Origin of the sequence: Mycobacterium paragordonae (assembly GCF_003614435.1) — a bacterium.
Taxonomy (GTDB): domain Bacteria; phylum Actinomycetota; class Actinomycetes; order Mycobacteriales; family Mycobacteriaceae; genus Mycobacterium; species Mycobacterium paragordonae.
This window is the reverse complement of the sequence record NZ_CP025546.1, coordinates 2,743,643-2,801,313: the sequence shown is the minus strand read 5'-3', so window position 1 is coordinate 2,801,313 and position 57,671 is coordinate 2,743,643. Positions and strand designations below refer to the sequence as shown.

Below are 57,671 nucleotides of genomic sequence, written 5' to 3'. Positions count from 1 at the left end.
GCGCCCACGGAGAATGTTCAAGGCCCGCGGCGACGGGTGTGGGCGAGTAGGACTTGAGCTCAGGCCGCGACACTTTCGTAAGAGGTCGGGCAGGTGGCGACGCCGGCAGCTGAGTTAAGTGGGCCGCTGCCGCCCTTCAATGCTGGACGCCAGCAGACGTTTGCTGCCGCTTTTAGATAACCGACCTCACCCCTTCCGCCGCCACAGCACCCCAGACCCATCGATCTCCAGGATCTCCTCCGAAACGCCATGCCTTGCACGGTAATCCGCTACCGCCTGCCGACACGCGTCGATGCTGTGATAGTCGTCGATGATGCAGAACCCCCCGGGTGACAACCGCGGGTACAGCGCGTCGAGCGCCTGGATCGTCGACTCGTAGAGATCGCCGTCGAGCCGCAACACCGAGATGCAGTCGATCGGGGCGTCGTGCAGCGTTTCTTTGAACCAGCCGGGAAGAAAGCGCACGCGGTCATCGAGCAACCCGTAGCGGTCGAAGTTGGCCGCGACTTCGGCTTGCGATACGCCCAGATAGTCCTTGGCGAGGTCCAGGCGGATTCCTTCGTCGATCCGGTAGTTCGCCACGTCCGGACGGGGCACACCCTGGAACGAATCGGCGAGCCACACGCAACGTGTCTCGTCTCCATACGCTCGCAGCACCGCACGCATCAAAATGCTCGCCCCGCCACGCCACACCCCGCATTCGACCAGGTCGCCGGGGATATTGTCGGTCAGCACTGTCTCGACGCAGCGCTGCAGGCTGGTCAGCCGTCGCATCCCAACCATCGTCTCGGCATGCAGGGGCCAGTCCTGGCCAAGGTCACGCTTGCGGGGGTCGAAGGGCCGATTACGCACCAGCATGAGGTTGAAGACGCCAAGCACTCGGCGCATCGATCGTGACTTGACGGGCACCAACTCGTTTTCGCCGTATCGGGTCAGATTGCGGCGAATTAGGTCCAGATATGCAGAACGAACGTCCGCGCCGTCGCCACTCCAAAGCATTTACACTCACATTCCGTCTACCCCTCTGCGCATTCTAGACGCCGAGTTGATCTGACGAATAGCTTTCGGCCACCGCTTGAATGGAAGAGGTTATCGGTCGCTTCCTCGACGCACTTGTTCCAAATAATGCGCAGCCGCTTCTACGCAGACAGAGCCGAGAGGTCTCAGCACCGTGGTAACGTGCGCCCAGCGAGGGGGTGCGAATGCTTCCCGAACAACGTCCGGCAGCCACGGAACCAGCAGTGAGCGGAAGCCGACGACTCGACATCCAAGGGCTCCGCGCTGTCGCGGTCTTGCTCGCCATGGCGTTCCATGCCGGGCTGCCATTACCGGGCGGATTTGTCGGCGTGGACGTCTTTTTCGTGATTTCCGGCTTCGTGATCACCGGCATGATCCAGCGGGAACGATCCGCGACGAAAGGCTTTCGCTTCCGCAGCTTCTACCTTCGCCGTTGCAAGCGTCTTGCCCCCGCGTTGGCGCTAGTGATTGCCGTGACGATGGTGCTGACGACTTGCCTGCTTTCACCCTTCAACACCCAACAGATCGCAGCAAAGACCGGCGTCGGCGCGATGTTACTCGTGGCGAATCTCGTTATTGCGGTGAACACCGGTAACTATTTCGCCGCTCCTGCGGAATCCAATCCGTTGTTGCACACCTGGTCCCTGTCGGTGGAGGAACAATTTTATCTCGTCTTTCCCGCGCTGCTGTGCGTCGGGTGGATGATTTCCGCACGACTCAATCGCCGAATACCGTGGCCGGCGTTACTGATCTGCGCTGCCTCCTTGGCATCGTTCGGTCTCACGCAATCGGGTTCACCAGGTGCGTGGCACGCGGACGCCATGAAATTCTTCGGCCCGCTGCCTCGGGCGTGGGAGTTTGGCGCCGGTGCGCTGCTGGCGCTGGCGACTGTCCGTTGGCGGTTGCCACAACTCCGCGCTGCCCAAGCACTTTCCTGGTTGGGCGCAGGAATGCTTGTGGCGTCCGCGTTGCTGATCGACGAAACTGTGCCATTCCCCGGCTCGTGGACTCTGCTTCCTGTGGGAGCAACGGTTTTGCTGATCGCGGCGGGCACCAGTCACAGCACGGCAGTGAGCCGGGCCTTGTCCACGCCGTTCATGGTCACTCTCGGGGATTGGTCCTACTCGCTATATCTCTGGCATTGGCCCCTCAAGGTATTCGCCGTCCAGCTGTGGCCGGGATCCCGAGTGGTCGCCGTCACCGCAGTAGCGCTGTCGGTCATCCCGGCTGCCGCCTGTTACCGATGGATAGAGCAGCCGTTTCGGACGCTGCCGCAGATGACTCGTTTGCGTACCACCGCGCTGATCGCCGTGGTCACGTTGCCCAGCTTGCTCGTCGCCTCGCTGACTTTGGTGACCGCGAACCATTATTGGTTGCCTCGCTACAAGTCGGGCGCCATGGGCGTAGCCCACCGAGGCGATGTTGACTGGACGGATTATTTCCTCAATCTGAAGAAGACTTACTACCCATGCACTGACGTGCAGATTCGAGAACATGCACTCAGATGGCAGGGCATCACCCGGTGTCGGCAGTCCAAACCTGACTCCCGCATCGATGTCGTCCTTATCGGGGACAGCCATGCCGAACACCTTTTCGTCGGACTAGCTGAGGCAGCACCGAGTAAGAACATCGCTTATTACGTTGTGGCGGAAACTCCCGTTCGCTCGGACGAAGACACCAATCGCATCATCGACCACGTAGCGGCCGACCCGGCAATCGCAACGGTGGTCGTTTCGGTCAACTGGGCCTCACGCGGAGTGCCCCACGACGGGCTGATCGCGACGTTCAACGCGTTCACCGCAACAGGAAAAACCGTTTACACCACGGACGACGTTCCCACGTTTCCGTTCGACGCCGTCTCATGCGGATATCGAATCGCCCCGATATTGCCGGCGGCGCGGTGCAGCATGGACCGAAAGCGGTTCGAAGCCGAACTCGACAATTACTACCAAAACCTGCTAGACGTGGCGCACAGCGTGCCGAGTGTCCGGCTACTCGACACGGCTCGATACTTCTGCGATGCGTCCCTGTGCCGCATGAACAACGGCCAGGATCTCCTGTATCGCGACAAGGACCACCTGAACAATGTTGGCAGCAGGTTTCTGGCACGGCAGCTGCTCGCCGACTACGCCGATCTTCGAAGTGAATTAACTGCTCCACCCAATGTCTGGCGGAATGAGCACTGAGCCGCACCGGATTCCGGTCGCCGCATTGCCGACGTGCATCGTGTGAACTCAGGAAACCGAGAGCTCGTCAAGTCGGCAGTTCGCTAGGGAGAGTGGGGTCCCGCGCGAGTCTCTGAGTCGCGTGCTTGAAAAGCCACCGGTCAAGCATGACGAAGCGACCGATCCAAACCAAACCAAAGCCGAGGAGTTGCGCTGACAGAACCGCAGCGCCGCGCACCAGTGTCACTTGCCCGTCGACGTGCTTCTCCACGAAGTAGGTGAAGACTGTAGCCAGGGTCACGCCCGCCATGACGGCAAGCCAGAACACCACTGCCTGGCGATGCACCTGATCACGCGACGCGACACGCCACACCAGGCACCTGTTGGCCAGGAAGTTTGGCACCGTAGCGATCGAAGCTGCAAGGACTGAAGCGGTGACGTAGTCGTCGATCCATGCACCCAGCAGTTGAAGCAGCCCTTGACTGAAGGGCAGAAAGGCCAGGGTTGCGTCCAGCAGGGTGGTGTACGAGCCGGGCCTGATCGGGATGTCCGGCGTGTCGTAGCCGAATGAATGAAGGTCATCGCGTGATTCTTCGAGAGACCGTCCAAAGTCACTCGAGCAAAGGAATCGACGCGATGACCACTGCCCACGATATCGACCTGCCGGCCGTGTTGGCCGAACGACTCACTACCTGCCACCCCGACGTGCTGCGCGAGTTGTTGGCCACCTTCATCCATGCCCTGATGGGGGCTGAAGCCGATGCGGTGTGCGGTGCCGACTATGGCCAGCGCAGCAGCGAGCGTGTCAATCAGCGCAACGGCTATCGGCACCGCCAGTTCGATACCCGCGCCGGCACATTGGAGCTGGCGATTCCCAAGCTGCGCCAAGGCTCGTACTTCCCGGACTGGCTGCTCGAACGGCGCAAACGTGCTGAGCGGGCCCTGACCACGGTGGTGGCCACCTGCTACTTGTTGGGCGTCTCGACGCGGCGGATGGACAAACTCGTTGAAACTCTGGGCATCACCAGCTTGTCTAAGTCCCAAGTCAGCGTGATGGCCAAAGAACTTGACGCCGCGGTCGAGGCGTTTCGTACCCGGCCGTTGGATGCCGGCCCCTACACGTTCATGGCTGCTGATGCCCTGGTCCTCAAGGTGCGCGAGGGCGGGCGGGTGGTCAACGTGCATGCCCTGATCGCCGTCGCAGTGAACGCCGATGGGTATCGGGAGATCCTGGGCATCGACGTCACCACCGCCGAGGACGGCGCCGGGTGGTTGACATTCCTGCGGTCGCTGACCGCTCGCGGCCTATCCGGTGTCCGACTGGTCACCTCCGATGCCCACGCCGGGCTCGTCAATGCCATCGGCGCCACGCTGCCCGGTGCGGCATGGCAACGCTGCAGAACGCACTACACGACGAATCTGATGGCTGTCACACCGAAGGCGTCGTGGCCGTGGGTCAAGACCCTGCTGCATTCGGTATTCGATCAACCAGATGCCGAATCCGTTGCTGCACAATATGACCGCATCATCGACGCGTTGGAGGACAAGCTACCTAAAACGGCTGAACACTTAGAGGCAGCCCGAGCCGAACTACTAGCGTTCACCGCGTTCCCCAAACAGATCTGGCGCCAGATCTGGTCGAACAACCCCCAGGAGCGGCTCAACAAGGAGATCCGCCGGCGCACCGACGTCGTCGGCATCTTCCCTGACCGCAACGCCCTGATCCGCCTCGTCGGAGCCGTGCTGGCCGAACAACACGACGAATGGGCCGAATCCCGGCGCTACCTCGGCCTTGACGTCCTGAGCAAATCACGCACCGTCAACGACACCCCGACCGAACAGGAGGACACCCCCGCGGCACTGACCGCCTGAAACCATCAAGACGAAGAATCACACGACGACGTCGTACACCACGTCCCTGGACTTGACCAAGGCCAGCGACACACACGCATACCGGAACTTCCTCGTGGTCTGCCTACCAAACGAGGGCGCAAGCCGACCAATTGCCGAAGGGCCCATGCAGAACCAAACTACTGCGTGACCACCGACTTCGGGTCAATAATCCAAAAGATGGCTGGGTCAAACGCCAACCACACTCCAGCAAGAAAGATCACGCACTAGCGCCGCCGTTGTTTAGCAACCTGGCGACGCTGCGGGCAGCGAGGTGCTCTCACCCGCAACGGTTTTCGTATCCCGAAGAGTGGGCAGCAACGATAGGCGGTCCGGAAAGCATCTCATCCGACAATGCTGGCCGCTGTGGGCGCGCGGAGCATCGGAACCAGGCAGCTACGGCGATGCCCCCATAAGTCACGCTGCCATCGGCAGCCTTATCCTCCAAAGAGCGCAAGAAGCGAGGGGACACGTGCACATGCCCGCAGGTGATGATCCAATGCCGAATGACCCGGACGTCAACCCCCGCCCGATCCTAGCGGCAGGCGATTCGGCGAGAACTAACGCTGTCGAACAGAGTAACCCGCCAGAAAACGAGCCGCGACATTTGAGGAAGTCCTCGCTGCTGCTGGCTATAGCCTGCACCGTTTTTGGCGCCAAACTGATCTTCATCTCAGTCCTCGGTTCACCGATGCCCTTAATAGACCAATGGGATGCGGAGGCCGCGAACCTGTATGCCCCCTACCTGCACGGCTCCCTATCTTTCGGTGACCTGTTCGCCCCACACAATGAGCATCGACTATTCTTAACCCGCTTACTTACCCTGTTGCACCTGGAGTTGGCCGGCGAGTGGAATCCACGCTTGGAGATGATCCTTTCTGCGCTCGTGCATACAGCATTCATTGCATTAATTGCGGCTCTGTTGATGCCGCTTGTTGCGCCACGACGACGCATCCTGTTTGCATGCTTCACGGCGACCGTCTTCGCGCTACCGCTTGGTTATGAGAACATGCTTTTGGGATTCAATTTTCACTTCTACCTGACTTTATTATTTGGTGTCCTGAGTTTACATTTTTTTGCCTCGGCAACCGCTTTCTCACCGCGCTGGTTCGGTGGTTTGGCAACCGCTGTTCTCAGTTACTTAGCGTTTTCATCTGGCGTAGCAACCATCTTGGCAGCTGCAATACTCGCTGGCCTGCAACTAGCCAGGGGTGTTAGAAGTCGACGCGGTCTCGAATATGTCGGCCTCGGCGTCGTGGCCGCGACCGCCGTCGTGATGATTGCGTGGATAGCGTCGGCCAGTACTGGTTCGCAGACCACTGCCTGGTCCTTTATCCAGGGGTTTCTCCTGCTTGCCGGACCCACCGTGATCGGCGTGCTCCTTATCCAAGTACCGGTGATCTGGTATTGCCGGCATACGCTGACGATTGGCCCTCCTGCCAGTGACCGGTCCTGGCTGGCCGTCGGAATTGCCGGGTGGGTGGCGATCCAACTTGCGATAGTCGCGTACGGTCGCGGCACGGCCGTCGGCGGACGATATATAGACTTGCTACTGCCTGTTTACCCCGTGGCATTAATCGCAATCTTTACGCTAGCGCAAGTGGCGGTTAACTCTCGATTCAGGAATTACGCGACAAAAGGCGTCGCAGTATGGCTCTTTACCGTTGCCGCTTCGCTAATCGCTTTGGGATACTACGGATTCACTTTGCACGCCATCGATTGGAACAAATCAGCGCATCAGCAGATGGATAGCGTGAAAGCGTATCTGTCTACACACGACGCCAAATACCTTGATAGGAAAGCTGGGAGTGATCTGGTGGATATTTCGTACCCCAATCCCCCACGACTCGCGCATATTCTCGATAATCCCGATGTCAGAGAAATTCTGCCTCCTGAGATCCGGCCAGCCGATGCGGATAATGCGGATGCTCGCAAGCGCCTACTGCTGAAAGGGGCGGTCGCCGGCGCCACTGCCGTTGCGGTTCCCAACGTGCTCGCACTAGGACCCGGGGTACTTGCAGTAGGAATAGGCCTGTTCTTCGCGGTTGCCGCGCGAGGAATCGGGTACGCCGATAACCCGAAGAACGATGTTCCCGACGACACACTGTTGCCGCATCCTGCCGACGTAGCCGGAAGGACCCATACACCTGAGCCTGAATCGAAAGGATGCGATGAGTAACCACACCTACCGGGTCATTGAGATCGTTGGTATCTCACCCGACGGGATAGACGCAGCCATCCAAAGCGGTCTCACCCGAGCGAAGCAGACCATGCGCAACCTGGACTGGTTCGAGGTGGAGTCCGTTCGTGGTCACCTGGTAGACGGAGACGTGGCCCACTATCAGGTGACCATGAAAGTCGGCTTTCGATTGGAAGATTCGTCGTCCTAGCCACACCAGCCGACAGCGTTACCCAGCGGCGGCGGTTATCTTCAGATCGCCTTTGGCCCGATTCTTCGACCATCTGTGCAGCATGCGCGTTTTGAGCGTCATCGCCGGCTTTTCGATCAGAATCCAGCTCAATGCGGCCATTGGAAGGGTCAAGATCGTCGCGATCACCGCGAACACCAGTGGATTCAACGTGCCTGCTCCCGCAATGATCAGCAGTTGCTGGATCGGAAAAGCATAGATGTACACGCCATAGGACAGGTCCGTGGTGAGCTGGAAGCGCTCGTCGTAGATCAGCGAACCCGAAACGATCACGGCATAGGCGAGCGGGAAAGCTGCGACTAGCCGGTAATCCGGCAGCCATGACGCGGCAATGGCGATGATCACGCTAATTGCGACCAGCGACCATCGGGCGGGAATGACGTGCCGCCAATGGTGAATGAGCGCTCCTGCCAGGAACATCAGCGCCAGGCGTGCCGGTTCCCTTCCCCCCGACGACGCCGCCAGCACGGTCGACACCAGCAGCAACAACCATGCCAGCATCGCGAGGAACGGCAGAAGCCAGCGACGACCGAGTAGTCCCACTACACCGAAACACGCAACACCGATATAGCAGTACAACTCGTACCCCAGAGTCCACAGCGACCCGTTCCATCCGGGTGCTGGCAGCCCGTGCGGCGTTCCGCCGACGTCGAACTGCGCCATCGTCACCGCTGCGTTCCGTACGACGTACTGGATCGGGCCGCTGGACAGTAGGAGTTTGCTTGCTGAGCCGCCCTGCATCGCCACCCCGACAGGCGCGATCACGAACGCGGTAAGAATCAGGCACGCATAAAAACCAGGCAGGATGCGCAAGCCACGCGCCAGCGAGTAGTCACGAAGTTGTGGGTGGCGGAGCCAGCTCGCAGTGATCAGGAACCCCGAAATGGCGAAAAACCCGTCAACTCCCACCGATCCCAGGAATTGTTGAAAGGCCGCTGACGGTAGGTGGTGGCCGGACAGGGGAAACGAGTGCCAAACGATCACCGAGAGAGCCAGCCCTAAGCGCAGCGCGTTCAATGCGTTTTGCCGAGGGTTGAAGGCCTGCGCGAGCTTCATAAAGTCTATCTGCCGTCCGTCGTAAGAAGCCCCCAGCGCATAGTGCCGTATTCCGGCCGTTAGCTCATTGCCAAGTATCGAAATGAGCCGAAGATCACTAAATGCTGGTCGGTCCAACAGACGAAAAGACTTGGGTCAGCCAGTAAGGCGAGGTTGAATGCGCGAGGCGGCGTGACCTCAGCTCAGCCCGCGACCTGACCCGGCTCCGTGTATGGCGCGCCCAGCCCGTGCACCGGCCGGTACCCGCGCTTGCGGGCCTTGCCTGCGGCGTCCCGGATCATCTTGTAGAGCGCGACGAACGCGGCGTGGTCGGTCGCCACGAACGGTGTCAGCAACCGGTTGTGCACGACGGAGAAGGCCACCCCGGTTTCCGGGTCGTTCCATCCGACCGAGCCGCCCAACCCCACGTGACCGAATCCGGGCATGACGTTGCCGATCGGCAGGCTGTGGTAGCCCAGGTGGAAGGCCATCGGGACGAAGATGTTGCGGTCCCGCTGCACCACCTTCTCTCCGGTCAGCCCGGCTACCAGCCGCCGCGACAGGAATTGCGTGCCGTCGACCTCTCCGCCGTTGGCGATCGCCCCGTACATGCGCGCCAGCGCGCGGGCCGTGACGACCCCGTTGGCCGCGGGCATCTCCGCGTCCAGCATGGCCATGTTGCCCTGCACTGCAGCGATGACGCCCGGGAAGTACATCGAGCGGTACCCACCGGAGAATGAGTTGGCCACCCTTTGCACCGCACAGGTCACCAGCCGGTTGGCCGCGATGTCCTGCGGCATGATGATCTCCGCCGCGCGGGTCGGCGAGCCGGCGGGCGGGCGGCCCAGGTGGAAGCCGTCGGTGCCCAGCGGCTCGGCCAGTTCCTCCCGGAACAGGACGCGCATGTCCTTTCCGGTGACCGCGCGGGCCAGGCCGGACATCAACCACCCGAATGTCAGTGCGTGATAGGCCGGTTTGCCCAGCAGCCGTCCCGGAGAAGCCGCGGCCAGCCGCTCTTCCATCAGGACGTGGTCCAGCAACTCTTCCTGCGTGGCTCCGCGCAGCCCGGACAGTCCGGCGGTGTGCTTCATGACCTCGCGAACGGTCATGTCCGCCTTGCCGTTGGCGCCGAAGGAGTGCCAGTACTCGGCGACCGGTGCGTCGTAGTCGATCAGCCCGCGGTCGGCCAGGCGGTGAATCACCGTGGCGGCCATGCCTTTGGTGGCCGAGAAGACCATCGGCGCGGAGTCTGCCGACCACGGCACCTTGCCGTCGCGGTCGGCCCAGCCCTTCCACACGTCGACGACGGGCTGCCCGTCGAGATAGACCGCCAGCGCCCCGCCGCCGAAGCGGTGACCAGGGAACATGGTCGAGAATGCACGAACGACGCAACCAAAGTGGGAGTCCGCGGCACCGAACACACCATGCCCTGCGTCAGGGGCATCGTGAGAGGGAACAGCGCGGCGATCGACTCCGATGTCTACCGTCACGAGATTAAATTTACTTTGCTTTCGTAGAGTCCACGGGCAAACAAGGACAAATTTACCTTTCCGTTAGGTCGTTGCGATCTCAAGTATTTGCTGGGCGGCTAAGGCCGGCGTCAGCTCGCCGTCACGCACCTGACGTTCCACATCCCGGCGGATCTTGCGGACCTCGGGATTGGACATCACCCGGTCCAGCACCGTGTCGCGGACCATCTGCCAGGTCCAGTCGACCTGCTGCTCCCGTCGTCGTGCCTCGAACTGGCCGGCGTCGGTGAGCACTTGGCGGTGCTTCTGAATGGTCTCCCACAGCTCGGCCAGACCGGTGCCTTCGACTGCGCTCATCGTGAGAACCGGTGGCCGCCAAAGCGATTCGCGAGGATGGATCAACCGGATCGCACCGGCGAGTTCCCGGGCCGCCAGCCGCGCCTCCCGCAGATGCTCGCCGTCGGCCTTGTTCACCACCACGATGTCGGCGAGCTCCAGCACGCCTTTCTTGATGCCCTGCAACTGATCCCCGGCGCGCGCCAGGGTGAGCAGCACGAACGTGTCGACCATGTTCGCCACCGCCACCTCGGACTGTCCGACACCGACGGTTTCGATCAGTATCACGTCAAAACCCGCCGCCTCCAACAGGACAACGGTTTCCCGGGTGGCCTTTGCTACCCCGCCCAGGGTTCCGGACGTCGGAGACGGCCGGATGTAGGCGTCAGGGTGCGTCGACAGGCGCGCCATCCGGGTCTTGTCGCCGAGAATCGACCCCCCGGTGCGCGTCGACGACGGGTCGACGGCCAGCACCGCCACCTTGTGGCCCTGCTCGATCAGGTGCATGCCCAGGGCTTCGATGGTGGTGGACTTGCCCACTCCCGGCACCCCGGTGATGCCTACCCGGTGAGCGTTGCCGGCATCCGGGAGCAGGGCCAGCAGCAACCGCTGGGACCGCTCGCGATGGTCGGCGCGGGTGGACTCGAGCATGGTGATGGCGCGCGGCAGCGCCGCGCGGTCGCCGCTGCGGATCGCCTCGGCCAGTTCCTCGACGCTCATGCCCGGGCCCTGAGGGGTTGACTCTGCGCTCTTGGCGACATTGTCCGAGTGGCCTGCACCGTCAGCGCAGAGTGAACATCAAGCACGCGAACACTAATCCAGGTCATATCCCAGCCGGTCGGCCAGCTTCTGCAGCAAGCCGATCGCGGAGTCGGCGATAACCGTCCCCGGCGGATAGATTGCGGCGGCCCCGGCCTGGTACAGCTCGTCGAAGTCGCCCGGCGGGATGACCCCGCCGACCACGATCATGATGTCCGGGCGTCCCACCTCGGCCAATGCATCGCGCAACGCCGGCACCAGCGTGAGGTGACCCGCGGCCAGCGAGGACACTCCGACGACGTGCACGTCGTTGTCGGCGGCCTGCCGGGCGACTTCCTCCGGGGTGGAGAACAGCGAGCCGACGTCGACGTCGAACCCGATGTCGGCGAACGCCGTCGCGATCACCTTCTGGCCGCGGTCGTGTCCGTCCTGGCCCATCTTGGCGATCAGGATGCGGGGGCGGCGGCCGTCGGCCTCGGCAAATTTCTCGACGAGTTCGGTGGCTTTGGCAATGTTGGGGGCTGTTCCCACCTCGTCACGGTAGACGCCGGCGATGGTGCGGATCTCAGCCTGGTGACGTCCGTAGACCTTCTCCAGGGCGTCGGAGATCTCCCCCACCGTCGCCTTGGCGCGGGCCGCATTGATCGCCAACGCCATCAGGTTGTTGCCCAGCCCGTCCGTACCGGCGGGACCCTGCGCGGCGGCCGCGCGGCTCAGCTCGGCCAGCGCCGCCTCGACGGCCTGCGCGTCCCGGTCGGCTCGCAGCTGGTCGAGTTTGGCCAACTGCTCCGCACGCACCCGGCTGTTCTCGACCTTGAGCACCTCGATCTCTTGGTCCTCGACCACCTGGTACTTGTTGACCCCGATCACCGGCTGCTGGCCGGAGTCGATGCGGGCCTGGGTACGGGCGGCCGCCTCCTCGATGCGCAGTTTCGGGATACCTTCACTGATCGCCTGCGCCATGCCGCCGTGCTCGGCGACCTCCTCGATGTGCGCACGGGCCTTCTGCGCCAGTTGGTGAGTGAGCCACTCCACGTAGTACGAACCCGCCCACGGGTCGATCGGCCGAATAGTGCCGGATTCCTGCTGCAGTACCAACTGGGTGTTGCGGGCGATGCGGGCGGAGAAATCGGTCGGCAGCGCCAGCGCCTCGTCGAGTGCGTTGGTGTGCAACGACTGGGTGTGGCCCTGGGTCGCGGCCATCGCCTCGATGCAGGTGCGGGCGACGTTGTTGAACACATCCTGGGCGGTCAGCGACCAGCCCGAGGTCTGCGAATGAGTACGCAGCGACAGCGATTTGGAGCTCTTCGGCTCGAAGTTGGCCACCAGCTCGCTCCACAGCAGCCGGCCGGCGCGCAGCTTGGCGACCTCCATGAAGAAGTTCATCCCGATGCCCCAGAAGAAGGAGAGACGGGGCGCGAACTTGTCGATGTCCAGGCCGGCATCCAGGCCCGCCTTGATGTACTCGACACCGTCGGCCAGGGTGTAGGCCAGCTCCAAATCCGCTGTGGCACCGGCCTCTTGGATGTGGTATCCGGAGATCGAGATGGAGTTGAACTTCGGCATCTTGGCGCTGGTGTAGGCGAAGATGTCGGAGATGATCCGCATCGACGGCTTGGGCGGATAGATGTAGGTGTTGCGGACCATGAACTCTTTGAGGATGTCGTTCTGGATGGTGCCGGCCAACTTCTCCGGGGGCACCCCCTGCTCCTCGGCCGCCACCACGTACAGCGCCAGGATCGGCAGCACGGCACCGTTCATCGTCATCGACACCGACACCGAGGACAGGTCGATGCCGTCGAAGAGCTGTCGCATGTCGAGTATGGAATCGATTGCCACACCAGCCATTCCGACATCGCCCTGCACACGGGGATGGTCGGAGTCGTAGCCGCGGTGGGTGGCCAGGTCGAAGGCCACCGACAAACCTTTCTGGCCGGCAGCCAGATTGCGGCGGTAGAAGGCGTTGGATTCCGCGGCGGTGGAGAACCCCGCGTACTGCCGGATGGTCCAGGGTTGGTTGACGTACATCGTCGGGTACGGCCCGCGCAGGAACGGCACCTCGCCCGGGAATGTGTTGAGCGGATAGCCTTCTTCGCCGGCCGCGGTCCGGTCTTCGGCGATGTACACCGGCTTGACGTCGATACCCTCGGGTGTCTGCCACTGCAGCTGGTCCGGGGTGTACCAGTGCGCTTTCGCCGCGGCGGCGATGTGCTCTTCGACCGCGTCCTCGGTGGGCTTCGGTAGAGCCTTCTCGCTGTCGAGCGGGACGTCGGCGAAGCTTCCGATGGAAGGAACTGTGGCCGTCACTGCTATGCCCCCAACCTGGTGAGCAGATTCGAAAGCGCTTCGACTGCATTAATTTTGGCGGTCAGGTACTCGTCGGGCCGGTGTTCGGCGTCGCCGACCGCCTTCTCCGGGCCGGCCAGGTACACCCGTTCGACGCCGGCATCCCGCGCGGCCCGCACCACGCCGGACACCTCGTCGGGGTAGCGCTTGTCGGTGCCGCAGATGACCGCCGCCTTCGGTGATCCCGCCGCCAGGGCGGCCTGCGCGACGGAGGCGGCGTCGACGGTGCCGGGGTTGATCGCCTCAATCCCGCCGGACGCCAACAGATTTGCGGCGAAGGTGGTGCGGATGTTGTGTTCGGCCAGCGGGCCCAGCGGCAGCAGCAACACTTGCGGCCGCTTGTCATGCTCGGCGAGATAGGCGTCCGAGCGGTCCCGCAGTGCCTCGAACTCGGCCGCATAACGAAGCACGTGACCGGCCCTGCCGAGCGAATCACCTTGTGGCAGTGGAGCTTCGCCGAGGTTCGGGAATTCGTTGACGCCGGTGATCGCGATGCGGCGATGCGCGATGTCATCGGCGCGCCGCGCGGCCAGCGAACCGATCTCGTCGGTCAGAAAGTCGTGGGCGTCGATGAGCCCACCGTGCGACTCGATGGACTGGAAATGTTCCCAGGCCCGCTCGGACAGCTGCTTGGTGAGGTCCTCGACGAACCACGACCCGCCGGCCGGGTCCAGCACCCGTCCGACATGCGACTCTTCCAGCAGCAGCAGCTGGGTGTTGCGGGCGATGCGGCGCGCGAAGCTGGTGGCCGTGCCCGGCCAGCCGCCGGGGATGGACACGTCGAACGCGTAGACCAGCACGGTGTCGGCGCCGCCCACACCGGCGCCAAAGGCCGCCAGCGTGCAGCGCAGCATGTTCACCCAGGGGTCCCGCTGGGTCATCATGGGCAACGACGTCTCGGCGTGCACGACGGCCGCGCCGCCGTCGGGATCGCCGGCCACCTCGGCGACCCGCGCCCACAGCCGGCGCACGGCGCGCATCTTGGCCAACGTCATGAACTGGTCGTCGTCGGCGGCGAGCCGGAAGCTGATCTGGCGCAGCGCCTGTTGCACCGGCAGCCCGGCCTCGGTGAGCGCACGCAGGTAGGCCACCGCTGCGGCGACCGTCGCGCCCAGTTCCCAGGCGGCGGTGGCGCCCAGGTTGTGGAAGGCGGGTCCGTCGACGGTGACGGCGCGCACGCCCCGGCTGTCGGCGGCACGTTTCGCGACGGCGACGACGTCGTCCAGCGTCGGCGCATTGCGCTCACTCAGCGTCGCGGTCAGCGGGTCGGCACCCAGATCTACCGACACCAGTCCCCGCTGGTCGTCTTCCACCTGATCAACCAGCGCCAACATGGCGTCTGCGGCCGCGGCGTAGTCAGCTCCGGCGTCGATGATGACCGGAGCCATGCTCAGGTAAACGCCTTCGAGCAGCGCCGCCAGCTGGTCGGGCGCCACGCCGGACTCCCCCACCCGCAGCAGCAGCCCGCTGACGCCCTCGCCGAGCGCGGCCAGCAGCGCGCCGTTGGCCTCCCCTACGGACACCCCGGGCAACGGAAACGCCTCGGCGACCTTCCAGCCGGACTTGACGTCGCGCGACGGGTCACCCCCGCGCACGAACGGCCACTGTCCCGGCAGGGGCGGTTCGGGCAGCTCGTCGAATGCGGTGTACAGCGGCCGGATGACAAACCCGTCATAGGTCGGGGTGTCCAGGCGTTGCTCAGGGTGGTCGCCCAGCTCGGCGGGATCGATCCGGGCGCTCTTGGCCAATACACCGGCAACCGCACTGCGCCAGCGCCCGCGAACCTGTTCTAGGTCGGCGAGTTCGGGTACGTCAATGGACACCGATTTGCTCCTGTTTCCGCAGCAATAGGCAGTCTTGCTTCGGCTCACTTCCGGCTTGTCGCTTAGCTAACAAGGCTAATTGATCGGCACCAAAATCTAGGAATCGAGGTGCCACCGAGCGGAACCCCACCGCGACGAATCGCCAGCCCCGGGAAACTCGATATTCATTTTCGCCCCGTACCCTTGAAAGCCGTGACGACCGCCGCGATCAGCAAAACCACCGATACGGTGCGCGGCATCGCCATGGCTCTGGTCACGGCCGCGCGCCAGGCGTCGGTGCCGCGGCTGATCGCAACCGTGGTGGGAATCACAGTCCTGGTGGCGGTGGCGCTGCTCGTTCCGCTGCCCACGGCCATAGAAATGCGCGACTGGGCCCGATCCCTCGGGCCGTGGTTCCCGCTGGTGTTCTGGCTGGTGCACACCGTCGTCACCGTGCCGCCCTTTCCCCGCACCGCGTTTACGCTGGCAGCCGGCCTGCTGTTCGGACCGGTGATCGGCGTGATCATCGCGGTGACCGCCAGCACCGCCAGCGCGGTTCTGGCGACACTGCTGGTCCGCGCGACCGGCTGGCGGCTGAACCGCCTGGTGCGCAGTCGCACGATCGGCCGGCTCGATCAGCGATTGCGCGAGCGGGGTTGGCTGGCCATTCTGTCGCTACGGTTCATTCCTGTCGTGCCGTTCTCGGCGATCAACTACGCCGCCGGCGCCTCGGCCGTGCGGGTGATGCCCTACATGTGGTCAACGGTGGCCGGTCTGCTGCCCGGAACCGCGGCCGTGGTGATCCTTGGCAACGCGTTCGCCGGCGACGCCAACCCGTTGATGGTCCTGGTCTCGGTGTGCACTGGAGCGCTCGGGTTGTGCGGACTCGGTTACGAGATCCACAAGTACCGGCAGCACCACCGGCATCCGGCGGAGCCGGTGTCTGCCTCCGAGCCGGAGCACGAACCGGTGGTGACGCCCTGACGGCTGGGCTGGCCGCGCAGGGTCGTTTCTGATGTCACAGGCGCAGTTCCTGCGCACGCTCGCGCTGCTCGCCGGCGCGTTGGTGTCGCTGGTGGTGGCGTCCTGGCCCTTGCTGGCGCGCGGACAGTCTCGCGCCTACAGCTGGCGATTGTCGTTTGTCGCGCTGCTGAGCGCGGCAGCGTTTGTGGCCGCCATCTTCATGCCCGGAGTCAGGAAACCCACCGCGCAGCCCTTCGTCGACCTGCCGCCGTTACCCACGATCGGTCCCGGGACCGCCGTCGCTGTCACCTTCGCCGATGGCACCGGCGGAATGGCCTGTACCGCAGGGTTTCTGGTGCGCAGCACCAGCGGCGAAACCGGAGTGCTCACCGCCGGTCACTGCAACAAGCCGGGCGAAGCCAGCCGGGTGAGCATGAATGCCGGCGGCGGTCCGTACCAGAGCGTGGGGACGTTCACCCAGACCGTCAGCGAGGGTACCCGCGGCGAGGCCCACGACATGGGTCTGATCACGCTCGACTCCGACACCATCCCCCGGACCGCGTCCATCGCGGGGGCGATGCCGGTCGCCCGGGTGGCTGGTGAGGTGCAGGTCGGTGAGCAGCTGTGCAAGTTCGGGATGAAGACGGGCCGGGTCGAGTGCGGTCAGGTCACCGAAGTCACCGAGAGCAAGGTGGTTTTCCTGGCGGCCAGCCAGTGCGGCGACTCGGGCGGGCCCGTCTACCTCATTCAACCGGACGGCGCGGCGGCGGTGGGGATACACATCCGCGGCGGGCGGGCCAACGATCCGAATCCCGGATGTTCGCGTCCGGCAACGTTTTCCGTCGCCGAACTGGTGCGGCCGTGGCTGGATCAATGGGGCCTGACGGTGTTGACGGGCTGACGCGGCCCTCTTCCCTGACGGCGAAATTGCCATCACGGTTGTGTTTTTGGCCTGATGCACAGCCGTCACTGAAATCTCGGCGTGGACCCGGGCTGACGTCAGCCCAGCGGCAGACTCAACTGGAACTGCGCGCCGCCGTCGTGCGGCAGACACACCAGGTCGCCACCGTGCGCACGGGCCAGCGCGCGTGCAATCGGGAGTCCCAGCCCGGCCCCGCCGTGATCGCGGGCGCGCCCCGCATCCAGGCGCACCAGCCGCTCGAAGATGCGGTAACGCTCGTCGTCGGGGACGCCCGGGCCGGTGTCGGTGACGGTCACCTGCGCCGCCGCAGTGTCCGCGGTGACCTCGATGGTGATGGCGCCGTCGGCGGGGGTGTGCCGGCGGGCGTTGTCCAGCAGGTTGGACAGGATCTGTGCGACGCGGGTCGGGTCGGCCTGGACGGTCAGCGTTTCCAGGCCGGTCCGCTCGATGGACAGCTGTGGCGCCAGCATCGCGGCCCGCTGCGCCTCGGCGTCCGCGATGGCGGCCAGATCCGTGTCATGGACGTCCAACGGCAGGCCCGCGTCGATGCGGCTCAGGTCCAGCATGTCGGCGACGAGTCGTCCGGCCCGCCGGGCATCGGACTGCAGCAGGCTGGCCCGCCGGTATTGCGCACTGGCCGTCGCATCGCTTTCGTGGGCGGCGAGCTGCTCTGCGGCCGCTTGCATGCCCGCGATCGGGGTGCGCAGCTCGTGTGCCGCGTCGACCAGAAACTGACGGGTCGCGGCTTCGGCCCGCTGTGCGGTTTCGGCGGCCTGCTGCGCCCGTAGCTCCGAATCCTCGAGGGCGTCCAGCATCGCGTCGAAAGCGTCTGCGGCGCGGCCTAATTCGGTGTCGGCCCGGGACGGATGCAGCCGTCGGCCACGATCACCGGTGGCGATGTCCTTGGCCAGGGTGGTCAGCCGGTCCAGTGGCCTTAGCGCCGCCTTGCTGACGGCGATCAGCAGCAGCGCCGCTATGACCAGCGTCGCCAATCCGGCCCCGAACATCAGTTGCCGCAGCTGTCGGGTCACCTGGGTTGTCTGGGTGGTGTCCGCGACCAGGATCAGCCGGGCGCCGTCGGGCAACGGGTGCACCACCACCGTGGCCGTGCCGTCGGGCGGGGGCCCGGGCGGTGGTGGCGGAGGCATGAGTGGCGGGCCCGGATTCGGCCCCGTGGGAGGCATCGGCATCGGGCCGGGTGGAGGCGGTAGGCCCGGCGGCGGCATCACCGAACCGGCTTTGATGTCGGGGCTGATGCCCGGGTCGCCATACTTGGCGCCGTCGGCCAGCACCACCAGCGCCCGGACGCTGCCACCGTTGAGCTGCGCGGCCAGCAGATCGGGCGGCGTGTTGGCGGCGACCAGCGCGTCGGCCCGTGACGTGGCGGCGAGCAGGCGGTCGTGCAGATTCCGTCGGGCCTGCATCCCCAGGGTGACGTCGATGGTCACGCCGAGCACCGCCAGCAGAACGGCGAGCAGTGCCACCACCAGCAGCACCACCCGGCGCTGCAGGGACGGGGTGGCGGTAGTGGGGTCGTTGGTCATGATCGCCGCGGCTGTAGGCGGTATCCGATGCCGCGGACGGTCTGCAGAATCCGGGGCCCATGGGTTTCGAGCTTGCGCCGCAGGCTACTGACGTGTACCTGTACCAGGTTGGCGTCGTAGGCGTCGTAACCCCAGACCGCGTTCAGGATCTGGTTGGCACTGACGATCCGGCCGCGCTGCTCGACCAAAAACTCCAGCAACCGCAACTCGGTGGCGGTCAGGTCCAGCGGGTGTCCGTCGCGTGCCGCCACCCCGGCGTCGGCGTCGAGAATCACATCGCCGAACTGCACCACCTTGGGCAGTCGACCCCGTCGCCGCAGCACCGCGCCCACCCGTGACACCAACTCAGCAAGTTCGAAGGGTTTGACCACGTAGTCGTCGGCGCCGCCGTCGAGGCCACGCAACCGGTCCGGCAGCCCGTCGCGGGCGGTGATCAACACGATTCCGACGTCGCCGTACTCGCGGACCACGTCGATGAGTTCGAACCCGTCCCGGCCCGGCAGCATGACGTCTAGCACCACCAGATCGGGCCGCAGACCTGCCAGCGTCTCTTCCAATCCTGTTCCGTCACAACGGGTGTCGGTGTGATACCCGGCATCGGCCAATGCTTCGCCGACCATCTCGCGGATGGTTTCGGAATCCTCGACCACCAGCACGCGCGGAGTGCCGACGCTGAACTGGTCCGCCGCCGCCCGGCTGTCCGTCATGCCCCCATTCTTAGTCGTGACCTCGACATCCCCGCGAATTTCGGGCCGCATTTCCCGTTGACGGCGCACAATCCACCTATGACTTCGGACCCCACCAACACCACAGCACCCTCCCGGAGGTATTCCACCGGCGCGCTAGTAGGGGCCGGGATCGCCGGCGTCGCACTCGGCGCGGCAGCCGCGTTCACGGTGACCGGGCTGGTGTTCACGGTCCGCGTCGAACTACCCCCGCCGCCCTATCCGCAGTTCTCGTCTGCTGTGCCAACCCCGCCGCCGACCCCGCCAACGGCAGGGTCCAGCGTCGCCCCGACATCGGCGCCGGGCAGTCTGCTGCCCAGCCGGCCGCCACTGCCCGGACCACCCGGGCCGCCCTGATTTCTTCAGATCCACTTCAAGTTCGGCTTCTACCGTCGCGAGTACCAATCATCCAACGACGTGAGGAGTCGCATGACCTCCGACGACACTACGACGACTGACCCGTCAGCCGCCGTCCCCGCCGCGGCCGCGGCACCGGCCGCGCCCGTTGCACCGGTTGCGCCGGTAGTGGCAGAGAAGCGCCGCTTTTCCACCCGCGTGGTACTCGGCGCCGGGCTTCTCGGCGGGCTTTTCGGTGCCTTCTTCACCGCGGGTGCCGCGTTTCTGATCATGGCGTTCGGCTTCGGGCCTCCGCCGCCGCCGGGACCGGGCTTCGGTCCGGTCGGCTCGTCCCATTTCGGTTTCCCGCCACCGGGTGGGCCGGGCGGACCGGGCGGTGCCGGTGGTCCGATGGCCGGGCCAAAAGGCCCGTTGGGCATGGCTCCGCCGCTCGGGCCGGGCGGCCCCGGCATGCGGCCGCCCTTCCCCGGCGGCCCGCCGCCGATGATGGGACCGGGCGGCCCGGGTGGGCAACAGCCGCCCGGACCGGGTCAGGTGCCGGCACCCCCGTCGGCCAGCCCGAGCCCGTCCCCGGCTGCGCCGCGGTAAGCCCCTAGTCGCGCGCGAGGGTGCGCAGAATGCCACGTCCAACGGCGTGTCGCCGTACATCTGCGCACCCTCGCCACGGGGGCTGAGCCCCCGGCCTTCCCTTCCGCCGCGAGCGCGCGTGGCACCCTCGATAAGAGGGGAGGTACCAATGCCATCTCACGCGTTTGCCCGGACCGGGGCACGACTGTTGCGCTCCCGCCGCCTGGTTCGCGCACCGATCTGGATCTACCGGGCACGAGCCGGAGCGCTCTTCGGATCCCGGACACTGATGCTCGAGCACATCGGTCGCAAGTCAGGCCGGCCCCGCTACGTGGTGTTGGAAGTGGTCGACCATCCCGCACCCGGCAGCTACGTCGTCCCGTCCGGATTCGGCCGAAAAGCCCAGTGGTTCCGCAACATTGAGGCGAATCCTCGGGTACGGGTCTACGTCGGCAGCCACGCGCCGGCACCGGCTGCCGCGCGGATCCTCAGCCAGCAGGAGGTCGACCGGGTGTTGACGGCTTACCGGGACCGCCACCCGCGAGCGTGGGAGAAGTTCAGGCACGTGCTCGAGGAAACGCTCGGCGCGCCCATCACCGACGCCGGCGCACCTTTGCCGATGGTCGAGCTGCGGCTGGACTAATTGTCCTGGGGCCCCTTTGCGGTCATCGCCGCGAACAATGCGAGGAACACCACCGCCGGGAGCGCATTGCTCACCTTGTCCCGCACCCGCACGTGAGCACCGACGGCCAGCACGAAATAGACGGTGAGCATCGCCGTGGTCAGCCTGGCCAGGCCCGGGAACCGGGTGACCGACGCCAGCCCCACCGCGGCAGCGGCTTTGACCACCGGTAGGACGGGTCGGACGTTCTCCGGAACTTCGACGGTGTCCAGCACCTTCTTGATCGGGGGCACCTGGACGGCGCACGCTACCGCGTCGACGGCATGAAAAGTTGCCAGCGCCGCATAGGTTTTCGGGGAAGTCAGAGTGCTCATCCAGCAATCCTATTGACGCAGCTCCGGGGGCGCCCCCAGCGGGCGGTCCACCGGCTTGTTGGCTATCGCCTCCGCCTTCGCCACCGCCTGCGCGACCGTCGGGTCGGTTTCGGTGGAGAACCAGTCCGCGACCTCGGCGTCGTCGGCGTCGGCGGCATGTCTGGGCTGCTCGTCAACCGGGGACGGCTCGAACCGGAACACCCCGTCCTCACCGGGCTTGCCGAGCAGGCGGGTGAAGCCCTGCAGCGCCGCGTTGAAATCACTGGGCACCACCCACACCTTGTTGGCGTCCCCGCGTGCCATCTCCGGCAGCGTCTGCAGGTACTGGTAGGCCAACATCTCGGGCGTGGGCCGGCCGGCTTTGATCGCGGCGAACGTCTTCTCGATGGCCTTGGCCTGACCCTGGGCCCGCAGATACGCTGCGGCCCGCTCGCCCTGAGCGCGCAGCACCCTGGACTGGCGATCGGCTTCAGCGGACAGGATCGCCGCCTGCTTGGCGCCCTCAGCGGCCAGGATCTGGGACGCTTTCTGCCCCTCCGCCTGCATGATCGCCGCCTGTCGGGTGCCCTCGGCCGTGAGGATCATGGCGCGCTTTTCCCGGTCGGCCTTCATCTGCTTCTCCATGGAAGCCTGGATCGACGGCGGCGGGTCGATGCTGCGCAACTCCACCCGCGCCACCCGCAGACCCCACCGGCCGGTCGCCTCGTCGAGCACGCCGCGCAGCTGCGCGTTGATCTGGTCGCGGGAAGTCAGGGTCTGCTCGAGGGTCATGCCGCCGACCACGTTGCGCAGCGTCGTGGTGGTCAACTGCTCGACACCGACGATGTAGTTGCTGATCTCGTAGACCGCCGCCTGCGGCACGGTGACCTGGAAGTAGACGACGGTGTCGATGTTGAGGGTCAGGTTGTCTTCGGTGATGACCGGCTGCGGCGGGAAGGACACAACGCGCTCACGCAGGTCCACCCGGGCGCGGACGCGGTCGATGAACGGCACCAGCAGGGTCAGCTGACCGCTGACAGTGCGGCTGTAACGACCCAGTCGTTCGATGACCGCGGCCTCGGCCTGCGGAATCAACGCGACCGACTTGGCCACCACGATGATCGCGAAGATCACCAAGACGGCCAGCAAAACCAAACCAGCTACCGCACCTTCCACCGGGATTCCCTTTCTCGAAAGCCCTACATACTTTGAAACACCACCGCGGTGGCCCCGTCGATCTTGACGACGGTCACCGACTGACCGGGTTCGTAGACGTCACCCTCGTTGAGCGGGCGCGCCGTCCATATCTGACCGTCCAGCTTCACTTGGCCTTCGTCGCGAGCCACTCGGTCCAGCACTATCGCGCTCTTGCCCTCGAGAGCCTTGATGCCGATGGCCGGAGCCTTTGCGGGCAGCAGCCGCCGCCGCAAGGTGGGGCGCACCACCGAAAGCAGCAGCACGGACACAATGAGAAATACCAGTCCGTCGGCCCACACCGGCCAGTCGGTCAACCAGCTGGCACCCGCTGCGGCCAGCGCGCCGCCGCCCAGCATCAGCAGGAACATGTCTCCGGTGAGCGCCTCGGCGCCGGCGAGCAGCAGTGCTGCGATCAACCAGATCAGCGCGGCGGGCATGGGCACAGAATACGCGTGATCCACCTCCATGGCGGCGAACTACTACACTGCGAGATCATGTGGTGCCCGAGTGTTTCGCTGTCCATGTGGGCCAACGCCTGGCTCGCCGGCAAGGCCGCGCCCGACGACGTCCTGGACGCGTTATCACTTTGGGCGCCAAGGCAATCGGTAGCCGCGTATGATGCGGTCGCCGCGGGCCACACCGGTCTGCCGTGGCCCGATGTGAACGACGCCGGTACGGTTTGTCTGCTGCAGACGCTGCGTGGCGCGGTTGGCCGCTCGACGGCCTCCCTGCGCGGCACCATCAACGTAGTCCTGCCGGTACCCGGCGACGTGCGTGGACTGTTTGCCGGGACACAGTTCGCGACCGATGCGCTGGCCGCCGGTGAAGCCGTGATCATCAGCCATCCGACCGACCCGAGCACCGCAATCGGCCTGGTACCGGATTTCACGTATAGCGACATCGAGGACAGCGACGAGTCCGGTGAGCCCGAATTATGTGCGCTCACATGGATGGTGTATTCACTGCCCGGCCCTCCGGCCTTCGACTACCACGATCTCGGCGGCGCCGAATACGAGCTGCGGTCCGCGGTGCGGTCGGCCGCCGACGCCCTGAGCGTGATGGGACTGGGATCATCCAGCGGCGTGGACAATCCGCGCGGCCTGGTCGAGCAGTTACTGGAATCGCAACGCCAGCACCGGGTTCCCGACCATGCGCCGACCCGTGCGCTACGCGTGCTGGAGAACGCGGCACATGTCGACGCGATCATCGCCGTCAGCGCCGGACTCAGCCGGCTGCCCGACCGCATGACCGCCGCACCGGAACTGGTTGGCACCCAATCGTCGTCAGAAGGTCAGATCGCGACGGATGCGTTGCGGCCGCTGACCGCCGTGGTGCGGTCGGCCCGCATGGCGGCCGTCGACGCAATCCTGCATTCGGCCTGGACGGACTAGCCGGCCGCGCAATGCGGTGGACGGCACGGAGCCCCGTCGACGCTGCCCAGGCACCCCGGTACCGGACCGGGCCCGGCCATCCGCGCCGGCTCACGACCGTCGCGGAGTTCGTCGATCAAATCGATTGCCAGCCGGGCGAATCGAGGGTCGGCGTTGGGTGTGCCGGCGCGGGCGAGCGCGATGCCCAGTTCGTCAGCCTGCAGCCGCAACTCATGGTCCAGATCCCAGACCACCTCGATGTGGTCGGCGACAAAGCCGATGGGACAGACGATGACGGCTTCGGTGCCGGCGCCGGCCAGAGCCGAAAGATGATCGCCGACATCGGGCTCCAGCCAGGGCACCTGCGGCGGGCCCGAGCGTGACTGCCACACCAGATCGTGTTCGGCGTAGCCGGCGGCGGTAGCGACAAGCCTTGCGGCATAGGCGACTTGGCGGCTGTAGAGATTCGGCCCACAGCGCTGATCGGCGCCGATGGGTATCGAATGGGCGGTGAAGACCAGGCGCGCGTCCGGCGGCACCGTCGTGGCGGCCGCGGTGACCGCCTCGGCGAACATCTCGATGAAGAGCGGGTGATCGAAATAGGTGCGCAGCTTGACCAGCTCCGGCGCCCCGGAACCTGCCGCCGCCCGGGCCCGGGCGATGTCCTCAACGTACTGAGTGCAGCTGGAATAGCCGCTCCACGCCGATGTGGTGAAGGTGGCTGCGCGACGGATACCGTTGTCGCGCATGGCCGCAACGGTGTCCTCAACGAACGGCGCCCAGTTCCGGTTGCCGAAGTACACCGGCAGTTCCTGCTGCTGCTGCAACTCGGCTATCAGCGCGCGGTTGATCCCGTTGATCGGTGACACACCGCCGAAATGCAGGTAGTGCTCGGCGACGTCATCGAGCCGTTCCGGCGGCACGTTCCTGCCGCGAGTGACGTTCTCCAGGAACGGCCGGACCTGTTCAGGCCCTTCCGGCCCGCCGAACGACAGCAGCAGGACCGCATCGAATTCCATTGTGCGTCAGAGCAATTGGGTGTGGGCGCCGCCGTCGGCGTAGATGATGTCACCGGTGGTCGCCGGCAGCCATTCGGACAACAGCGCGCAGACCGTCTTGGCGACCGGCGTGGGGTCCTTCATGTTCCAGCCGATCGGCGCGCGCTGGTCCCAGCCCTCTTCGAGCAACTGGATCTGGGCACCGGCCTCGTCACCCAGCGCGCCGCCGACGATCGCGGCCATCGCCAGCGTCCGGATCGGCCCTGCCGCAACGAGGTTGGAGCGCACCCCGTACTTGCCGGCCTCACGGGCGACGAACCGGTTCACCGACTCCAGCGCGCTCTTGGCGACCGTCATCCAGTTATAGGCCGGCATCGCGCGGGTCGGGTCGAAGTCCATGCCGACGATGCCGCCACCGGGATTCATGATCGGCAGCAACGCTTTTGCCAACGAGGCGTATGAGTACGCCGAGATGTGGATGCCCTTGGACACGTCCTCGTAGGGCGCGTCGAAGAACGGGTTGATGCCCATCCCACTCTGCGGCATGAAGCCGATCGAGTGCACGACGCCGTCGAGCTTGTTGCCCTCCCCGATGACCTCGGTCACCCGGCCGGCCAGGCTGTCCAGGTGCTCCTGGTTCTGCACGTCGAGCTCGATCAGCGGGGCCTTCTCCGGAAGCCGGTCCACGATCCGCTGGATCAGCCGCAGCCGGTCGAATCCCGTCAGCACCAGCGAAGCGCCCTGCTCCTGAGCGACTTTGGCGATGTGGAACGCGATCGATGAGTCGGTGATGATCCCGGACACCAGGATCCGTTTGCCTTCGAGCAGTCCTGCCATTGTTTCGTCCCCTCTTGCTCTTAGTGGCCTTGCTCTTAGTGGCCCATGCCCATGCCGCCGTCAACCGGAATGACCGCACCCGAGATGTAACTCGCGTCCTCCGACGCCAGGAAGCTCACCACGCCGGCGACCTCGGCGGCGGTGCCGACCCGCTTGGCCGGGATGAATTGCAGCGCCCCCTCCTGGATCCGTTCGTCCAGCGCTCGGGTCATATCGGTGTCGATGTACCCCGGGGCGACCACGTTCGCGGTCACGTTCACTTTGGACAGCTCCCGCGCGATCGAGCGGGCCATGCCGATCACACCGGCCTTGGAGGCGGCGTAATTGGCCTGGTTGCCGATACCCCAGCTGCCGGAGACCGAACCGATGTAGATCAGCCGGCCGAACTTCTTACGCTGCATGCTGCGCGCGGCTCGTTGGGTAACCCGGAACGCCCCGGTGAGGTTGGCGTCGATGACCTTCTCGAACCGCTCTTCGGTCATCCGGATGAGAAACGCGTCCGCGGAGAGGCCGGCGTTGGACACCAGCACCTCAACCGGACCCTGATGCTCCTCGATCTCTTTGAAGGCGCGGTCGACGGCGTCGTTGTCGGTGACGTCACACTCGACGGCGAACAGCCCCTCCGGCGCCCCGGATCCGCGGTGGGTGACGGCAACCTTGTGGCCGTCGGCGGCCAGTCGCTGTGCGATCGCCAGCCCGATGCCCCGGTTCCCGCCGGTGACCAGCACCGATCGGGATACGAATGGGGGTTTGCCGCCCTCGGTGGCGGCCTCGCTCGTGGTCTCGGTGGCCGTGTCAGTCACCCCGACAACCTAGCGCCTTGACGCGTTGCGGCCGAAATTGGGGCTTTCTGGCGGCGGGCGCGCGAGAGGAACCAGGCAGCTGTCGTGGGCGCGGTTTCCACAGCCAGGTTCCACTCGCGCAGGTGCAGCGCATAGATGTCGGGGTGCCTCAGCACACTGCGGTCATGACCGATCCGTTTCTCGGCAGCGAAGCCCTCGCGGCGGGAACACTGACGCCCTACCAATTGCGCAGCCAGCACGTCGCAGTACACAAGGATGTCTACGTCCCGCGCGACCAGGAGTTGACCGCACGGGTGAGGGCGAAGGCGCTGTGGTTACGCTCGCGCCGGCGTGGTGTGCTGGCGGGTTATTCGGCTTCGGCCCTGCACGGTGCCAAGTGGATTGGCGCCGATATGCCGGCCGCAATCATCGATACCAACCACCGCCGCACGCCGGGAGTGCAGGTATGGAAGGACCGTTTGGTGCCCGACGAGATTGCGGTCATCGACGGAATGCGCGTGACGACGCCAGCCCGGACAGCCCTGGACCTGGCCAGTCGTTACCCGCTGGACTCTGCCGTCGCAGCGGTCGACGCGCTGATGCAGGCAACCTCTGTGAAACTGCCCGACATCGAAGTGATCGCCGATCGCCATCGGGGCCGCCGGGGCATCAAAGCCGCCCGGGCGGTGCTGGACCTGGTTGACGGCGGCGCGCAGTCCCCGAAAGAAACTTGGCTGCGATTGCTGCTTATCCGTGCCGGCTTCCCTCGTCCTCAGACGCAGATCGCCGTGCGCAACCAATGGGGTTGGACTGAAGCCTATTTGGACATGGGGTGGGAAGACATCAGGGTCGCGGCCGAGTACGACGGCGATCACCATCTGAGTAATCGCTACCACGTCAAGAAGGACATCCGACGGCACGAGAAGATGACGCACGGCTACGGGTGGATCGTGGTCCGAGTCGTTGCGGGAGATCATCCCGCGGACATAACCCACCGCGTCAGGGAAGCGCGCGCCTCGCGGGGCGCCTGATCGTTCCCGTGAAGCCGCCGCGAGGGGAACCTCACCGCCAAATTTCCGCCCGGGAATCGCAACCAGGTTCCCCTCGCGGCTCCTTCGCAGGTTCCCCTCGCGGCTCCTTCGCAGGTTCCGGACAGCATCGAGATCGCCGCCTCCAGTTCCGCGCCGTCGAAGGCGTCCTGCAGGATGCCGCGGATGGTGCGCTGACCATCGGTGTTGATCTTGTTGCGGACCTCTCTCATCATGTCGTCCGTCGCCCACTGCGCCATGGCGGAGAGCACCTGATCGAGCCGATGGTCGAGCACGGCCTGGCGGAACGTGGTGAGTTCGCCGATCAGATCGGTGCGGAGATCGCCGGTGGGTTGGTGGTGCTCCACCTCGCCGAGGGCCTCCAGTGCGATGGCGGCGAGGTCAAATCTGCTCGGCCAATGCTTGTACAGCGTGGTCTTCGAGTAGCCGGCCCGCTCGGCGACGTGAGCGTGCGTCAGCGCGTCAGATCCCTCCCGCACCAGCACGTCGAAGGCGGTGCGCGCGACGTCGGCGCGGGTTCGGATGACCCGGGCGTCCTCGCCCGCGTCACCGACCTGCGCGCCGCGGCCAGGTGTCATCGAAGCGCGTCCTTCCGGCTACCAATTTCGGGATAGATCCTGACGAAATTAGCTGATGAACATCACAGCCAGAAGCGTATTGCTCATTCATTAATGAACTAGTAGTACATTAATGGAAGATCCGTACTGCAATGCTGCCGAGTCAGAAGGTTCGCCGATGAGTCCGAAAATCGATGCCGGCGCGGTGCTGGCCCGCCAGGCTGACGAGATCGACACCCGCTACCACCCGTCCGCGGGCCTGCGGCGCCAGCTGAACAAGGTCTTCCCGACGCACTGGTCGTTTCTGCTCGGCGAGATCGCGCTGTACAGCTTCATCGTGCTGCTGCTGACCGGCGTGTACCTGACGCTGTTCTTCGACCCGTCGATGAGCGAGGTCACCTACAACGGCGTCTATCAGCCGCTGCGGGGAGTCGAGATGTCGCGGGCCTACGAGACGGCGCTGAACATTTCCTTCGAGGTGCGGGGCGGGCTGTTCGTGCGCCAGGTCCACCACTGGGCCGCATTGATGTTCGCCGCCTCGATCATGGTGCACATGGCGCGCATCTTCTTCACCGGCGCGTTCCGCCGGCCTCGGGAGGCCAACTGGGTGGTCGGGTCGCTGCTGCTGATTCTGGCCATGTTCGAGGGATTCTTCGGCTACTCACTGCCCGACGACCTGCTCTCTGGCACCGGTCTGCGGGCCGCATTGTCGTCAATCACGTTGGGAATCCCGGTGATCGGCACCTGGCTGCACTGGGGATTGTTCGGCGGGGACTTCCCCGGCAACATCCTGATCCCGCGGCTGTACGCCATCCACATCCTGGTTTTCCCCGGCATCATGCTGGCGCTGATCGGTGTGCACCTGGCACTGGTGTGGTTCCAGAAGCACACCCAGTTTCCCGGACCCCGCCGCACCGAGCACAACGTCGTCGGCGTGCGGGTGATGCCGGTGTTCGCCATCAAATCCGGTGCCTTCTTCGCCGCCATCGTCGGCGTCCTGGGCCTGATGGGCGGGCTGCTGCAGATCAACCCGATCTGGAACCTGGGTCCCTACAAGCCTTCTCAGGTCGCGGCGGGCTCACAGCCGGACTTCTACATGATGTGGACCGACGGCCTGGTACGACTGTGGCCGGCCTGGGAGATCTACATCGGGCACTACACCGTTCCGGCCGCCGTCGCCGTCGCAGTCCTGATGGGGGTCATGCTCGGCGGCCTCGTCGTCTATCCATTTCTGGAGAAGCGCTTCACCGGTGACAACGCGCATCACAACCTGTTACAGCGCCCCCGCGACGTCCCGGTGCGCACCTCGATCGGCGCCATGGCCATTGCGTTCTACATCGTGCTGACCTTCTCGTCGTTCAACGACATCATCGCCTACCAGTTCCACATCTCGTTGAATGCGACGACGTGGATCGGCCGGATCGGGATGGTGGTGCTGCCGCCGTTCGTCTACTTCATCGCCTACCGCTGGTGCATCAGCCTGCAGCGCAGCGACCGCGCGGTGCTCGAACACGGCGTCGAAACGGGCATCATCAGACGCCTGCCGCACGGCGCCTACGTCGAAATACACCAACCGCTGGGTGGGGTCGACGAGGCCGGGCATCCGATCGCGCTGGAGTACCAGGGCACGGCGGTTCCCAAGCGGATGAACAAGCTCGGTCTGGGCGGGCGCCCCGGCCAGGGCAGCTTCCTGTTCGCTGACTCGCCGGCCGAAGCGGCGGCACTGCTGGAAGCGACCCACGCCAGCGAGCAGCGCGCCCTGGTCGCCCTTCGTGAACCAAGCGCCAACGGGCACAAGGAGATTGGGCCCGCCGACTAGAGTCAGGTCGACCAGAACAGTAGTCCGCGACCACCGGAGCTGAACGCAGACCCGTCGGCCCGTAGAGTGCGATCTTTTCCGAAAACCTCGGTGTTCGGTAGCGCTAGGTCGGCAGGCGACGGTTGATCAGCAGCGCCGCCAAACCGGCGATGGCCAGCACCAACGCACCCAGCCGAAGCCAGCCCACGCTCGCGTCACCCTTGATGGTCTCGTAGCCGATCTGCTGCTGCAGCGAGGCGTAGACGGCCTTCAACTCCGCCAGCGTGGCGGCGTTGTAGGCGTTGCCGCCGGACAGTTGCGCGACCTTCTTCAAGGTCTCGTCGTCGACGGGCACCGGTTGCCGCTGATCGTTGATCTCGACGAACCCGTACGGGGTACCGAACGAGATGGTCGAGATCGGCACGCCCTGGTCCTTGGCGGTACGCGCGGCGGTGAAGGCGCCCTTCGGGTTGTCCGGGTTGGTCGGCATCGTCTCCTTACCGTCGGAGAACAACACGATGCGCGCCGGCGGGGGCGTGTCGCCGCCGCCGATCACCGCGCCGACGGTGGCTATCGCCTGCAGGGCGGTGAAAATGCCCTCCCCCGTGGCGGTGCGGTCGGCGAACTGCAGCTTGTCGAGCGCGGCCTTGGTCGCGTCCCGGTTGGTGGTCGGCGACACCAGCACCGTCGCAGTGCCCGCGTAGGCGATCAGCCCCAGGTTGATCCCGGGGGTGAGCTCATCGGCGAACTGCTTGGCGGCCTCCTGCGCGGCCACCATCCGGTTGGGTTCGACGTCGGTGGCACGCATCGACTGCGACACGTCGATCACCAGCATCACCACGGCGCGGTTGCGCGGGATCCGCACATCGTTCGTCGGCCCCGCCATCGCGATGGTGAAGAGCACCAGCGACGCCGCCAGCAGAATCGCCGGAATATGCCGCCACTTCGAAGGGCGTTTAGGCGCAACGCTTTCCAGCAACTCCATGTTGGCGAAGCGCAGCATCCGCCGCTGCCGCGCCAGTTGTAGCACCACATACAGCGCTATCAGCCCGGCGACGACGAGCAGGAACAGGAAGAACCAGGAGTGTTCGAAGCCGGACAGCGACATCGGCCCCAGCAACGGCAACGTCATAACAAACCCGTCATGTTGTAGAAGTCCGTCACCGGCGTCCCGCCATTGCCCCACGCCGGCGGGAGGAGATGAAGCGGACGATGTCTTCAATCCAGTCACGGTCGGTGCGCAGGGTCATCACCGGCGCACCGCAGCCACGGATGGTGCGGGCCACGTCCTCGCGATGCTTTGCCGCAGCCCGAGCGAAATCCGTCTGCAGCTGCGCGTCGATGGTGAACTCGCGCACCGCCCCGGATTCGGCGTCCTGCAATACGACATCGCCGATGTCGGGCAGTTCGACGTCGCGGGGGTCGAGGACCTCGATGGCCAGCACTTCGTGCCGGGCGGCGATCGCCCGCAGTGGACGCATCCAGTTGATCGGGCCCAGGAAGTCGCTGATGATCACCGCCATTCCGCGGCGACGCTCAGGACGCCGCAGCGCGTCGATCGCCGCGGACAGGTCGCCGCGCACGCCGACGGGCGCCTTGGGGGTGGTCGCAATGGCGCGCAGCAACGTGTGCACATGCTCCCGGCCGGACCGGGCCGGGACCCGAATCATGTTCTCGCCGTTGGAGATCAGCGCACCAAGCCGGTTACCACCGCCGACGTTGAGGTAAGCGATGGCCGCCGCCGCCGCGACGGCGAGGTCCCGCTTCTCACAGACCGAAGTGCCGAAGTCCAGGCTGGCCGACATGTCGACCACGAGCCAGGTCTCCAACTCGCGGTCGGCGATCATCTGCCGCACGTGCGGATGGGTGGTACGCGCGGTCACCGCCCAGTCCATCCGGCGCACGTCGTCACCCGGCTGGTAGATCCGCGACTCCCCCGGCTCGCTGCCCGGCCCCGGGATCAGACCCAGGTGATCGCCGTGCAGGATGCCGTCCAGCTTGCGGTTGATGGTCAGCTCAAGAGTGCGCAGCGCCGCCGACAGCTTGGGGTCGTCGATGGTGCCGCGCAGCATCGACGGCGGATGCCGCACCTTTTTCGAGTCGGTCACCGACCGCCTGCCACAGCACCCTGCATGACCGGGCCGACCGAATGCCCTTGCTGCGGAACGGCATTCACCTGCGGCAAGGCGACCGTCTGCATGATGCGGTTGATGACGGTCTCCGCGGTGATCTCGTCGGCGAGCGCGTCGTAGGTGAGCACCAAGCGGTGCCGCAACACGTCCGGGATGACGTCGATGATGTCCTGCGGGATCACGTAGTCGCGCCCACGCACCAGGCCCAGCGCCCGGGCCGCGGCGATGATGCCCAGCGAGGCACGCGGCGAGGCGCCGAAGGCGATCCACGTCTTGACGTCGTTCATCCCCAGCTGCTCGGGGTGCCGGGTGGCGGTCACGATGCGGACCACGTAGTCGACCAGCGCGTGGTGGACGAAGCTGTTGGCCGCGACGTTCTGCAGGCGCAGCAGGTCGCCGGTGTCGAGGATCTGCTTGGGCTGCGGCGGGGTGACGCCCATCCGGTAGATGATCTCGCGCTCTTCTTCGGGCGTGGGGTAGCCGACGTTGATCTTGAACAGGAAGCGGTCGCGCTGCGCCTCGGGCAGCGGGTAGACACCCTCTTGCTCGATCGGGTTCTGCGTCGCCATCACGAGGAACGGGTTGGGCAACGGGAACCGTTTGCCACCGATGGACACCTGCCGCTCGGCCATGACCTCGAGCAACGCCGACTGCACCTTGGCGGGCGCACGGTTGATCTCGTCGGCGAGCAGGAAGTTGACCACCACCGGGCCGAGTTCGGTGTCGAACTCTTCCTTGCCCTGCCGGTAGATGCGGGTACCGACGATGTCGGTGGGCACCAGGTCGGGCGTGAACTGAATACGGGCGAACGTCCCGCCGACGACGCGCGCGAAGGTCTCGACCGCCAGGGTCTTGGCGACACCCGGAACACCTTCCAGCAGCACGTGCCCCTTGGCGAGCAGCCCGACCAGCATCCGCTCGACCAGCTGGTCCTGGCCCACGATGATCCGCTTGACCTCGAAGATGGCCCGCTCCAGGGTGTGAACCTCGGCGGCCAGCCCGTCAGCACCGCCCATCGGCGCCTCCTGGGTGGGTGGGCCCGAGTGAGCACCCTGGCCCGGGTAACCGCCACCTGCCGTTGTCATCAATAACCCTCCAGAGCTCATTCGGGACACGACTGCTGTCACGACCACTGTCGCGGGGCAGCGACGTGCCCGCGTTCAACTATTCCAGGCGACTGGAATTCCGTCGACGTCACCGGTTCGCTATTAGGCGACTCTCAGGGTCGCCCATCCGGCTCAGTACTCGATGATCCTAGTCAGATACGGCGTCATGCCGGGTTTGCGCACCGGGCTGATGGTGACTTTGCCCGCCAGGCTGGAGGCTTCCAGCATCTGACCGTTGCCGAGGTACATGGTGACGTGCTGGCCGCCGTTGGGGCCGTAGAAGATGAGGTCGCCGCGCCTTGCCTCGTTCTGCGGGATGTGTCGTCCGGCGGTGTACTGGTCGCCGGAGAAGCGCGGGATCAGCACACCGACGCCGGCGAAGGCGTAGCGCATCAGACCCGAGCAGTCGAAACCGTTGATGCCCGCGCCCGAGTCGACACCCTTGCTGGGGCCGTCCAGCGAGCCGCCTCCCCAGGAGTAAGGAACACCCATCTGCGACCCGGCCCGGCGAATGACGTGCTCGATCGCCTGCCGGCCATTAGCCCGCGGAATCCGGCTCGCACCGGTACTGCTGTCCGCGGCCGGAGCGGCGGAGCCGCCCAGGTTGATGCCCAGCCCGGACAGGAACTGCTGCCCCAGATTGAGCGTGGTCTGAGTGGCCTGCGCGGTTGCCTGCAGCGAGGCGTTGGCGACGGCCAACGGGTCGCCGGGAGCGCCCGCGCTGACCGCGGCCGGCAGGGTGGGATCCCACTCGCCCGGTTCGGCCAAGGCCGGGGCCGGGTTGGCCACAGCGATCAACAGCCCGGTCACCAGCGCGGTGATCCAGGCGAGGGAGAAGCGAAATCGCTTGTGACGCATGAAACCTCGTTAATACTCGATGTAGCGGATCACGAACGGCGTCATGCCGCTGGTGCGGACCGGCGCGGTGCGCACCTTCAAACCGATGTCGGGCGCCTCGAGCATCTGGCCGTTGCCGAGGTAGATCGTCACGTGTTGGCTGCCGCCGGGGCCGTAGAAGATGACGTCGCCACGGCGCATCTGGGCGGTCGGGATCTTGCGGCCCATGTTGTACTGCGAACCCGAATAGTGCGGCAGCTTGATCCCCACGCCGGCAAACGAGTAGAGCACCAGTCCCGAACAGTCGAAGCCGGTGATGCCGGCGCCCGAGTCGATTCCTTTGCTGGGACCCGCCGCGTTGCCACCGCCCCAGGAGTAGGGGACGCCGATCTGCGATATGCCGCGCCGGATGACGTACTCGGAGGCCTGCCGGCCGTAGACCCGCGGTATGCGGCCCGACGTCGCCGCCGCCGGCGCATTGGTGATGCCGGTGTCGTCAGGTTTGAGGATGCCGAGCTGCTGCAGGAAGTTGCGCCCCATCTGGGCGGTCACCTGCGCCGACGTCGCCGAATAGCCCAGCACCTGGTTCACCACGGCGATCGGGTCACCAGGGATGTTCGCGCTGGGCACCTGCGGCAGCGTGGGGTCCCAACCGTCCCAGCGACGCCCGCCACCGGGTCCGTCGGCCGAGTCCCACATGCCTGACGGCGGCGTGCCCTGCCCGCCGGCCGCGTGCCATGCGACCAGTTGCGCGGCCTGCAACTTGGCTTCGGCCTGCTCACGCTCGGCGGCGACGCGATTGACCTCGTCGCGCTGGTCGTCGAACTTGCGCCGGGTGTCACCGAGCGCCGCGACCGCCGCGTCCTGGCTGGACTTGGCGTCGGCGGCGGCCTTGTCGGCCTTCTGCTTGGCCTGGCGCGCTACGGATTCCTTATTAACCTGCTCGGTACGCGCCCGCTGCAGTCTGGCCATCACCGCCTGCGAACTGGTGGTCATGGTCTGGGCCGCCGACGCGGCGGCGATCATCTCTTCGGGGCTGCGAGCAGTCAGGAAGCCGTCCGACGGTCCGTTCATATAGGTGGCCGCGGCGAAGGAATTGAACCGCTGCTGGGCCGCGGCGATGGCCGCATTCGCGTCCTTCACCGATTGCTGGCTGGTCTCCAGCTCCCGCCCGGCGACCTCAGCCTGTTCCCGCGCCTCTTCGACGGCCACCAGCGCCTTGTTGACGCCCTCCTGCTCCATCTCGACGGCGTTGGCCAGGTCCTCCAGACGCTGGCTCGCCTTTGCGACGTTGGCGATCAGCACCGCCATCGAGTCAGCCGCCGGGTCCGCCCTGGCCATTCCGAGCTCGGGCGTGCCGAACAGCAGCGCGACGCTGAGCACAGTCGGCACGGCTGGCCGTACCAACCTGGCGGCGGTTCGCGAAGCAGAGCCCGGGCGTGTCCGTCTCATGCGACTTGGGTCTCCTATGGGCAAATCGGGTGTACGACGCGGGTTTTCAGAAAAGTGCGATAGGCATCACAAGCATCATTCGCACCGTACGTCACAGTTGCCGCTAAAGAAACGCAAGTCACAAATTGCACTCTGGAAGTGCGTTTACTGTGACCGAACAGTGACCTGAAGGGTTTGCCGCAGTCAGCGGCCACCGCGTCGTATCAACGCCGACGAATAGGTGAAGCCCTGGTTAAATGCCCTGGGAATCCTCGTCGGCGGGGGCTTCGGCTCTCGCGCTCGACGTTGCTGGCTGGCGGTTGCCCAGCTGCATCAGACGGGTACCCACCGCTGCGGCGAACACCCCGATCAGCAAAACAATCGTCAGCGCCGTCCAGGGAAACTCAGGCGTGTTGAGTTCGTTGAGAAAATTCTGCGCGGACTGCATCGGATTGCCGGTTTTCGAATGGTCCTCGCCGGCTTCGAGGGTGACCCGCGGGTAGTGGCTGCTGTAGCTGCCGACGTAGCTCGGGCTGAGTACCAGCACCGTGGAATCGGGGTAGTCGGCGCCGACCACGGTCGCGATGTCGCGCAACGGCGTGTCGTTGGGCGGGTTGTGATCGAGCAGCACGATCTTGAGGGTGATTCCGTCACCGCGCGCCTGACTCACCACTTCCTGCAGACCCGGTTCGACGTTCGGCGTGGCCGCGACGCCGTCCGCGGCAACCTGCGCCTTGATCGAGTTGATGTCGACGTCCTGCGGGATGTATTCGGGCAGGAACGGGATCGTCTGCGGCAAATAAGTCTGCGGCAAATAAGTCAAGGTCCTCGCTCCTCCCATGTTGCTAGGAGCACCGTACCGGCTGAGCTTCGCGCGACAGCGCCCCCCGGCACCGCGACACTGCAACCCGGCACACGACACGCCGGGAAGCGCGTGCATGGTTTCAGTTTCAATGAAGAGGGCAGCCGCCCTTTCGTCCGGAACCGCACTGGACAAGACTGGCAACTACGGGTGCCCCCGTTTTGCAGGACAAGCGTACTGTTAAAGTTGCACCGCAACCGTCGACACGGCCCGTCGGCGGCACAAACTGAATTTTCGGGAGTTGATGTGAGCAGCAAGAATTCGTTCGGAGCCCGCGACACACTCAAGGTCGGCGACAACAGCTATGAGATTTATCGCCTCGACGCCGTTGAGGGCACCAAGAAACTCCCCTACAGCCTCAAAGTCCTCGCCGAGAACCTGCTGCGCACCGAAGACGGCGCCAACATCACCAAGGACCACATCGAGGCGATCGCCAACTGGGACCCCGACGCCGACCCGAGCATCGAGATCCAATTCACCCCGGCCCGGGTGGTCATGCAGGACTTCACCGGGGTTCCCTGCATCGTCGACCTGGCCACCATGCGCGAGGCCGTCGAAGACCTGGGCGGCGACCCGGAGAAGGTGAACCCGCTGGCACCGGCCGAGCTGGTGATCGACCACTCGGTGATCCTCGACGTGTTCGGCCGCGCCGACGCCTTCGAGCGCAACGTCGAGCTGGAATACGAGCGCAACGGCGAGCGCTACCAGTTCCTGCGTTGGGGCCAAGGCGCTTTCGACGACTTCAAGGTGGTCCCCCCGGGCACCGGCATCGTGCACCAGGTCAATATCGAATACCTGGCGCGCACGGTCATGACGCGTGACGACGGGCAAGGAACAACAGTCGCCTACCCGGACACCTGTGTGGGCACCGACAGCCACACCACGATGGTCAACGGCCTGGGCGTGCTGGGCTGGGGTGTCGGCGGCATCGAGGCCGAGGCCGCCATGCTGGGCCAGCCGGTGTCCATGCTGATCCCGCGCGTGGTCGGCTTCAAGCTCACCGGTGAGATCAAGCCCGGCGTCACCGCCACCGACGTCGTGCTCACCGTCACCGACATGCTGCGCAAGCACGGCGTGGTCGGCAAGTTCGTGGAGTTCTACGGCAACGGCGTCGCCGAAGTGCCACTGGCCAACCGCGCCACCCTGGGCAACATGAGCCCCGAATTCGGTTCCACCGCAGCCATTTTCCCGATCGACGAAGAGACCATCAAATATCTGACCCTGACCGGCCGGTCCGAGGAGCAGCTCGCGCTCGTCGAGGCGTACGCCAAGGAACAGGGCATGTGGCACGACCCCGATCACGAGCCGAAGTACTCCGAGTACCTGGAGCTCGACCTGTCGACGGTGGTGCCCTCGATCGCCGGACCGAAGCGTCCGCAGGACCGAATCCCGTTGTCGGAGGCCAAGGTTGCCTTCCGCAAGGACATCCACAACTACGTGGAGGAGAACCACCCGGCACCGGAGACCAAGCTGGACGAGGCGGTCGAGGAGTCCTTCCCGGCCAGCGACTCCGTGACGCTGTCCTTCGCCGACGACGGCGAGGGTGACCGCGTTCCCTCAGCCGCGAACGGGCACTCGGGCCGGCCGTCCAAGCCGATCGACGTGAAATCCGAGGAGCGTGGCGAATTCGTGCTCGACCACGGCGCCGTGGTGGTTGCGGGAATCACGTCCTGCACCAACACCTCCAACCCGTCGGTGATGCTCGGCGCCGCACTGCTGGCCCGCAACGCCGTCGAGAAGGGCCTGACCTCCAAGCCCTGGGTGAAGACCAACATGGCGCCCGGCTCGCAGGTGGTGACCGACTACTACAACAAGGCCGGCCTGTGGCCCTACCTGGAGAAGTTGGGCTTCTACCTCGGCGGCTACGGATGCACCACCTGCATCGGCAACACCGGTCCGCTGCCCGACGAGATCTCCGCGGCGATCAACGACAACGACCTGTCGGTGACCGCGGTGCTCTCGGGCAACCGTAACTTCGAGGGCCGCATCTCCCCCGACGTCAAGATGAACTACCTGGCCTCACCGCCATTGGTGATCGCCTACGCGATCGCGGGCACGATGGACTTCGACTTCGAGAACGACCCGCTCGGGCAGGACAACGACGGCAACGACGTCTTCCTCAAGGACATCTGGCCCACCACCCAGGAGATCGAGGAGACCATCGCCTCCTCGATCAACCGGGACATGTTCACCGAGTCATACGCCGACGTGTTCAAGGGCGACGACCGCTGGCGGTCGCTGCCCACCCCGGAGGGCAACACCTTCGAGTGGGCCGACGACTCCACTTACGTGCGCAAGGCGCCGTACTTCGACGGCATGCCCGCCGACCCGGAGCCGGTAAAAGACATCAAGGGCGCCAGAGTCCTTGCTTTGCTGGGTGACTCGGTGACCACCGACCACATCTCGCCGGCCGGCGCAATCAAGAAGGGCACCCCGGCGGCGCAGTACCTCGAGGAGCACGGGGTCGAGCCCAAGGACTTCAACTCCCTCGGCTCGCGGCGCGGCAACCACGAGGTGATGATCCGCGGCACCTTCGCCAACATCCGGCTCAAGAACCAGCTGCTCGACGATGTCTCCGGCGGTTACACCCGCGACTTCACCCAGGACGGCGGACCGCAGGCGTTCATCTTCGACGCGGCGCAAAACTATGCGGCACAGAACGTTCCGCTGGTGGTCCTGGGCGGTAAGGAGTACGGGTCCGGCTCCTCGCGGGACTGGGCCGCCAAGGGCACGCTGCTGTTGGGTGTGCGCGCGGTGATCACCGAATCATTCGAGCGCATCCACCGCTCCAACCTGATCGGCATGGGCGTCATCCCGCTGCAGTTCCCGGAGGGTGAGTCGGCCAAGTCGCTGAAGTTGGACGGCACCGAGACCTACGACATCACCGGCATCGAGGCGCTCAACGACGGCAAGACGCCGAAGACGGTGAAGGTGACCGCCACCAAGGAGGACGGTTCCAAGGTCGAGTTCGACGCGGTGGTCCGCATCGACACCCCCGGCGAGGCCGACTATTACCGCAACGGCGGCATCCTGCAGTACGTGCTGCGCAACATGCTCAAGTCCGGCAAGTCCGGCTAACGAGCACCGCGCCCGCCAGTGCCAAAGGTCAGCGAGGACCATCTGGAGGCTCGGCGCCGTCAGATTCTCGACGGTGCACGCCGCTGTTTCGCCGAGTACGGCTACGACCAAGCCACGGTGCGACGGCTGGAACAAGAGATCGGGATGTCGCGCGGCGCGATCTTCCACCACTACCGGGACAAGGACGCACTGTTCTTCGCGCTGGCGCGCGAGGACACCCAGCGGATGGCGGAGGTCGCGTCGCGCTCGGGGCTCATCCAGGTGATGCGGGACATGCTCGCGGCCCCCGAGCAGTTCGACTGGCTGGCCACCCGGCTGGAGATCGCGCGCAAGCTGCGCCAGGACCCGGAGTTCAGTCGCGGCTGGGCGGAGCGTTCAGCCGAACTGGCGGCGGCGACGACCGAGCGGCTGCATCGGCAGAAACAGGCCGGGCGGGTACGTGAGGACGTCCCCGCCGACGTGTTGCACTGCTACCTCGATCTGGTGCTCGACGGTCTGGTGGCCCGCCTCGCATCAGGCGAGGATCCGCAACGCCTGGCCGCGGTGCTGGACCTGGTGGAGAACTCAGTGCGCACCTCGGCTGGGACGCAGGCGTAGCGAGTTACGCCGAGGGTTTGACGGCGCGGTGGTTGGGTCCGCCACGGCCGCGCATTATGGTTCCCGACTCGCGCAGCATGCTGTGCACTGAGCCGTATGAGCGCCCGGTCGAGGCGGCCAGATTACGGATGCTGGCGCCCTTCTCGTAGGCGTTGCGAAGCTCGTGCAACAGCTGGTCGCGGGTCTCCTTTGACTTCCGCATGGCAACAGGGTAGAAATCCGCGACCTTCGGTGGGCCACTTTGACGGAAATCGACGCTCAGGCCAGCTCGATGAGGTCGCGGTACTCCTCCGACCAGTAATCCTCGGTGCCGTCGGGCAGCAGCACGACCCGCTGCGGGTCGAGCGCTTCGGCGGCCCCGGGGTCATGGGTCACCAGCACCACGGCACCCTGATAACTGCGCAGCGCGTCGAGCACCTGCTCGCGCGAGGCCGGGTCGAGGTTGTTGGTCGGCTCATCGAGCAACAGCACGTTGGCGGTCGAGGCGACCAGGCCGGCCAGCGCGAGTCGGGTTTTCTCACCGCCGGACAACGTGCCGGCGGGCTGGTCGAGCTGCGGGCCGGTGAACATGAAAGCCCCGAGCAGACCGCGCAGATCCTGTTCGCCGGATTCGGGGGCGGCGTGGCGGATGTTCTGCCAGACGGTCGCGTCGTTGTCCAGAGTGTCGTGCTCTTGGGCGAAGTAGCCGATCCGCAAACCATGGCCGGGTTCCAGGCCGCCGGTATCGGGCGTTTCGACGCCCGCCAGCAGGCGCAGCAGCGTGGTTTTGCCGGCGCCGTTGAGTCCGAGAATCACCACCCGCGAGCCCCGGTCGATGGCCAGGTCGAGCCCGGTGAACACCTCCAGCGACCCGTAGGTTCTGCTCAGCCCCTTGGCCACCAACGGCGTACGCCCGCACGGGGCCGGGGTGGGGAACCTGATGCGGGCCACCTTGTCGGCGACCCGCTCGTCGTCGAGCGAGGCCATCATCCGATCGGCACGACGCAACATGTTCTGTGCGGCAACGGCTTTGGTGGCTTTGGCGCCCAGCTTGGCGGCCTGGTTCCGCAGCGCGGTCGCTTTGCGCTCGGCGTTGGCGCGTTCCCGGCGGCGACGCTGTTCGTCGGTGGCGCGGGCGTCGAGGTACTTCTGCCAGGTCATGTTGTAGACGTCGACTTCGCCGCGTACCGCGTCGAGGAACCACACCCGGTTCACGACGTCGGCGAGTAGTTCGACGTTGTGGCTGATGATCACCAGCCCGCCGGTGTGGGAGCGCAGGAAATCCCGAAGCCAACCAACCGAATCCGCGTCGAGGTGGTTGGTCGGCTCGTCGAGCAGCAACGTCGTCGACGAACCCGAACCGCTATCCGATGCCGCGAACAGGATGCGCGCCAGTTCGACCCTGCGGCGCTGACCGCCGGACAGGGTGCGCAGTTGCTGGGTGAGCACCCGGTCGGGCAGTCCGAGACTGGCGCAGATACGGCCCGCCTCACTCTCGGCACCGTAACCGCCGAGCGCGACGAACCGCTCCTCCAGCTGCCCGTAGCGGCGGATGGCACGGTCGCGCGCGTCGTCGTCGGCGACTTCGGCCATCAGGGCCTGCTGTTTCTCCAGGTCGGTGAGAAGCACGTCCAGCCCGCGCGCCGAGAGCACCCGGTCGCGAGCCAGGACGTCGAGGTCGCCCTCTTTGGGATCCTGTGGGAGATAACCGATTTCGCCCTTGCGGATGACCGAACCGGCATACGGTTGGCCCTCCCCCGCCAGGATGCGCATGGTCGTCGTCTTGCCGGCGCCGTTACGCCCGACGAGTCCGATCCGGTCGCCGGGCTGCACCCGCAGATCCGGGCCGTCGGGCGAGAGCAGGATGCGCGCACCAGCGCGGACCTCGAGGTCCGTAGCCGTGATCACATTCGCTCCTTTTGGGTTTGCGCTACTTGTGCGGCGCTATTTGTCGTCGGTGAAGACCGCCGGGCGCTTCTCTGCGCGTGCGGCAACCGCTTCTTCGAAGTTGGAGGTGAGCAGACGGACGAAAAGCTGTCCGAGGCCTTCGGCCTGCATGTGTCCCTCGAGGCTGCCGGCGTCCAGTCCACTCCATAGCGTGCGTTTGGTCAACTCGATACCCGGTCGGGAGAAGGCGGCCATCCGTGCGGCGATCGCATAACAGGTGTCCAGCAGCTGCGCTCCTGGCACCTGGCATGACACCAGTCCGATCCGCTCGGCCTCCTCGGCGGACACGTCACGCCCGGTCAACATGATCTCGAATGCCCGCGATGACCCGATGGCCCTGGGCAACAGGTAGCTCAGGCCCAGTTCGCTGGCAGTGAGACCGTTGTTGATGCCGGCTGCCCGGAAATACGCGCTGGTGGAGGCCACCCGGATGTCGGCGGCCAGCGCCAGGCACAGCCCTCCTCCGATGGCCGCACCATTGACCGCGGCGATCACCGGCTGGTGCAGCCGACGCAGCTTCAGAATGATCTCGTCGAGCAACTCCATGGACCGCAGCGCGTACGTCGGGCGGGTGAGGTCTTCGACATGCGGGACGGCGCCGGCGGATTTGTGGTCAGCACCCGAGGAGAATCCGCGGCCGGCGCCGGTGAGCACCACCACACGCACCGAGTTGTCGTAGGTGACCTGATCGAGCGCCTCTTTCAACGGCACCATGACGTCGAACGCCATCGAGTTCATCCGCTCGGGACGATTGAGCGTGATGAGGGCGATCTCGGGCCGCGGGTGTTCCAGGAGGACCAAACTCACCTTGAAACGGTAACGCAGACCTGATCCGGTTCCGGCAGCGTCGCCCGGGCGCGGCTCAGACTTCGGTTGCCTCTTCGGTCGCCGCTTCGATGTCGTAGGCCTTGAGTTGCTGTACCAGGTCCTCCAGCGCGGCAGGAGGCAGCGCGCCGGCCTGATTGAACAACAGCTGACCCTTCTTGAAGGCCATCAGCGTGGGGATCGACCGGATCTGAGCGGCAGCGGCCAACTCCTGCTCGGCCTCGGTGTCGACCTTGGCGAAGACCACGTCAGGGTGCTTTTCCGACGCCGCCTTGAAGGTGGGCGCGAAGGCGCGACACGGGCCGCACCAGGAGGCCCAGAAGTCAACGAGCACCATGTCGTTGCCGTTGACGGTTTCGTTGAACTGCGCCGCAGTGAGGTCTTGGGTAGTCACGTCTGCCCTAACGCCGAGGTTGTGGTTGTTGTTCCCCAGCCGCTCACAGCAGGCTGGGCGTGGTCGACTTGTGCCGGTAGGACCTGAGCTGCCTGACCAGTTCGGCCATCACCGTCGGATTAGCGATGCCTGGCTGTTTGAAGACGAGCTTGCCCTTCTTAAAGGCCATCAGCGTCGGCAGCAACGTCACACCGGCCGTCTCGACCAGATCCTTCTCTACTTCGAAGTTGACCTTGGCGTGCACGATGTCCGGGCAATTCTGCGCCGATGCCTCATAGGTGGGCGTGAAGACGTCGCACGGCGGGCACAACGGCGCCCAGAAATAAACGAAGACGTTCTCGTTGCCCCTGACCGCCTGCCGGAAATCGGCCGCGGTCAGAGCCCGCGTGCACCCAGTTCCCATCAGCAGTAGAGCGTACGTCAACGCGCCGCCGCGGACCGCCAGGTTGGGTTACTCAGCAGGCGCAGGCCGTTGAGGGCCACCAGCAGTGTCGACCCCTCGTGGCCGGCCACACCCAGTGGCAGCGGAAGCTGCCCGAAGAGATCCCACAGCACCAGCACCGTGATGAAGCTGCCGGCAAGCGCGAGGTTGACGGTCACCACCCGGCGCGCCTGCCGGGCCAAGCCGATGATCGTCGGAATGGTGTGCAGTTCATCGCGGACCGTCACTGCGTCGGCGGTCTGCAGAGTGATGTCGGAACCGGCGCCCATGGCCATCGAGGCGCACGCCGCGGCCATCGCCGGGGCGTCGTTGACGCCGTCACCCACCACCAGCACCCGGTGGCCACCGGCCTGCAGTTCGCGCACCGCCGAGACCTTCTGTTCGGGTAGCAGGCCGGCGCGCACGTCAACGATGCCGGCGTCACGGGCAACGAGTCGGGCGGCGCGGGCGCTGTCGCCGGTCAGCAGTACCGGGGGCGCCGACGTCAACTCCGTCAGGGCGGCCACGGAGTCCACCGCATCGGAACGCATCTGATCGGTGAGCCCCAAAACCCCGGCGGCCACCCCGTTGACGACTACCACGGCGGCTGTCGCACCGGTGTCGACGAGGTATGTCACTTCGCCGGGCAGCTCGCCGCGGAAACTGTGCGGACTGCAGACCTCGACGAAATCGCGCCCTATCGTGGCGCGCACACCCCGGCCCGGCACAGCGCGGAAGTCCTCGGCAGCAGGAATGATCAGACCGCGCCGCCGCGCTTCCCCGACAATCGCCCGTCCCAGCGGATGTTCACTGGATTGTTCTGCGGCGGCTGCCAATTCGAGCAATCTCGGCACGTCCATCAACTCCGGCCGCAACGACTTGACGACCGTCAGTCGCGGCGTCCCGCACGTCAGCGTGCCCGTCTTGTCCAACGCGACGATGCTGGTGTCGGCGAGGCGTTCGACGACGATCGCGGACTTCACCAGGATTCCGTGCCGGCCCGCGTTGGCGATCACCGAAAGTAGGGGCGGCATGGTGGCCAACACCACGGCGCAGGGAGACGCGACGATCATGAAAGTCATGGCGCGCAACAGCGTCGGTTGCAGCGCCGAGCCCAGCACCAGTGGGACGACGATCAACGCTGAGGTGGCCGCCACCACTCCTACCGAGTAGCGCTGTTCGATCTTCTCAATGAACAGTTGGGTTCTGGCCTTGGTGGCTGACGCCTCGGACACCAGCTCAACGATTCGGGCGACGACGCTGTGCGACGGGTCACGGGCGACGACCACGCGTAACACACCCGCGCCGTTGACGGTGCCGGCGAACACCTCATCGCCCGCGGACTTGACGGCCGGCATCGATTCACCGGTGATGGAACACTGATCGACCTCGGACACCCCGGACAACACCACGCCGTCGGCGGGTATCCGTTCGCCGGGACGCACCAGCACCCGGTCCCCCAACCACCAGCTGCTCCGCGGGCACCACCCGCTCCGCGCCCGCGGCATCGACCAGCACTGCCTGGTCCGGCGCCAGGTTCATCAGTCCCTTGACCGAATCCGCGGTGTGCTTCGTGGCAACCTCGTCGAGGGCACCGGACGTCGCGAAAATCACGATCAGCAGTGCTCCGTCGAAGATCTGCCCGATCGCCACCGCACCGATCGCGGCCACGATCATCAGCAGGTCAACGTCGAGCGCCTTGTTCCGAAGTGCTTGCACGCCTGCCCATGCCGAGCCCCAGCCGCCGGCCAGATAACAAGCCAGATACAGCGTCCACCACGCGGCTGTCGGGCCACCGTTGAGCTGAACCGCCAGACCGGCCAAAAACAGCGTCAGTGCGCCGGCCGCCCAGCGCACCGACAGCACCGACCACAGCGCGGCGCGCCAACTGAGGCCGCGGGCAGCGCTGGGCGGAACGCGGTCGAAGGAGGCCGCCGGGGCGGTCACTTCGAAGGCGGTCAAGGTCATTCCAGCGGCCTCACAGGGAGTCAGAGTGCGTCGGGATTCACCGAGTGTATTGACACAAGCGTCGTCGGAGGTCTCGGTTTGATTCCGGTATGTCATTGAATTGGCTTATGGCACTTCGCGATACGAATCACCGTCGCGGTCCGGGGCCTATTGCACAGCCCGGTCGCCATCGGGCGAATTCCCTTGGTGGACTAACCAATTTCGGCCCAAAAATTGCCTCCAAAAAGAGTTGCGAAATGGATTCATCGTTTCCGAATCGCGCTACGATTCTGAGGTCGCCGGCTCACCGCTGTGGAGGTGCGAGATGTCGTTCGTGGTCGCCAATACCGATTTCGTATCCCAAGCGGCGGGCAATCTGGCCCGGGTCGGATCACTGATCAGCGAAGCCAACAACGCGGCGGCAGCCCAGACCACCGCCGTCGCTGCCGCCGGCGCCGACGAAGTGTCGGCTGCCGTCGCTGCCATCTTCGGCGCGCACGCGCAGACGTATCAGACGCTCAGCGCCGGAGCCAGCGCCTTCCACGAACAATTCGTGCAACTGCTGGCGGGCGGAGCGCAGCAGTACGCATTGGCGGAAGCGACCAATATCGGTCCGCTGCAGCCGATCCTCGACCTGATCAACGCACCCACCAACGCACTGTTGGGCCGCCCGCTGATCGGCAACGGCGCTGACGGAACCGCGGCGAATCCGAATGGACAGGCGGGCGGCCTTCTCTTCGGCAACGGCGGCAACGGTTTCTCGTCGGCCGTCGCGGGAGTAGGCGGTGGCAATGGAGGGGCCGCCGGCCTGCTCGGTTCCGGCGGGGCTGGCGGCGTGGGCGGCGCGGGCGCGAACGGCGGCGCCGGTGGTGCCGGCGGCTGGCTGTTCGGCGCTGGCGGAGCCGGCGGTAACAGTGGTGGCGGCGGCGGCGCCGGCGGTCTCGGCGGCTCCGCATTCTTGTTAGGAAATGGCGGTGCCGGTGGTACCAGCCCGAACGGAATGGGGGCAGGTGGCGCCGGAGGCAATGGCGGCCTGCTGTACGGCAACGGCGGCCATGGCGGCGGCAGCTCCCTCACCGGCGCCTCTGGCAACGGCGGCAGGGCTTTCCTGTTCGGCGACGGCGGCGGTGGCGGGGACGCATCCAACGCCGCCCCGGCCGGAGCCGGCGGCGCAGGAGGCGCTTTCATCGGCAACGGCGGTGCGGGCGGCAACGCCCCGATGGGGGGCGTCTCCGGGCCCGGCGGGCAGGCCGGTCTGATCGGCAACGGCGGAGCCGGAGGCAACGGCAATTTGACCGGCGGCAACGGCGGAAATGCCGTCTTGATCGGCAACGGCGGCAGAGGCGGCACTCCAAACGGCGTCGGTGGCCAGGGCGGCCTACTGTTCGGCGCGCACGGGTAGCCCCTTACCTACGGTTGCGTACGTTTTCTCCCGGCAGCAAGACTGTGCCCGATCATCGGGCCGATCAGTCTGAGTGGAAGGAACCACCGTGGGGCACTACAAAGCCAACGTGCGCGACCTTGAGTTCAATCTGTTCGAGGTTCTTGACGTAGGCGCCGTCCTCGGCACCGGCAAATACGCCGACCTCGACGACGACACGGTGCGCACCATCCTGTCGGAGGCGGCCCGGTTGGCCGAAGGCCCGGTGGCCGAATCCTTCGCGTTCGCTGACCGCAACCCGCCGGTCTTCGACCCGGCAACCCACAGCATCAGCGTCGCACCGGAATTGGTGAAGACCGTCCAGGCGATCAAAGACGCCGAATGGTGGCGGCTGGGCCTGGCCGAGGAGATCGGCGGCATGGCCGCGCCGCCGCCGCTCACCTGGGCCGTCAACGAGATGATCTACTGCGCCAACCCTTCGGTCTGCTTCTTCAACCTGGGCCCGATTCTGGCGCAATCCCTGTTCGTCGAGGGGAACGACGAGCAGAAGCGTTGGGCCGCAATGGGAATCGAACGCGGGTGGCAGGCCACCATGGTGCTCACCGAACCCGACGCGGGCTCGGATGTGGGGGCGGGCCGCACCAAGGCGATCGAACAACCCGACGGCACTTGGCATATCGAAGGAGTGAAGCGGTTCATCTCCGGCGGCGATGTCGGCGATACGACCGAGAACATCTTCCATCTGGTGCTGGCCCGGCCTGAGGGCGCGGGACCCGGCACCAAGGGCTTGAGCCTGTTCTACGTTCCCAACTTCTTGTTCGACCCGGACACCGGGGAACTCGGCGCGCGCAACGGTGTGTATGTGACCGGACTGGAACACAAGATGGGGCTGAAGTCCTCCCCCACCTGCGAGCTGACCCTCGGCGCCACCGACGTTCCGGCTGTCGGATATCTGGTCGGCGGCGTCCACGACGGAATCGCGCAGATGTTCCACGTCATCGAGAACGCGCGCATGACGATCGGCGTGAAGGCCGCCGGCACGCTGTCCACGGGTTACCTCAACGCACTCGCCTACGCGAAGGAACGGGTGCAGGGCGCAGATCTGACGCAGATGACGGACAAGACCGCGCCGCGGGTCACGATCATGCACCACCCCGATGTGCGTCGCAGTCTGATGACGCAGAAGGCCTACGCCGAGGGCCTGCGTGCGGTGTATCTGTACGCCGCCGCACATCAATGCGAAGCTGTCGCGCAACATGTTTCGGGCGCCGACGCTGATCTGGCGCACCGGGTCGACGATCTGCTGCTGCCCATCGTCAAGGGTGTGGGCTCCGAACGTGCCTACGAGGTGCTGACCGAATCGCTGCAGACGCTGGGCGGCTCAGGCTTCCTGACCGACTATCCGATCGAGCAGTACATCCGCGACTCCAAAATCGATTCGCTGTACGAGGGCACGACCGCGATTCAGGCGATGGACTTCTTCTTCCGCAAGATCGTGCGGGACCACGGCCAGTCGCTGCAGCACGTGACGACTCAGATCAATAAAACAATCGAGACCACCACGGAGTCGTTGAAGGACCAGGCCGAGTTGCTGCAGGCCGCCGTCGAAGATGTCACCGGCATGACGGGTGCGCTGATGGGAAACCTGATGTCGGCCGCCCAACACCCCACCGACATCTACAAAGTGGGCCTCGGATCGGTCCGGTACCTGCTCGCGGTCGGGGATCTGCTCATCGGCTGGCGATTGCTGGCACAGGCCAACGTGGCCGAGGCGGCGTTGTCCGGCGATTTGTCAGGCAGCGAAAAGGCTTTCTATGAAGGCAAGGTCGCGGTCTCGGCGTTCTTCGCCAAGAACATCCTGCCGAAGTTGGCCGGAGTGCGCGCCGTCCTGGAGAACATCGATGACGACGTCATGCGCGTCTCCGAAGATGTCTTCTGACTCATAGGGTCCGCACAGCTGGGACGGGTAGACCGGATCGTCGGGAACCACTGACGATTTGGGGAGGACCCTTGTCATTTACTCGGTCATCTACTCGTGTCGCGATTGCCGCTGTCGCGGCCGGACTGTCCCTCGCGGCGTGCAGCTCCTCGCACACGGCCGGTCCCAGCACATCACCTAGCACCGCGGTGGCGGCCCCGACCACCAGCGCGTCGGCACCGCCCAAGGGCGAGACACAAGTCCGCGGGTTGATCGCGTCCGTCGCCGGCAATGCGGTTCAGGTGACGCAGCAAAGCGGAACGGCCACTGTGGATTTCAGCGGTTCGACCAAGATCAGCGAGGTCAGCGCCGGGGCCCTGACTGACGTCGCCGTGGGTAGCTGCGTCACCGCCCGATCCAAAGATGAGGGCCAGCCCGCTGCGTCGGTGCGCGTCAGCCAGGAAGTTGACGGCAAGTGCCCGCAGGGTAAGCAGCCCACGACGCCGGGCCGGCATGCGCCGATCCAGGGCACGGTGGCGTCAGTAAACGGCGAAACCATCACCGTCAACACCGCCGGAGCGCCGCAAACCGTGACGGTCACGGACAAGACGAAATACACCAAAGAAGCCCCGGCGACGTCCGAGGAAATCGCGCAAGGCAAGTGCATCACCGCCCGCGGGAGCGAGAACGGCGGCGCGTTGCAGGCGACGTCGATCAGCGTGCGGCAGGCCGCTGACGGCAAGTGCCCTGACGGGGCCGGGCGGCACCCGCGCTGACAGTGCCCAGGGGGCGACTAGACAGTGAAGCCGAGGGCGCGCAGCTGCTCGCGGCCGTCCTCGGTGATCTTGTCCGGGCCCCACGGCGGGTTCCACACCCAGTTGATCCTGAGCTCGTCGACCAGGCCGGCGCCCACCAGCGCCGACCGTGACTGGTCCTCGATGACATCGGTCAACGGGCAGGCCGCCGACGTCAGCGTCATGTCGACCAGGGCGACGGTTCCCTCCTCGCCCTTCTCCAGGTTCAGGCCGTAAACCAGACCGAGGTCGACGACGTTGATGCCGAGTTCCGGGTCAACGACGTCGCGCATCGCCTCTTCGACGTCGGCGAGCAAAAGCTCGTCAGATGCAGTGGTGTCGCTCATTGTGCAACCTCCTCCTCGAAGCCGGCGTGGGCCTGTGCGGACGTCTGATTGGCCACGCTGGCCCGGGCCAGCGCATCCTTGAACGCCATCCAGCCCAGCAATGCGCATTTCACCCGCGCCGGATACTTGGCCACTCCTGCGAACGCTACTCCGTCGCCGAGCACTTCCTCGTCGCCCTGCACGTTGCCGCGCGACGAGACCATCTCGGTGAAGGCGTCGATGGTCTTGAGCGCCTCCGGCACACTCTGCCCGATGATCTGCTCGGTCAACACCGATGTCGCTGCCTGACTGATCGAACAGCCTTGGCCGTCGTAGGAGATGTCGGCGACGGTCTCGCCGTCCTCGGACAGCGCGACGCGCAGCGTGACCTCGTCACCGCAGACCGGGTTGACGTGAAAAACCTCGGCGCCGAACGGTTCCCGCAGCCCGCGGTGATGCGGGTGCTTGTAGTGGTCCAGGATCACATCCTGATACATCTGCTCGAGACGCAATTTCAGTCTCTCCCAAAGAATTCCAGGGACCGCCGAACGCCTGTTATCAGACGGTCGACCTCTTCCTCGGTGTTGTAGAGCGCGAACGACGCACGGGCGGTGGCCGCCAGGCCGAACCGCCGGTGCAGCGGCAACGCGCAGTGATGTCCGACGCGCACGGCCACGCCGTCGTCGTCGAGCACCTGGCCGACGTCGTGCGCGTGCACGCCGTCGACGATGAAGGAGACCGGCGACCCACGGTTCTCCATCGATGTGGGCCCGACGATGCGGACACCCTCGATCCCGGACAGGCCCTCGATGGCCTTGGCGACCAACTCGCGCTCGTGCGCTTCCACGGCCGGCATGCCGACGGCGTCCAGATAGCGTGCGGCAGCGGCCAATCCGACCACCTGCGACGTCATCGGGGTGCCCGCTTCGAAGCGCTGGGGGGCGGGCGCGTAGGTGGAGGTCTCCATGGTGACGGTCTCGATCATCGATCCGCCGGTGAGAAACGGAGGCATGGTGGCCAGCAACTCGCGGCGGGCGTAGAGGACGCCGATACCGTTGGGCCCCAACATCTTGTGTCCGGAGAACGCGGCGAAGTCCACGCCGAGTGCATGGAAGTCAACCGGCTGGTGCGGCACCGACTGGCAGGCGTCCAGCACGGTGAAGGCCCCTACCGCCCGGGCCCGCCCGACCAGTTCGCCGACCGGTGCCAGTGCGCCCGTCACGTTCGAATGATGGCTGAAAGTAACGACTTTGACGTTGCGGTCGAGCTGCAACGAGTCGAGATCGATACGGCCGTCTTCGGTCACGCCGAACCACTTGAGGGTGGCGCCGGTGCGCCGGGCCAGTTCCTGCCAGGGCACCAGGTTGGCGTGGTGTTCCAGTTCGGTGGTGACGATCACGTCGCCCGGTCCGATCGCACCCTCGAAACGGCTATCGCCCAACACGTATGACACGAGGTTCAACGACTCGGTGGCATTCTTGGTGAACACCAGCTCGTCGGGGTCGGCGCCGACGAACGCGGCGATGTCGGCTCGGCCCTGCTCATAGGCGTCGGTGGCCTCTTCCATCAGCTGGTGCGCACCGCGGTGCACACCCCCGTTGGAGGTGACGAGAAACTCGCGCTCGGCATCGAGCACCTGCAGCGGGCGCTGCGAGGTCGCCCCGGAATCCAGGTACGCCAATTGATTTCCGCCGCGCATGACGCGCTTGAGAATGGGGAAATCGGCGCGGATCGCCGTGAGGTCCAACATGCTTACGCGCCTGCGGTCGCCTGCGTGAAGCGCACGTAGCCGTTCTGCTCGAGTTCGTCGGCCAGCTCAGAGCCACCCGATTCGGCGATGCGGCCGCCGACGAAGACGTGCACATACTCGGGCTTGATGTAGCGCAGGATGCGGGTGTAGTGCGTGATCAGCAGGATGCCGCCGTTCTCTGACTCGGCGTAGCGGTTCACGCCCTCGCTGACCACCCGCAGCGCGTCGACGTCCAGGCCGGAGTCGGTCTCGTCGAGGATGGCGATCTTCGGCTTCAGCAGCTCGAGTTGCAGAATCTCATGGCGCTTCTTCTCACCACCGGAGAAGCCCTCATTGACGTTGCGCTCGGCGAACGCCGGGTCGATCTCCAGGGCGGACATTGCGGTCTTCACCTCTTTGACCCAGTGCCGCAGCTTGGGCGCCTCGCCGCGGATGGCGGTGGCAGCCGAGCGCAGGAAGTTCGACACCGAGACGCCGGGCACCTCGACGGGGTACTGCATGGCCAGGAACAGTCCGGCCCGCGCCCGCTCGTCGACGCTCATCGCCAGCACGTCTTCGCCGTCCAGCGTGATCGACCCCGAGGTGACAACGTATTTGGGATGTCCGGCGATCGCGTAGGACAGAGTCGACTTGCCCGAGCCGTTGGGTCCCATCAGGGCATGCTTTTCACCGGATTTCACGGTCAGGTCGACGCCCTTGAGGATCGGGATCTCGCGTTCGCCGTCGGCGCCGCTCGGGTTCACGACGCTGACGTGCAGGTCTCTGATTTCCAGGATTGTCATGCGGTTGTTGCCTTCTCCGTCTTTTCCAGTTCGTATTCGATGGCCGCGGTGAGGCGCTCCCGCACTTCGGGCACCGCGATCTTGGAGATGATCTCGCCGAAGAAGCCGCGAATCACCAGCCGGCGGGCCTGTTCTTCGGGAATGCCGCGGGAGCGCAGGTAGAACAGTTGCTCGTCGTCGAATCGCCCGGTGGCACTGGCGTGTCCGGCGCCGGCGATCTCGCCGGTCTCGATCTCCAGGTTGGGCACCGAGTCGGCGCGCGCGCCGTCGGTGAGCACCAGGTTGCGATTCATCTCGAAGGTGTCGGTGCCGGTGGCTTCGGCGCGAATCAGCACGTCGCCGATCCACACCGTGTGCGCGTCGGGCAATTTGGACGATGGATCCCCTTGCAGCGCACCCTTATAGAGCACGTTGGACTTGCAGTCCGGCTGAGCATGGTCCACCAACAGACGCGACTCGAGGTGCTGGCCGTCATCGGCGAAGTACAGGCCCAGCAACTCGGCGTCCCCGCCGGTGCCGGCGAACCGCACGTTGGCCGCCAACCGGACCACCTCGCCGCCCAAGGTGACGGTGACATGGCGCAGTACCGCGTCCTTACCGAGGCGGGCGTGGTGGGCGCTCACGTGCACGGTGTCGTCGGCCCAGTCGGCAATCCAGATCACCGTGAGCCGGGCGGCGTCAGCGACGACGAATTCGACGTTGTCGGCGTAGGTTCCGCTGCCCCGGTGGTCGATGACGACGACGGCCTCGCCGAGTTCTTCCACCCGGATCTGCAGGTGTCCGTAGGCCGCAGCCCCCTGCCCGGGTCCGGCGACGGTGATGTTGATCGGCTCACCGACCTGGGTGTCGCGCCCGACGGTGACCAGCGTCGCCGCGTTGAACGACGAAAATGCTTGGGCCGCAACACGGTCTGCGGGAACGCCGGCTTCGCCGAGGCGTTCGTCGCCGCGGCGCACCGTCTGCACAGTGACGCCGGGCTGCTCGCTGACGGTGATCGTGGCGGTGCCGGTGGCCACCGCAGTGCCGTCATGCAAGCCGCGCAACCGCTTCAGCGGGGTGAACCGCCAAAGCTCGTCGCGGCCGTGCGGGACTTCGAAGGCGTCAACGTCGAAGGACGCGAATAATTCGCCTTTGTTCAACGATGCGGTCATCCGACCGCACCCTCCATCTGCAACTCGATCAGCCGGTTGAGCTCGAGCGCGTACTCCATCGGCAGTTCCTTGGCGATCGGCTCGACGAATCCGCGCACCACCATCGCCATGGCCTCGTCTTCGGTCATGCCGCGGCTCATCAGGTAGAACAGCTGGTTCTCGCTGACCTTGGAGACGGTGGCCTCGTGACCCATCGTGACGTCGTCCTCGCGGATGTCGACGTAGGGGTAGGTGTCGCTGCGGCTGATCGTATCGACCAGCAGCGCATCGCATTTCACGCTCGACTTGGATCCGTGGGCGCCCTTGTTGACCTGAACCAGGCCACGGTAGGAGGTGCGGCCGCCGCCGCGCGCCACCGACTTGGACACGATGTTGCTCGACGTGTTCGGGGCCAGGTGCAGCATTTTGGCGCCGGTGTCCTGGTGCTGGTCCTCACCCGCGAACGCGATCGACAGCACCTCACCCTTGGCGTGCTCGCCGGTCATCCAGACCGCCGGGTACTTCATGGTGACCTTGGATCCGATGTTGCCGTCGACCCACTCCATGGTGGCGCCGGCCTCGGCCCGGGCCCGCTTGGTGACCAGGTTGTAGACGTTGTTCGACCAGTTCTGGATCGTCGTGTAACGGCAACGGCCACCGGGCTTCACGATGATCTCCACCACCGCCGAGTGCAGCGAGTCCGACTTGTAGATCGGCGCGGTGCAGCCCTCGATGTAATGCACGTAGGCGTTCTCGTCGACGATGATCAGCGTCCGCTCGAACTGGCCCATGTTCTCGGTGTTGATCCGGAAGTAGGCCTGCAGCGGAATGTCGACGTGCACACCCGGCGGCACGTAGATGAAGCTGCCACCCGACCACACCGCCGTGTTCAGTGCGGAGAACTTGTTGTCCCCGGCCGGGATCACGGTGCCGAAGTACTTCTTGAAGATGTCGGGGTGTTCCCGCAGCGCTGTATCCGTGTCCAGGAAGATGACACCCTGCTTCTCGAGATCCTCACGGATGGAGTGGTAGACGACCTCGGACTCGTACTGGGCGGCTACACCAGAGACCAGCCGCTGCTTCTCGGCCTCCGGGATGCCCAGCTTGTCGTAGGTGTTCTTGATGTCCGCGGGCAAGTCGTCCCACGTGGCAGCCTGCTTCTCGCTGGAGCGCACGAAGTACTTGATGTTGTCGAAGTCGATGCCCTCGAGGTTGGAGCCCCAGTTCGGCATGGGCTTCTTGTCGAAGATGTTGAGCGCCTTGAGCCGGATGTTCAGCATCCACTCCGGCTCGCTCTTCTTTGCCGAGATGTCACGGACGACCGCCTCTGAAAGACCCCGCGTGGCCGAGGCGCCCGCGACGTCGGAGTCGGCCCAGCCGTAGCCGTACTTGCCCAGCGACTCGATGGTCTGCTCCTGAGTCAGTGGCTCGACCGTCCGTGCGGCTTCGAGTGTCATGAGGACGCTCCTTTGGTGCTCGTTGCGGTGGGGCGCGGGCTGGGCGCCTCCGAAATAGGAATAGCTAGGGGTACGTGGGTGGTGCAGGCGCAGTCACCGTTGACGATCGTCGCCAACAACTGCACGTGGGTGCCGAGCACCTCGGACATGGCCTGCTGCTCGGCTTCGCACAATTCGGGGAACTTCTCGGCTACATGGGACACCGGGCAGTGGTGCTGGCAGATTTGCACACCGTGGATGGGGCCGCCCACCCGGGTGGTGGTGGCGACATATCCGGCTTTGGTCAACGCCTGCGCGATCCGGTCGGCGGTCGCTTCGATGGCGTCCTCGTCCGGGCCTTCGGCCGCCGCGACCCCGGACAGAATCGCATCGATGCGCCGCCGCGCAAAAGTCTTCACCGCGTCCTCGCCGCCGACCTCCCGCAGTTGCCGCATCGCGGCAGAGGCCAGGTCGTCATAGGCGTGGTCGAGCTTGGCCCGACCGGCGGCGGTCAACCGGTACCGCTTTGCGGGTCGTCCGCGTCCTGCCTGCTGCCACGACGCCGACGCGAACGATTCCGCGTCGCCGGCCTCGATCAGCGCGTCCAGATGCCGGCGCACACCGGCGGGCGCCAGGCCCAGCCGGTCACTGATTTCGGTGGCGGTGATGGAGCCGGATTCGACCAGCAGGCGGACGATCGAGCGCCGGGTGTGTCCGTCCGACCCGACAGCGCCGGCTGCGGGCGCGGCAGCATGCGGTTGGGATTGGATTTTCACAACACCAGTGTGTCGCAATTCCGGTCATCGGTCCAGCAAGGGTGCCCTTAGGTGACGAGTTCAACAGTGCCGGTTCCCCAGGCGACTAGTCTGCTCTGATGGCAGCCCGCCACCACACTCTGAGCTCGTCGATCGCCAGTCTGCACGGCGACGAGCAGACGGTGGGCAAGCCGCTCAACGCCGCCGAACACACCGCGATGCAGCGGACCCGGCTGTTCGGCGCCACCGGCACCGTCTTGATGGCGATCGGCGCGCTGGGCGACGGGGCCAGACCGGTAGTCCAGGACCCCACCTTCGGCGTGCGGCTGCTGAACCTGCCGTCGCGCATTCAGACGGTTTCGCTGACCATGACCACCACTGGCGCGGTGATGATGGCGCTGGCCTGGTTGATGCTCGGCCGCTTCGCCTCCGGCAAGCGCCGGATGTCGCGCGGCGAACTTGACCGCACGCTGGTGTTGTGGATGCTCCCGCTGCTGATCGCCCCGCCGATGTACAGCAAGGACGTCTACTCCTACCTCGCCCAGAGCCAGATCTCGCTGGAAGGGCTCGACCCGTACCGGGTGGGGCCGGCCTCCGGCCTGGGCCTGGGCCACGTGTTCACGCTGTCGGTGCCCAGCCTGTGGCGCGAGACCCCGGCGCCCTACGGCCCGCTGTTTCTGTGGATCGGACGCGGCATCTCCGGCCTCACCGGTGAGAACATCGTCGCCGCTGTTCTGTGCCACCGCCTGGTGGTGTTGTTCGGCGTGGCGTTGATCGTGTGGGCTACGCCGCGGTTGGCCCGTCGCTGCGGGGTGGCCGAGGTCAGCGCGCTGTGGCTGGGTGCGGCCAATCCGCTGCTGTTCATGCACCTGGTAGCCGGCATCCACAACGAGGCGCTGATGCTGGGGCTGATGCTGACGGGCGCGGAGTTCGCGCTGCGCGGCCTGGACGGACAGCGGTCGGATCGCCTTATGCCTCAGTCGTGGCGGATCGGCCCGGACTGGCAACCGCCGGGGTTGCTGGTGGGCGGCTCGATTCTGATCGTCCTGTCGTCGCAGGTGAAGCTGCCGTCTTTGCTGGCCCTGGGCTTCGTCACCATGGCACTGGCCTACCGGCTCGGCAGCACGGTGAAGTCCTTCCTGCTGTCAGGCACCGCGATGGCGGCCTTGACCCTTGCGGTGATGGGCATCGTCGGCTGGGCCAGTGGGCTCGGTTTCGGCTGGATCTTCACGCTGGGCACCGCCAACGTGGTGCGCAGCTGGATGTCGCCGCCGACCCTGCTGGCGCTGGGCACCGGGCAGGTCGGCATCCTGCTGGGCCTCGGTGATCACACCACCGCGATCTTGTCGCTGACCCGTGCGATCGGCGTGCTGATCATCATGGTCATGGTCTGCTGGCTGCTGCTCGCGGTCTTCCGTGGCCGGCTGCATCCGATCGGCGGGCTCGGGGTGGCGCTGGGCCTCACCGTGCTGCTGTTCCCCGTCGTGCAGCCGTGGTACCTGCTGTGGGCGATCATTCCCTTGGCTGCCTGGGCGACCCGCACCAAGTTCCGGGCCGCGGCCATCGTGGTCACCCTGATCGTCGGCATCTTCGGCCCGACCGCCAACGGCGACCGTTTCGCGCTGTTTCAGATCGTCGACGCCACGTTGGCCAGCGCTTTCATCGTCGTCGTGCTCATCGCGCTGACCTACCACCGGCTGCCGTGGCGCCCCCTCCCGGAAGAGCCCATCGCACCCGAACCGTCGGTGACACTGGTCACTCCCGCCGCTGGGGAGGCCACCCCGGCTCCCGAAGCGGCGCCCGACGCCTACGCTGATTCCACGTGAGCCCCGTCCCCCACGACCGCGATATCGCGGTGCGACTGCGCGGGGTATGCAAGCAGTACGGGTCCGTAAAGGCCGTTTCGAGCCTCGATCTCGAGGTGCATGCCGCCGAAGTGTTCGCGTTGTTGGGT

General features: G+C 65.7%; 52 protein-coding genes and 2 pseudogenes (1 of these 54 cut by a window edge). 19 read left to right on the top strand and 35 right to left on the bottom strand.

Features of this window, described 5'->3' with window-relative positions; all coding sequences use genetic code 11:
* Positions 1–186: 186 nt before the first annotated feature.
* Positions 187–999, bottom strand: coding sequence for a TylF/MycF/NovP-related O-methyltransferase (locus C0J29_RS13105; RefSeq protein WP_120792570.1), 813 nt, complete (start codon positions 997–999; stop codon positions 187–189).
* Between the two features lie 242 nt (positions 1,000–1,241).
* Here C0J29_RS13105 and C0J29_RS13100 point away from each other — a divergent pair, with 242 nt between their 5' ends.
* Positions 1,242–3,203 carry an acyltransferase family protein gene (locus C0J29_RS13100; RefSeq protein ID WP_162951448.1) on the top strand — a complete coding sequence of 654 codons (1,962 nt, stop codon included), beginning with the start codon at positions 1,242–1,244 and terminating at the stop codon, positions 3,201–3,203.
* 67 nt (positions 3,204–3,270) lie between these two features.
* On the opposite strand, the gene C0J29_RS13095 is transcribed toward C0J29_RS13100, so the two are convergent.
* Positions 3,271–3,633, bottom strand: coding sequence for a GtrA family protein (locus C0J29_RS13095; RefSeq protein WP_277950742.1), 363 nt, complete (start codon positions 3,631–3,633; stop codon positions 3,271–3,273).
* A 185-nt stretch (positions 3,634–3,818) separates the two neighbouring features.
* Between C0J29_RS13095 and C0J29_RS13090 the strand changes: the two genes are divergently transcribed.
* From C0J29_RS13090 to C0J29_RS13085, 3 genes are all read left to right on the top strand, one after another.
* Positions 3,819–5,054, top strand: a complete 1,236-nt coding sequence (locus C0J29_RS13090; RefSeq protein WP_120791242.1) for an IS256 family transposase — start codon at positions 3,819–3,821, stop codon at positions 5,052–5,054.
* A gap of 625 nt (positions 5,055–5,679) precedes the next feature.
* On the top strand, positions 5,680–7,251 hold the full coding sequence (locus C0J29_RS32805) for a hypothetical protein (protein WP_162951447.1): 1,572 nt from the start codon (positions 5,680–5,682) through the stop codon (positions 7,249–7,251).
* Positions 7,244–7,462, top strand: a complete 219-nt coding sequence (locus C0J29_RS13085; protein WP_120792567.1) for a dodecin — start codon at positions 7,244–7,246, stop codon at positions 7,460–7,462. The genes C0J29_RS32805 and C0J29_RS13085 overlap by 8 nt, the downstream gene beginning before the upstream one ends.
* A gap of 18 nt (positions 7,463–7,480) precedes the next feature.
* Here C0J29_RS13085 and C0J29_RS13080 read toward each other — a convergent pair whose 3' ends face one another.
* The 5 genes from C0J29_RS13080 to mutA all read right to left on the bottom strand — a co-directional run bounded on the left by C0J29_RS13080 (position 7,481) and on the right by mutA (position 15,269).
* Positions 7,481–8,557 carry an acyltransferase family protein gene (locus C0J29_RS13080; RefSeq protein WP_120792566.1) on the bottom strand — a complete coding sequence of 359 codons (1,077 nt, stop codon included), beginning with the start codon at positions 8,555–8,557 and terminating at the stop codon, positions 7,481–7,483.
* Positions 8,558–8,739: 182 nt separating this feature from the next.
* Positions 8,740–10,026 (bottom strand): esterase/beta-lactamase LipL, encoded by a 1,287-nt coding sequence (gene lipL / locus C0J29_RS13075; RefSeq protein ID WP_065046679.1) that lies wholly within the window; start codon positions 10,024–10,026, stop codon positions 8,740–8,742.
* Positions 10,027–10,089: 63 nt separating this feature from the next.
* Entirely contained in the window at positions 10,090–11,061 is a 972-nt protein-coding gene (meaB, locus tag C0J29_RS13070; protein ID WP_120792565.1) for a methylmalonyl Co-A mutase-associated GTPase MeaB, read from the bottom strand.
* Positions 11,062–11,154: 93 nt separating this feature from the next.
* A complete protein-coding gene (gene scpA, locus C0J29_RS13065) occupies positions 11,155–13,407 on the bottom strand; it encodes a methylmalonyl-CoA mutase (protein WP_120792564.1) in 2,253 nt (750 codons plus the stop codon).
* Between the two features lie 2 nt (positions 13,408–13,409).
* Positions 13,410–15,269, bottom strand: coding sequence for a methylmalonyl-CoA mutase small subunit (gene mutA / locus C0J29_RS13060; RefSeq protein WP_120792563.1), 1,860 nt, complete (start codon positions 15,267–15,269; stop codon positions 13,410–13,412).
* Between the two features lie 192 nt (positions 15,270–15,461).
* On the opposite strand from mutA, the gene C0J29_RS13055 reads away from it, so the two are divergent.
* Positions 15,462–16,232: a TVP38/TMEM64 family protein gene (locus C0J29_RS13055; RefSeq protein WP_120792562.1), complete on the top strand. Its 771-nt coding sequence runs from the start codon at positions 15,462–15,464 to the stop codon at positions 16,230–16,232.
* A 31-nt stretch (positions 16,233–16,263) separates the two neighbouring features.
* Positions 16,264–17,112 carry a S1 family peptidase gene (locus C0J29_RS13050; RefSeq protein WP_120792561.1) on the top strand — a complete coding sequence of 283 codons (849 nt, stop codon included), beginning with the start codon at positions 16,264–16,266 and terminating at the stop codon, positions 17,110–17,112.
* A 98-nt stretch (positions 17,113–17,210) separates the two neighbouring features.
* Here the strand turns inward: C0J29_RS13050 and C0J29_RS13045 are convergent, their stop codons facing one another.
* Both C0J29_RS13045 and C0J29_RS13040 read right to left on the bottom strand, forming a co-directional pair.
* The gene (locus C0J29_RS13045) at positions 17,211–18,677 is read right to left on the bottom strand and encodes a sensor histidine kinase (protein ID WP_120792560.1); all 1,467 of its coding nucleotides are present in this window, start codon (positions 18,675–18,677) and stop codon (positions 17,211–17,213) included.
* Positions 18,674–19,384: a response regulator transcription factor gene (locus C0J29_RS13040; protein ID WP_120792559.1), complete on the bottom strand. Its 711-nt coding sequence runs from the start codon at positions 19,382–19,384 to the stop codon at positions 18,674–18,676. Before C0J29_RS13040 ends, C0J29_RS13045 begins: the two co-directional genes overlap by 4 nt.
* A gap of 78 nt (positions 19,385–19,462) precedes the next feature.
* On the opposite strand from C0J29_RS13040, the gene C0J29_RS32800 reads away from it, so the two are divergent.
* The 3 genes from C0J29_RS32800 to C0J29_RS13030 all read left to right on the top strand — a co-directional run bounded on the left by C0J29_RS32800 (position 19,463) and on the right by C0J29_RS13030 (position 20,969).
* On the top strand, positions 19,463–19,759 hold the full coding sequence (locus tag C0J29_RS32800; protein ID WP_162951446.1) for a hypothetical protein: 297 nt from the start codon (positions 19,463–19,465) through the stop codon (positions 19,757–19,759).
* A gap of 72 nt (positions 19,760–19,831) precedes the next feature.
* Positions 19,832–20,347 (top strand): hypothetical protein, encoded by a 516-nt coding sequence (locus tag C0J29_RS13035; protein WP_120792558.1) that lies wholly within the window; start codon positions 19,832–19,834, stop codon positions 20,345–20,347.
* A 148-nt stretch (positions 20,348–20,495) separates the two neighbouring features.
* Entirely contained in the window at positions 20,496–20,969 is a 474-nt protein-coding gene (locus C0J29_RS13030) for a nitroreductase family deazaflavin-dependent oxidoreductase (RefSeq protein WP_120792557.1), read from the top strand.
* On the opposite strand, the gene C0J29_RS13025 is transcribed toward C0J29_RS13030, so the two are convergent.
* From C0J29_RS13025 to C0J29_RS13015, 3 genes are read right to left on the bottom strand one after another with little or no spacing between them, the layout of a single operon-like run.
* A complete protein-coding gene (locus C0J29_RS13025) occupies positions 20,966–21,322 on the bottom strand; it encodes a DoxX family protein (protein ID WP_120792556.1) in 357 nt (118 codons plus the stop codon). The genes C0J29_RS13030 and C0J29_RS13025 overlap by 4 nt on opposite strands.
* A gap of 9 nt (positions 21,323–21,331) precedes the next feature.
* On the bottom strand, positions 21,332–22,477 hold the full coding sequence (locus tag C0J29_RS13020; protein ID WP_065046698.1) for an SPFH domain-containing protein: 1,146 nt from the start codon (positions 22,475–22,477) through the stop codon (positions 21,332–21,334).
* A 23-nt stretch (positions 22,478–22,500) separates the two neighbouring features.
* A complete protein-coding gene (locus C0J29_RS13015; RefSeq protein WP_065046700.1) occupies positions 22,501–22,935 on the bottom strand; it encodes an NfeD family protein in 435 nt (144 codons plus the stop codon).
* 57 nt (positions 22,936–22,992) lie between these two features.
* Here C0J29_RS13015 and C0J29_RS13010 point away from each other — a divergent pair, with 57 nt between their 5' ends.
* Complete coding sequence (locus tag C0J29_RS13010) at positions 22,993–23,889, top strand: hypothetical protein (RefSeq protein WP_065046793.1); 897 nt, start codon at positions 22,993–22,995, stop codon at positions 23,887–23,889.
* Here C0J29_RS13010 and C0J29_RS13005 read toward each other — a convergent pair.
* The 3 genes and pseudogenes from C0J29_RS13005 to fabG1 all read right to left on the bottom strand — a co-directional run.
* Positions 23,864–24,887, bottom strand: a pseudogene (locus C0J29_RS13005) (ferrochelatase); the annotation flags it as partial. The gene C0J29_RS13010 and the pseudogene C0J29_RS13005 sit on opposite strands and share 26 nt — an antisense overlap.
* A gap of 6 nt (positions 24,888–24,893) precedes the next feature.
* Positions 24,894–25,703: an NADH-dependent enoyl-ACP reductase InhA gene (inhA, locus tag C0J29_RS13000; RefSeq protein ID WP_065046704.1), complete on the bottom strand. Its 810-nt coding sequence runs from the start codon at positions 25,701–25,703 to the stop codon at positions 24,894–24,896.
* Between the two features lie 35 nt (positions 25,704–25,738).
* Positions 25,739–26,506 (bottom strand): 3-oxoacyl-ACP reductase FabG1, encoded by a 768-nt coding sequence (fabG1, locus tag C0J29_RS12995; protein WP_065046706.1) that lies wholly within the window; start codon positions 26,504–26,506, stop codon positions 25,739–25,741.
* A gap of 164 nt (positions 26,507–26,670) precedes the next feature.
* On the opposite strand from fabG1, the gene C0J29_RS12990 reads away from it, so the two are divergent.
* Positions 26,671–27,516, top strand: coding sequence for a hypothetical protein (locus tag C0J29_RS12990; RefSeq protein ID WP_120792554.1), 846 nt, complete (start codon positions 26,671–26,673; stop codon positions 27,514–27,516).
* Here the strand turns inward: C0J29_RS12990 and C0J29_RS12985 are convergent.
* Positions 27,459–28,112 (bottom strand): TetR/AcrR family transcriptional regulator, encoded by a 654-nt coding sequence (locus C0J29_RS12985; protein ID WP_120792553.1) that lies wholly within the window; start codon positions 28,110–28,112, stop codon positions 27,459–27,461. The genes C0J29_RS12990 and C0J29_RS12985 overlap by 58 nt on opposite strands.
* A gap of 157 nt (positions 28,113–28,269) precedes the next feature.
* Here C0J29_RS12985 and qcrB point away from each other — a divergent pair, with 157 nt between their 5' ends.
* A complete protein-coding gene (gene qcrB / locus C0J29_RS12980) occupies positions 28,270–29,910 on the top strand; it encodes a cytochrome bc1 complex cytochrome b subunit (RefSeq protein WP_065046797.1) in 1,641 nt (546 codons plus the stop codon).
* Between the two features lie 103 nt (positions 29,911–30,013).
* Here the strand turns inward: qcrB and C0J29_RS12975 are convergent, their stop codons facing one another.
* The 6 genes from C0J29_RS12975 to C0J29_RS12950 form a co-directional block, all read right to left on the bottom strand.
* A complete protein-coding gene (locus C0J29_RS12975) occupies positions 30,014–31,021 on the bottom strand; it encodes a VWA domain-containing protein (protein ID WP_065046710.1) in 1,008 nt (335 codons plus the stop codon).
* A gap of 28 nt (positions 31,022–31,049) precedes the next feature.
* Entirely contained in the window at positions 31,050–31,997 is a 948-nt protein-coding gene (locus C0J29_RS12970) for a DUF58 domain-containing protein (RefSeq protein ID WP_065046712.1), read from the bottom strand.
* Positions 31,994–33,106, bottom strand: a complete 1,113-nt coding sequence (gene moxR1, locus C0J29_RS12965) for a chaperone MoxR1 (protein ID WP_065046714.1) — start codon at positions 33,104–33,106, stop codon at positions 31,994–31,996. Before moxR1 ends, C0J29_RS12970 begins: the two co-directional genes overlap by 4 nt.
* Positions 33,107–33,259: 153 nt before the next feature.
* Positions 33,260–33,985: an NlpC/P60 family peptidoglycan endopeptidase RipB gene (ripB, locus tag C0J29_RS12960; RefSeq protein ID WP_065046716.1), complete on the bottom strand. Its 726-nt coding sequence runs from the start codon at positions 33,983–33,985 to the stop codon at positions 33,260–33,262.
* Positions 33,986–33,994: 9 nt separating this feature from the next.
* The gene (gene ripA, locus C0J29_RS12955) at positions 33,995–35,416 is read right to left on the bottom strand and encodes an NlpC/P60 family peptidoglycan endopeptidase RipA (RefSeq protein ID WP_120792552.1); all 1,422 of its coding nucleotides are present in this window, start codon (positions 35,414–35,416) and stop codon (positions 33,995–33,997) included.
* A gap of 232 nt (positions 35,417–35,648) precedes the next feature.
* Positions 35,649–36,209 carry an Rv1476 family membrane protein gene (locus C0J29_RS12950; RefSeq protein ID WP_120792551.1) on the bottom strand — a complete coding sequence of 187 codons (561 nt, stop codon included), beginning with the start codon at positions 36,207–36,209 and terminating at the stop codon, positions 35,649–35,651.
* A gap of 294 nt (positions 36,210–36,503) precedes the next feature.
* On the opposite strand from C0J29_RS12950, the gene C0J29_RS12945 reads away from it, so the two are divergent.
* On the top strand, positions 36,504–39,335 hold the full coding sequence (locus C0J29_RS12945) for an aconitate hydratase (protein WP_174814840.1): 2,832 nt from the start codon (positions 36,504–36,506) through the stop codon (positions 39,333–39,335).
* An 18-nt stretch (positions 39,336–39,353) separates the two neighbouring features.
* A complete protein-coding gene (locus C0J29_RS12940; RefSeq protein WP_120792549.1) occupies positions 39,354–39,932 on the top strand; it encodes a TetR/AcrR family transcriptional regulator in 579 nt (192 codons plus the stop codon).
* Between the two features lie 4 nt (positions 39,933–39,936).
* Here C0J29_RS12940 and C0J29_RS12935 read toward each other — a convergent pair whose 3' ends face one another.
* The 6 genes and pseudogenes from C0J29_RS12935 to C0J29_RS12910 all read right to left on the bottom strand — a co-directional run bounded on the left by C0J29_RS12935 (position 39,937) and on the right by C0J29_RS12910 (position 45,466).
* Positions 39,937–40,134, bottom strand: a complete 198-nt coding sequence (locus tag C0J29_RS12935) for a helix-turn-helix domain-containing protein (RefSeq protein ID WP_065046725.1) — start codon at positions 40,132–40,134, stop codon at positions 39,937–39,939.
* A 56-nt stretch (positions 40,135–40,190) separates the two neighbouring features.
* Positions 40,191–41,819 (bottom strand): ABC-F family ATP-binding cassette domain-containing protein, encoded by a 1,629-nt coding sequence (locus tag C0J29_RS12930; protein ID WP_065046727.1) that lies wholly within the window; start codon positions 41,817–41,819, stop codon positions 40,191–40,193.
* Positions 41,820–41,855: 36 nt separating this feature from the next.
* Positions 41,856–42,683, bottom strand: coding sequence for an enoyl-CoA hydratase (locus C0J29_RS12925; RefSeq protein ID WP_370530917.1), 828 nt, complete (start codon positions 42,681–42,683; stop codon positions 41,856–41,858).
* 37 nt (positions 42,684–42,720) lie between these two features.
* On the bottom strand, positions 42,721–43,077 hold the full coding sequence (trxA, locus tag C0J29_RS12920) for a thioredoxin (protein ID WP_065164171.1): 357 nt from the start codon (positions 43,075–43,077) through the stop codon (positions 42,721–42,723).
* Between the two features lie 43 nt (positions 43,078–43,120).
* Positions 43,121–43,480, bottom strand: coding sequence for a thioredoxin family protein (locus tag C0J29_RS12915; RefSeq protein ID WP_120792548.1), 360 nt, complete (start codon positions 43,478–43,480; stop codon positions 43,121–43,123).
* Between the two features lie 17 nt (positions 43,481–43,497).
* Positions 43,498–45,466 (bottom strand): annotated as a pseudogene (locus C0J29_RS12910) (heavy metal translocating P-type ATPase).
* A 304-nt stretch (positions 45,467–45,770) separates the two neighbouring features.
* On the opposite strand from C0J29_RS12910, the gene C0J29_RS12905 reads away from it, so the two are divergent.
* The 3 genes from C0J29_RS12905 (at position 45,771) to C0J29_RS12895 (ending at position 49,520) form a co-directional block, all read left to right on the top strand.
* Positions 45,771–46,847, top strand: a complete 1,077-nt coding sequence (locus tag C0J29_RS12905; protein ID WP_065046799.1) for a PE family protein — start codon at positions 45,771–45,773, stop codon at positions 46,845–46,847.
* A gap of 88 nt (positions 46,848–46,935) precedes the next feature.
* A complete protein-coding gene (locus C0J29_RS12900) occupies positions 46,936–48,765 on the top strand; it encodes an acyl-CoA dehydrogenase (protein ID WP_120794708.1) in 1,830 nt (609 codons plus the stop codon).
* A gap of 188 nt (positions 48,766–48,953) precedes the next feature.
* A complete protein-coding gene (locus tag C0J29_RS12895; protein ID WP_231513203.1) occupies positions 48,954–49,520 on the top strand; it encodes a DUF5666 domain-containing protein in 567 nt (188 codons plus the stop codon).
* A gap of 17 nt (positions 49,521–49,537) precedes the next feature.
* On the opposite strand, the gene C0J29_RS12890 is transcribed toward C0J29_RS12895, so the two are convergent.
* Genes C0J29_RS12890 through C0J29_RS12860 form a run of 7 tightly spaced genes read right to left on the bottom strand, consistent with a single transcriptional unit; the run spans position 49,538 to position 55,756 of the window.
* The gene (locus tag C0J29_RS12890) at positions 49,538–49,885 is read right to left on the bottom strand and encodes a metal-sulfur cluster assembly factor (protein ID WP_065046738.1); all 348 of its coding nucleotides are present in this window, start codon (positions 49,883–49,885) and stop codon (positions 49,538–49,540) included.
* Complete coding sequence (gene sufU / locus C0J29_RS12885) at positions 49,882–50,382, bottom strand: Fe-S cluster assembly sulfur transfer protein SufU (RefSeq protein ID WP_120792547.1); 501 nt, start codon at positions 50,380–50,382, stop codon at positions 49,882–49,884. Before sufU ends, C0J29_RS12890 begins: the two co-directional genes overlap by 4 nt.
* Complete coding sequence (locus C0J29_RS12880) at positions 50,379–51,614, bottom strand: cysteine desulfurase (protein ID WP_065046742.1); 1,236 nt, start codon at positions 51,612–51,614, stop codon at positions 50,379–50,381. Before C0J29_RS12880 ends, sufU begins: the two co-directional genes overlap by 4 nt.
* A gap of 2 nt (positions 51,615–51,616) precedes the next feature.
* Positions 51,617–52,396 carry a Fe-S cluster assembly ATPase SufC gene (gene sufC, locus C0J29_RS12875; protein ID WP_120792546.1) on the bottom strand — a complete coding sequence of 260 codons (780 nt, stop codon included), beginning with the start codon at positions 52,394–52,396 and terminating at the stop codon, positions 51,617–51,619.
* Positions 52,393–53,547 carry a Fe-S cluster assembly protein SufD gene (sufD, locus tag C0J29_RS12870; RefSeq protein WP_065046746.1) on the bottom strand — a complete coding sequence of 385 codons (1,155 nt, stop codon included), beginning with the start codon at positions 53,545–53,547 and terminating at the stop codon, positions 52,393–52,395. Before sufD ends, sufC begins: the two co-directional genes overlap by 4 nt.
* The gene (gene sufB / locus C0J29_RS12865; RefSeq protein WP_065162567.1) at positions 53,544–54,983 is read right to left on the bottom strand and encodes a Fe-S cluster assembly protein SufB; all 1,440 of its coding nucleotides are present in this window, start codon (positions 54,981–54,983) and stop codon (positions 53,544–53,546) included. Before sufB ends, sufD begins: the two co-directional genes overlap by 4 nt.
* Positions 54,980–55,756 (bottom strand): helix-turn-helix transcriptional regulator, encoded by a 777-nt coding sequence (locus tag C0J29_RS12860; RefSeq protein ID WP_242460422.1) that lies wholly within the window; start codon positions 55,754–55,756, stop codon positions 54,980–54,982. The genes sufB and C0J29_RS12860 overlap by 4 nt, the downstream gene beginning before the upstream one ends.
* An 80-nt stretch (positions 55,757–55,836) precedes the next feature.
* Between C0J29_RS12860 and mptB the strand changes: the two genes are divergently transcribed.
* Both mptB and C0J29_RS12850 read left to right on the top strand, forming a co-directional pair.
* Positions 55,837–57,543: a polyprenol phosphomannose-dependent alpha 1,6 mannosyltransferase MptB gene (gene mptB / locus C0J29_RS12855; RefSeq protein WP_120792545.1), complete on the top strand. Its 1,707-nt coding sequence runs from the start codon at positions 55,837–55,839 to the stop codon at positions 57,541–57,543.
* Positions 57,540–57,671: the 5' portion of an ABC transporter ATP-binding protein gene (locus C0J29_RS12850; RefSeq protein ID WP_120792544.1), read on the top strand. 810 nt of this gene lie beyond the right edge of the window; the window shows 132 of its 942 coding nt (coding positions 1–132); the start codon lies at positions 57,540–57,542; its stop codon lies off the right edge, out of view. The genes mptB and C0J29_RS12850 overlap by 4 nt, the downstream gene beginning before the upstream one ends.

Bases quoted from the DNA above. Each gene is read 5' to 3' on its own strand.
- C0J29_RS13105 (WP_120792570.1), bottom strand. From the start codon at position 999: ATGCTTTGGAGTGGCGACGGCGCGGACGTTCGTTCTGCATATCTGGAC.
- C0J29_RS13090 (WP_120791242.1), top strand. From the start codon at position 3,819: ATGACCACTGCCCACGATATCGACCTGCCGGCCGTGTTGGCCGAACGA.
- C0J29_RS13085 (WP_120792567.1), top strand. From the start codon at position 7,244: ATGAGTAACCACACCTACCGGGTCATTGAGATCGTTGGTATCTCACCC.
- C0J29_RS13080 (WP_120792566.1), bottom strand. From the start codon at position 8,557: ATGAAGCTCGCGCAGGCCTTCAACCCTCGGCAAAACGCATTGAACGCG.
- meaB (WP_120792565.1), bottom strand. From the start codon at position 11,061: ATGAGCGTCGAGGAACTGGCCGAGGCGATCCGCAGCGGCGACCGCGCG.
- C0J29_RS13050 (WP_120792561.1), top strand. From the start codon at position 16,264: ATGTCACAGGCGCAGTTCCTGCGCACGCTCGCGCTGCTCGCCGGCGCG.
- C0J29_RS13045 (WP_120792560.1), bottom strand. From the start codon at position 18,677: ATGACCAACGACCCCACTACCGCCACCCCGTCCCTGCAGCGCCGGGTG.
- C0J29_RS13040 (WP_120792559.1), bottom strand. From the start codon at position 19,384: ATGACGGACAGCCGGGCGGCGGCGGACCAGTTCAGCGTCGGCACTCCG.
- C0J29_RS32800 (WP_162951446.1), top strand. From the start codon at position 19,463: ATGACTTCGGACCCCACCAACACCACAGCACCCTCCCGGAGGTATTCC.
- C0J29_RS13035 (WP_120792558.1), top strand. From the start codon at position 19,832: ATGACCTCCGACGACACTACGACGACTGACCCGTCAGCCGCCGTCCCC.
- C0J29_RS13030 (WP_120792557.1), top strand. From the start codon at position 20,496: ATGCCATCTCACGCGTTTGCCCGGACCGGGGCACGACTGTTGCGCTCC.
- C0J29_RS13025 (WP_120792556.1), bottom strand. From the start codon at position 21,322: ATGAGCACTCTGACTTCCCCGAAAACCTATGCGGCGCTGGCAACTTTT.
- C0J29_RS13015 (WP_065046700.1), bottom strand. From the start codon at position 22,935: ATGCCCGCCGCGCTGATCTGGTTGATCGCAGCACTGCTGCTCGCCGGC.
- C0J29_RS13010 (WP_065046793.1), top strand. From the start codon at position 22,993: ATGTGGTGCCCGAGTGTTTCGCTGTCCATGTGGGCCAACGCCTGGCTC.
- inhA (WP_065046704.1), bottom strand. From the start codon at position 25,703: ATGGCAGGACTGCTCGAAGGCAAACGGATCCTGGTGTCCGGGATCATC.
- C0J29_RS12990 (WP_120792554.1), top strand. From the start codon at position 26,671: ATGACCGATCCGTTTCTCGGCAGCGAAGCCCTCGCGGCGGGAACACTG.
- C0J29_RS12985 (WP_120792553.1), bottom strand. From the start codon at position 28,112: ATGACACCTGGCCGCGGCGCGCAGGTCGGTGACGCGGGCGAGGACGCC.
- qcrB (WP_065046797.1), top strand. From the start codon at position 28,270: ATGAGTCCGAAAATCGATGCCGGCGCGGTGCTGGCCCGCCAGGCTGAC.
- C0J29_RS12975 (WP_065046710.1), bottom strand. From the start codon at position 31,021: ATGACGTTGCCGTTGCTGGGGCCGATGTCGCTGTCCGGCTTCGAACAC.
- moxR1 (WP_065046714.1), bottom strand. From the start codon at position 33,106: ATGACAACGGCAGGTGGCGGTTACCCGGGCCAGGGTGCTCACTCGGGC.
- ripB (WP_065046716.1), bottom strand. From the start codon at position 33,985: ATGCGTCACAAGCGATTTCGCTTCTCCCTCGCCTGGATCACCGCGCTG.
- ripA (WP_120792552.1), bottom strand. From the start codon at position 35,416: ATGAGACGGACACGCCCGGGCTCTGCTTCGCGAACCGCCGCCAGGTTG.
- C0J29_RS12935 (WP_065046725.1), bottom strand. From the start codon at position 40,134: ATGCGGAAGTCAAAGGAGACCCGCGACCAGCTGTTGCACGAGCTTCGC.
- C0J29_RS12915 (WP_120792548.1), bottom strand. From the start codon at position 43,480: ATGGGAACTGGGTGCACGCGGGCTCTGACCGCGGCCGATTTCCGGCAG.
- C0J29_RS12905 (WP_065046799.1), top strand. From the start codon at position 45,771: ATGTCGTTCGTGGTCGCCAATACCGATTTCGTATCCCAAGCGGCGGGC.
- C0J29_RS12890 (WP_065046738.1), bottom strand. From the start codon at position 49,885: ATGAGCGACACCACTGCATCTGACGAGCTTTTGCTCGCCGACGTCGAA.
- C0J29_RS12880 (WP_065046742.1), bottom strand. From the start codon at position 51,614: ATGTTGGACCTCACGGCGATCCGCGCCGATTTCCCCATTCTCAAGCGC.
- sufC (WP_120792546.1), bottom strand. From the start codon at position 52,396: ATGACAATCCTGGAAATCAGAGACCTGCACGTCAGCGTCGTGAACCCG.
- sufD (WP_065046746.1), bottom strand. From the start codon at position 53,547: ATGACCGCATCGTTGAACAAAGGCGAATTATTCGCGTCCTTCGACGTT.
- sufB (WP_065162567.1), bottom strand. From the start codon at position 54,983: ATGACACTCGAAGCCGCACGGACGGTCGAGCCACTGACTCAGGAGCAG.
- mptB (WP_120792545.1), top strand. From the start codon at position 55,837: ATGGCAGCCCGCCACCACACTCTGAGCTCGTCGATCGCCAGTCTGCAC.